This window comes from Photobacterium sp. R1 (assembly GCF_054600795.1).
This window is the reverse complement of the sequence record NZ_BAAHZP010000005.1, coordinates 1-56,426: the sequence shown is the minus strand read 5'-3', so window position 1 is coordinate 56,426 and position 56,426 is coordinate 1. Positions and strand designations below refer to the sequence as shown.

General features: G+C 48.1%; 62 protein-coding genes and 1 pseudogene (1 of these 63 running past the window's edge). 16 read left to right on the top strand and 47 right to left on the bottom strand.

Translation table 11 applies throughout. The annotated features are described in order from the left end of the window. The 29 genes from ACYP03_RS09970 to flgB all read right to left on the bottom strand — a co-directional run. Positions 1 to 573, bottom strand: the 5' portion of a protein-coding gene (locus ACYP03_RS09970; protein WP_459779515.1) for a trypsin-like serine peptidase. It extends 432 nt beyond the left edge of the window; only the first 573 of its 1,005 coding nucleotides appear in the window; the start codon lies at positions 571 to 573; its stop codon lies off the left edge, out of view. A gap of 517 nt (positions 574 to 1,090) precedes the next feature. Next, positions 1,091 to 1,453, bottom strand: coding sequence for a GFA family protein (locus tag ACYP03_RS09965; protein ID WP_459779514.1), 363 nt, complete (start codon positions 1,451 to 1,453; stop codon positions 1,091 to 1,093). A 270-nt stretch (positions 1,454 to 1,723) separates the two neighbouring features. Beyond that, the gene (locus ACYP03_RS09960) at positions 1,724 to 1,942 is read right to left on the bottom strand and encodes a VF530 family protein (RefSeq protein ID WP_459779513.1); all 219 of its coding nucleotides are present in this window, start codon (positions 1,940 to 1,942) and stop codon (positions 1,724 to 1,726) included. 173 nt (positions 1,943 to 2,115) lie between these two features. Then, the gene (locus ACYP03_RS09955) at positions 2,116 to 2,469 is read right to left on the bottom strand and encodes a DUF1428 domain-containing protein (protein ID WP_459779512.1); all 354 of its coding nucleotides are present in this window, start codon (positions 2,467 to 2,469) and stop codon (positions 2,116 to 2,118) included. 25 nt (positions 2,470 to 2,494) lie between these two features. Beyond that, the gene (locus tag ACYP03_RS09950) at positions 2,495 to 2,884 is read right to left on the bottom strand and encodes a YciI family protein (RefSeq protein ID WP_330959641.1); all 390 of its coding nucleotides are present in this window, start codon (positions 2,882 to 2,884) and stop codon (positions 2,495 to 2,497) included. Between the two features lie 33 nt (positions 2,885 to 2,917). Then, the gene (locus ACYP03_RS09945; protein ID WP_330959642.1) at positions 2,918 to 3,772 is read right to left on the bottom strand and encodes a YciI family protein; all 855 of its coding nucleotides are present in this window, start codon (positions 3,770 to 3,772) and stop codon (positions 2,918 to 2,920) included. A 119-nt stretch (positions 3,773 to 3,891) separates the two neighbouring features. Further along, positions 3,892 to 5,169, bottom strand: a complete 1,278-nt coding sequence (locus tag ACYP03_RS09940; RefSeq protein WP_459779510.1) for an RNA polymerase sigma factor — start codon at positions 5,167 to 5,169, stop codon at positions 3,892 to 3,894. A 69-nt stretch (positions 5,170 to 5,238) separates the two neighbouring features. Then, positions 5,239 to 5,694 (bottom strand): GNAT family N-acetyltransferase, encoded by a 456-nt coding sequence (locus ACYP03_RS09935; RefSeq protein ID WP_248139841.1) that lies wholly within the window; start codon positions 5,692 to 5,694, stop codon positions 5,239 to 5,241. 66 nt (positions 5,695 to 5,760) lie between these two features. After that, on the bottom strand, positions 5,761 to 6,240 hold the full coding sequence (locus ACYP03_RS09930) for a GFA family protein (RefSeq protein WP_459779508.1): 480 nt from the start codon (positions 6,238 to 6,240) through the stop codon (positions 5,761 to 5,763). Positions 6,241 to 6,458: 218 nt separating this feature from the next. Further along, the gene (locus ACYP03_RS09925; RefSeq protein ID WP_459779505.1) at positions 6,459 to 6,995 is read right to left on the bottom strand and encodes an RNA 2'-phosphotransferase; all 537 of its coding nucleotides are present in this window, start codon (positions 6,993 to 6,995) and stop codon (positions 6,459 to 6,461) included. A 480-nt stretch (positions 6,996 to 7,475) separates the two neighbouring features. Further along, positions 7,476 to 7,712, bottom strand: coding sequence for a hypothetical protein (locus tag ACYP03_RS09920; protein ID WP_459779503.1), 237 nt, complete (start codon positions 7,710 to 7,712; stop codon positions 7,476 to 7,478). A gap of 213 nt (positions 7,713 to 7,925) precedes the next feature. Then, positions 7,926 to 8,174 (bottom strand): DUF3297 family protein, encoded by a 249-nt coding sequence (locus ACYP03_RS09915; protein ID WP_248139833.1) that lies wholly within the window; start codon positions 8,172 to 8,174, stop codon positions 7,926 to 7,928. Positions 8,175 to 8,631: 457 nt separating this feature from the next. Next, positions 8,632 to 9,219: a hypothetical protein gene (locus tag ACYP03_RS09910; RefSeq protein ID WP_459779501.1), complete on the bottom strand. Its 588-nt coding sequence runs from the start codon at positions 9,217 to 9,219 to the stop codon at positions 8,632 to 8,634. 752 nt (positions 9,220 to 9,971) lie between these two features. Next, positions 9,972 to 10,238, bottom strand: a complete 267-nt coding sequence (locus ACYP03_RS09905; protein ID WP_248139829.1) for a hypothetical protein — start codon at positions 10,236 to 10,238, stop codon at positions 9,972 to 9,974. 72 nt (positions 10,239 to 10,310) lie between these two features. After that, positions 10,311 to 10,655: a hypothetical protein gene (locus ACYP03_RS09900; RefSeq protein ID WP_459779498.1), complete on the bottom strand. Its 345-nt coding sequence runs from the start codon at positions 10,653 to 10,655 to the stop codon at positions 10,311 to 10,313. Positions 10,656 to 10,963: 308 nt separating this feature from the next. After that, entirely contained in the window at positions 10,964 to 11,518 is a 555-nt protein-coding gene (locus ACYP03_RS09895) for a zf-TFIIB domain-containing protein (protein WP_459779496.1), read from the bottom strand. An 83-nt stretch (positions 11,519 to 11,601) separates the two neighbouring features. Next, on the bottom strand, positions 11,602 to 11,955 hold the full coding sequence (locus ACYP03_RS09890; protein WP_459779494.1) for a DUF805 domain-containing protein: 354 nt from the start codon (positions 11,953 to 11,955) through the stop codon (positions 11,602 to 11,604). 282 nt (positions 11,956 to 12,237) lie between these two features. Next, positions 12,238 to 13,272 (bottom strand): flagellin, encoded by a 1,035-nt coding sequence (locus ACYP03_RS09885; RefSeq protein WP_248139824.1) that lies wholly within the window; start codon positions 13,270 to 13,272, stop codon positions 12,238 to 12,240. A 15-nt stretch (positions 13,273 to 13,287) separates the two neighbouring features. After that, positions 13,288 to 14,187, bottom strand: a complete 900-nt coding sequence (gene flgL / locus ACYP03_RS09880) for a flagellar hook-associated protein FlgL (protein ID WP_248139823.1) — start codon at positions 14,185 to 14,187, stop codon at positions 13,288 to 13,290. A gap of 10 nt (positions 14,188 to 14,197) precedes the next feature. Continuing rightward, positions 14,198 to 15,571, bottom strand: a complete 1,374-nt coding sequence (gene flgK, locus ACYP03_RS09875) for a flagellar hook-associated protein FlgK (protein WP_248139822.1) — start codon at positions 15,569 to 15,571, stop codon at positions 14,198 to 14,200. After that, the gene (locus ACYP03_RS09870; protein WP_248139821.1) at positions 15,571 to 16,092 is read right to left on the bottom strand and encodes a rod-binding protein; all 522 of its coding nucleotides are present in this window, start codon (positions 16,090 to 16,092) and stop codon (positions 15,571 to 15,573) included. The genes flgK and ACYP03_RS09870 overlap by 1 nt, the downstream gene beginning before the upstream one ends. Before the next feature lie 21 nt (positions 16,093 to 16,113). Further along, positions 16,114 to 17,235, bottom strand: coding sequence for a flagellar basal body P-ring protein FlgI (locus tag ACYP03_RS09865; protein WP_248139820.1), 1,122 nt, complete (start codon positions 17,233 to 17,235; stop codon positions 16,114 to 16,116). Then, a complete protein-coding gene (gene flgH / locus ACYP03_RS09860) occupies positions 17,235 to 17,897 on the bottom strand; it encodes a flagellar basal body L-ring protein FlgH (protein ID WP_459779489.1) in 663 nt (220 codons plus the stop codon). Before flgH ends, ACYP03_RS09865 begins: the two co-directional genes overlap by 1 nt. A 23-nt stretch (positions 17,898 to 17,920) precedes the next feature. Next, a complete protein-coding gene (gene flgG / locus ACYP03_RS09855) occupies positions 17,921 to 18,706 on the bottom strand; it encodes a flagellar basal-body rod protein FlgG (RefSeq protein WP_248139818.1) in 786 nt (261 codons plus the stop codon). Positions 18,707 to 18,723: 17 nt separating this feature from the next. Then, positions 18,724 to 19,455 (bottom strand): flagellar basal-body rod protein FlgF, encoded by a 732-nt coding sequence (flgF, locus tag ACYP03_RS09850; protein WP_248139817.1) that lies wholly within the window; start codon positions 19,453 to 19,455, stop codon positions 18,724 to 18,726. Between the two features lie 10 nt (positions 19,456 to 19,465). After that, positions 19,466 to 20,653, bottom strand: coding sequence for a flagellar hook protein FlgE (flgE, locus tag ACYP03_RS09845; RefSeq protein WP_248139816.1), 1,188 nt, complete (start codon positions 20,651 to 20,653; stop codon positions 19,466 to 19,468). 26 nt (positions 20,654 to 20,679) lie between these two features. Further along, positions 20,680 to 21,363, bottom strand: coding sequence for a flagellar hook assembly protein FlgD (gene flgD / locus ACYP03_RS09840; protein ID WP_248139815.1), 684 nt, complete (start codon positions 21,361 to 21,363; stop codon positions 20,680 to 20,682). Beyond that, positions 21,360 to 21,797 carry a flagellar basal body rod protein FlgC gene (gene flgC / locus ACYP03_RS09835; protein WP_248139814.1) on the bottom strand — a complete coding sequence of 146 codons (438 nt, stop codon included), beginning with the start codon at positions 21,795 to 21,797 and terminating at the stop codon, positions 21,360 to 21,362. The genes flgD and flgC overlap by 4 nt, the downstream gene beginning before the upstream one ends. A 5-nt stretch (positions 21,798 to 21,802) precedes the next feature. Continuing rightward, on the bottom strand, positions 21,803 to 22,162 hold the full coding sequence (gene flgB, locus ACYP03_RS09830) for a flagellar basal body rod protein FlgB (RefSeq protein ID WP_248139813.1): 360 nt from the start codon (positions 22,160 to 22,162) through the stop codon (positions 21,803 to 21,805). 177 nt (positions 22,163 to 22,339) lie between these two features. Between flgB and flgA the strand changes: the two genes are divergently transcribed. The 7 genes from flgA to ACYP03_RS09795 all read left to right on the top strand — a co-directional run bounded on the left by flgA (position 22,340) and on the right by ACYP03_RS09795 (position 27,350). After that, on the top strand, positions 22,340 to 23,050 hold the full coding sequence (gene flgA, locus ACYP03_RS09825; protein ID WP_459779484.1) for a flagellar basal body P-ring formation chaperone FlgA: 711 nt from the start codon (positions 22,340 to 22,342) through the stop codon (positions 23,048 to 23,050). 91 nt (positions 23,051 to 23,141) lie between these two features. Beyond that, complete coding sequence (flgM, locus tag ACYP03_RS09820) at positions 23,142 to 23,423, top strand: flagellar biosynthesis anti-sigma factor FlgM (RefSeq protein ID WP_248139811.1); 282 nt, start codon at positions 23,142 to 23,144, stop codon at positions 23,421 to 23,423. A gap of 7 nt (positions 23,424 to 23,430) precedes the next feature. After that, a complete protein-coding gene (gene flgN, locus ACYP03_RS09815) occupies positions 23,431 to 23,862 on the top strand; it encodes a flagellar protein FlgN (protein WP_248139810.1) in 432 nt (143 codons plus the stop codon). A gap of 1 nt (position 23,863) precedes the next feature. Continuing rightward, the gene (locus tag ACYP03_RS09810; protein WP_459779481.1) at positions 23,864 to 24,637 is read left to right on the top strand and encodes a lytic transglycosylase domain-containing protein; all 774 of its coding nucleotides are present in this window, start codon (positions 23,864 to 23,866) and stop codon (positions 24,635 to 24,637) included. A gap of 172 nt (positions 24,638 to 24,809) precedes the next feature. Continuing rightward, positions 24,810 to 26,006 carry an amino acid ABC transporter substrate-binding protein gene (locus ACYP03_RS09805; RefSeq protein ID WP_459779478.1) on the top strand — a complete coding sequence of 399 codons (1,197 nt, stop codon included), beginning with the start codon at positions 24,810 to 24,812 and terminating at the stop codon, positions 26,004 to 26,006. Between the two features lie 226 nt (positions 26,007 to 26,232). Continuing rightward, positions 26,233 to 26,892: a Bax inhibitor-1/YccA family protein gene (locus ACYP03_RS09800; RefSeq protein ID WP_248139807.1), complete on the top strand. Its 660-nt coding sequence runs from the start codon at positions 26,233 to 26,235 to the stop codon at positions 26,890 to 26,892. A gap of 128 nt (positions 26,893 to 27,020) precedes the next feature. Beyond that, complete coding sequence (locus tag ACYP03_RS09795) at positions 27,021 to 27,350, top strand: TusE/DsrC/DsvC family sulfur relay protein (protein WP_459779475.1); 330 nt, start codon at positions 27,021 to 27,023, stop codon at positions 27,348 to 27,350. A 39-nt stretch (positions 27,351 to 27,389) separates the two neighbouring features. Here the strand turns inward: ACYP03_RS09795 and yccX are convergent, their stop codons facing one another. After that, positions 27,390 to 27,662 (bottom strand): acylphosphatase, encoded by a 273-nt coding sequence (yccX, locus tag ACYP03_RS09790; protein ID WP_248139805.1) that lies wholly within the window; start codon positions 27,660 to 27,662, stop codon positions 27,390 to 27,392. An 87-nt stretch (positions 27,663 to 27,749) separates the two neighbouring features. On the opposite strand from yccX, the gene ACYP03_RS09785 reads away from it, so the two are divergent. Both ACYP03_RS09785 and ACYP03_RS09780 read left to right on the top strand, forming a co-directional pair. Further along, positions 27,750 to 29,150 carry a methyl-accepting chemotaxis protein gene (locus tag ACYP03_RS09785; protein ID WP_459779473.1) on the top strand — a complete coding sequence of 467 codons (1,401 nt, stop codon included), beginning with the start codon at positions 27,750 to 27,752 and terminating at the stop codon, positions 29,148 to 29,150. Positions 29,151 to 29,283: 133 nt separating this feature from the next. Continuing rightward, positions 29,284 to 30,474 carry a class I SAM-dependent methyltransferase gene (locus tag ACYP03_RS09780; RefSeq protein WP_330959657.1) on the top strand — a complete coding sequence of 397 codons (1,191 nt, stop codon included), beginning with the start codon at positions 29,284 to 29,286 and terminating at the stop codon, positions 30,472 to 30,474. Between the two features lie 161 nt (positions 30,475 to 30,635). On the opposite strand, the gene cyoE is transcribed toward ACYP03_RS09780, so the two are convergent. The 6 genes from cyoE to ACYP03_RS09750 all read right to left on the bottom strand — a co-directional run bounded on the left by cyoE (position 30,636) and on the right by ACYP03_RS09750 (position 36,640). Beyond that, a complete protein-coding gene (gene cyoE, locus ACYP03_RS09775; RefSeq protein ID WP_248139802.1) occupies positions 30,636 to 31,499 on the bottom strand; it encodes a heme o synthase in 864 nt (287 codons plus the stop codon). 13 nt (positions 31,500 to 31,512) lie between these two features. Then, a complete protein-coding gene (gene cyoD, locus ACYP03_RS09770) occupies positions 31,513 to 31,824 on the bottom strand; it encodes a cytochrome o ubiquinol oxidase subunit IV (protein ID WP_248139801.1) in 312 nt (103 codons plus the stop codon). After that, complete coding sequence (gene cyoC / locus ACYP03_RS09765) at positions 31,824 to 32,429, bottom strand: cytochrome o ubiquinol oxidase subunit III (protein ID WP_459779470.1); 606 nt, start codon at positions 32,427 to 32,429, stop codon at positions 31,824 to 31,826. Before cyoC ends, cyoD begins: the two co-directional genes overlap by 1 nt. Then, a complete protein-coding gene (gene cyoB / locus ACYP03_RS09760) occupies positions 32,419 to 34,446 on the bottom strand; it encodes a cytochrome o ubiquinol oxidase subunit I (RefSeq protein ID WP_248139799.1) in 2,028 nt (675 codons plus the stop codon). The genes cyoC and cyoB overlap by 11 nt, the downstream gene beginning before the upstream one ends. An 8-nt stretch (positions 34,447 to 34,454) precedes the next feature. Next, positions 34,455 to 35,354, bottom strand: a complete 900-nt coding sequence (cyoA, locus tag ACYP03_RS09755; RefSeq protein ID WP_459779467.1) for a ubiquinol oxidase subunit II — start codon at positions 35,352 to 35,354, stop codon at positions 34,455 to 34,457. A gap of 527 nt (positions 35,355 to 35,881) precedes the next feature. Next, positions 35,882 to 36,640 (bottom strand): sulfite exporter TauE/SafE family protein, encoded by a 759-nt coding sequence (locus ACYP03_RS09750; protein ID WP_248139797.1) that lies wholly within the window; start codon positions 36,638 to 36,640, stop codon positions 35,882 to 35,884. A 305-nt stretch (positions 36,641 to 36,945) separates the two neighbouring features. On the opposite strand from ACYP03_RS09750, the gene ACYP03_RS09745 reads away from it, so the two are divergent. Beyond that, positions 36,946 to 39,357: a chitinase C-terminal domain-containing protein gene (locus ACYP03_RS09745; protein ID WP_459779464.1), complete on the top strand. Its 2,412-nt coding sequence runs from the start codon at positions 36,946 to 36,948 to the stop codon at positions 39,355 to 39,357. 459 nt (positions 39,358 to 39,816) lie between these two features. After that, a complete protein-coding gene (locus ACYP03_RS09740) occupies positions 39,817 to 40,473 on the top strand; it encodes a murein L,D-transpeptidase catalytic domain family protein (RefSeq protein ID WP_459779462.1) in 657 nt (218 codons plus the stop codon). Between the two features lie 503 nt (positions 40,474 to 40,976). Here the strand turns inward: ACYP03_RS09740 and ald are convergent. From ald to ACYP03_RS09720, 4 genes are all read right to left on the bottom strand, one after another. Then, complete coding sequence (gene ald / locus ACYP03_RS09735; RefSeq protein ID WP_248139795.1) at positions 40,977 to 42,092, bottom strand: alanine dehydrogenase; 1,116 nt, start codon at positions 42,090 to 42,092, stop codon at positions 40,977 to 40,979. A 445-nt stretch (positions 42,093 to 42,537) separates the two neighbouring features. After that, positions 42,538 to 42,804, bottom strand: coding sequence for a hypothetical protein (locus tag ACYP03_RS09730; protein WP_248139794.1), 267 nt, complete (start codon positions 42,802 to 42,804; stop codon positions 42,538 to 42,540). A gap of 98 nt (positions 42,805 to 42,902) precedes the next feature. Further along, positions 42,903 to 43,514, bottom strand: coding sequence for a 2OG-Fe(II) oxygenase (locus tag ACYP03_RS09725; RefSeq protein WP_459779461.1), 612 nt, complete (start codon positions 43,512 to 43,514; stop codon positions 42,903 to 42,905). 147 nt (positions 43,515 to 43,661) lie between these two features. Further along, the gene (locus ACYP03_RS09720) at positions 43,662 to 44,723 is read right to left on the bottom strand and encodes an esterase/lipase family protein (protein ID WP_459779460.1); all 1,062 of its coding nucleotides are present in this window, start codon (positions 44,721 to 44,723) and stop codon (positions 43,662 to 43,664) included. A gap of 169 nt (positions 44,724 to 44,892) precedes the next feature. Between ACYP03_RS09720 and ACYP03_RS09715 the strand changes: the two genes are divergently transcribed. Together ACYP03_RS09715 and ACYP03_RS09710 are read left to right on the top strand one after the other, a co-directional pair. Beyond that, a complete protein-coding gene (locus ACYP03_RS09715; protein ID WP_459779457.1) occupies positions 44,893 to 45,531 on the top strand; it encodes a transglutaminase-like domain-containing protein in 639 nt (212 codons plus the stop codon). A 179-nt stretch (positions 45,532 to 45,710) separates the two neighbouring features. Continuing rightward, positions 45,711 to 46,451, top strand: coding sequence for a GntR family transcriptional regulator (locus ACYP03_RS09710; RefSeq protein WP_442957547.1), 741 nt, complete (start codon positions 45,711 to 45,713; stop codon positions 46,449 to 46,451). A gap of 487 nt (positions 46,452 to 46,938) precedes the next feature. Here ACYP03_RS09710 and ACYP03_RS09705 read toward each other — a convergent pair whose 3' ends face one another. From ACYP03_RS09705 to gcl, 4 genes are all read right to left on the bottom strand, one after another. After that, entirely contained in the window at positions 46,939 to 48,213 is a 1,275-nt protein-coding gene (locus tag ACYP03_RS09705) for a glycerate kinase type-2 family protein (RefSeq protein ID WP_330959664.1), read from the bottom strand. A 266-nt stretch (positions 48,214 to 48,479) separates the two neighbouring features. Then, positions 48,480 to 49,367 carry a 2-hydroxy-3-oxopropionate reductase gene (locus ACYP03_RS09700; protein ID WP_459779455.1) on the bottom strand — a complete coding sequence of 296 codons (888 nt, stop codon included), beginning with the start codon at positions 49,365 to 49,367 and terminating at the stop codon, positions 48,480 to 48,482. Between the two features lie 10 nt (positions 49,368 to 49,377). Continuing rightward, complete coding sequence (hyi, locus tag ACYP03_RS09695) at positions 49,378 to 50,160, bottom strand: hydroxypyruvate isomerase (RefSeq protein WP_248139788.1); 783 nt, start codon at positions 50,158 to 50,160, stop codon at positions 49,378 to 49,380. A gap of 29 nt (positions 50,161 to 50,189) precedes the next feature. After that, entirely contained in the window at positions 50,190 to 51,965 is a 1,776-nt protein-coding gene (gene gcl / locus ACYP03_RS09690; RefSeq protein WP_459779452.1) for a glyoxylate carboligase, read from the bottom strand. Positions 51,966 to 52,316: 351 nt separating this feature from the next. Here gcl and aceB point away from each other — a divergent pair, with 351 nt between their 5' ends. Continuing rightward, on the top strand, positions 52,317 to 53,876 hold the full coding sequence (gene aceB / locus ACYP03_RS09685; RefSeq protein ID WP_459779845.1) for a malate synthase A: 1,560 nt from the start codon (positions 52,317 to 52,319) through the stop codon (positions 53,874 to 53,876). A gap of 188 nt (positions 53,877 to 54,064) precedes the next feature. Beyond that, on the top strand, positions 54,065 to 54,505 hold the full coding sequence (locus ACYP03_RS09680) for a GlcG/HbpS family heme-binding protein (protein WP_248139786.1): 441 nt from the start codon (positions 54,065 to 54,067) through the stop codon (positions 54,503 to 54,505). A gap of 45 nt (positions 54,506 to 54,550) precedes the next feature. Here the strand turns inward: ACYP03_RS09680 and ACYP03_RS09675 are convergent, their stop codons facing one another. Further along, a complete protein-coding gene (locus ACYP03_RS09675) occupies positions 54,551 to 54,877 on the bottom strand; it encodes a hypothetical protein (RefSeq protein WP_330959669.1) in 327 nt (108 codons plus the stop codon). A gap of 287 nt (positions 54,878 to 55,164) precedes the next feature. On the opposite strand from ACYP03_RS09675, the pseudogene ACYP03_RS09670 reads away from it, so the two are divergent. Then, positions 55,165 to 55,333, top strand: a pseudogene (locus ACYP03_RS09670) (integrase core domain-containing protein); the annotation flags it as partial. 101 nt (positions 55,334 to 55,434) lie between these two features. Here the strand turns inward: ACYP03_RS09670 and ACYP03_RS09665 are convergent. Beyond that, on the bottom strand, positions 55,435 to 55,836 hold the full coding sequence (locus ACYP03_RS09665; RefSeq protein WP_459779449.1) for a hypothetical protein: 402 nt from the start codon (positions 55,834 to 55,836) through the stop codon (positions 55,435 to 55,437). Beyond that, positions 55,830 to 56,426 (bottom strand): hypothetical protein (locus ACYP03_RS09660; RefSeq protein ID WP_459779448.1); only part of this gene is annotated, 597 nt, incomplete at its 5' end. The genes ACYP03_RS09660 and ACYP03_RS09665, both read right to left, overlap by 7 nt.

Genomic DNA, 56,426 nt, shown 5'->3' with positions numbered 1-56,426 from the left:
GAAATTCAGCGATTTATACCAGGTTCCTGAACCATTCGAGACACAATGGCCTGCGGTTAAAACATGTTTTTTGGTGATTAAAGTTCCCGTACAGCCAACATCAATCCGGCCATTATAGGAGTGGGGTGCTGATGTCGTGTTTGTCACCCGAACCCGATTGTCCGCCCCAATTACTTTCAGTGTTGAGAAAGTATCATCGGGCAGAACAGGCTTCGTCGGCTCATGCGGCTCTGTCGTAAAGATGCTGGCATCTAATCCTTGTGCTTGCATCGTTTTGACTGCGCTTTCTAAAAGTGCCAGAGTTTCTTCCGATATCTCTGCTTTGTATTGGGTACCATCTGCTGAAACCGCAACTGCACTCATGGCAGCAGCTTTCTCTGCGATCGAATATTCACGCGGCTGGAAGTATGCATCTGCAGCGGGTACCTGGACGACATTTTCACCCTCAATAAAGGTTGCTTTTTCATCCATCTCGACAAAGTGAGTGAGTTCATTTGCATTTGCATTTGCATTTGCATTTGCACCGGAAATACAGATTCCCGCTAATGCAAGTACGATCAGTTTCCTGTTCATTCTTTTATCCTGTTATTTAAAATAATATAACCATTCAATTCCATGAATGATGCGAAATCATTTTCAAGCCAACTGTTTTCGCAGGTTTAAATATAGAACAGAAGAACGCACCGTCCACAAGCCAAGTTTGAATCCACTCAATTTAAAACATTTCATTTCAATCAAACCAATTTTCACAATAAAACAACATGTAATTATCTAACTTTCAGTTAATAATTTCACAAAATCATGAAAAATGACAGCATCATTAATAACAGCGAATCCGGATTTAAGAACAATATATAATGACAACATTACCTGTAGTTAAAATAATAAAAATATAAATTCACAAGTAATAATTACACTTTGTTACAATGTTTATGCATCCCCCAGAGATGAATCAATACGTTGGGGGAAGCACTGTCATTTCAAATTGTTTTCACATGATTCAGAAGAAAAGACCCCACGGTATGACAGTGTTTTCTGTACGCAACCATCAAGAAAAGCATTCATCCGTTGGTTCATCAGCCCTTCTCAGTTATTCATCCAGGAATTTCCAGCTATCTGCGCCATCAAAATGGCGTACATGCACAGACGATGTCACTGCCATTGGAAACATATGATAATTCACTGCGACCCGATCACTTTGAGCTTTCGGTGTTGATGTGTAATGCGTCATACAGCCACAGTTTTGACAGCGGTGGAACGAAATGTAGCGGTCCCGGTGTTCATAACTTTCAAGACCAGATTTGCCAACAGTGATTTCAACTTCTGACTCTGTAAAATAACCCCATAATGCAGCATATCGACGACAAACAGAGCAATTACAGCGTGTCGCTGTTTTCGTTAAATGACTAATTTTTAATTGTACATTGCCGCAATGGCATTCTCCGGTATACATCGTTGAAACTCCTTTTCACTTCAGACGCGATGTTGATATCGCATGGCTTAGTCACCATACCTTCAACAACTTCAGAAAAATATGCCTGAATAACACTTTCTAAAACAGGAACTCAAAAATATGGGACAACAAAAGGCATCATTCATCGTCAAAACAAGATTTGCTCCGAAACTACGTCCGGAGCAATATTCCAGTTCCCATCAGAAGCACATCAGCAACCGTGACAAATCGTAATACTCATCGCCGATAGCATGATGCTATTTCAATTCCTTAATGAAATGTATTGATGTACAAGGTCTCGGTCTTGTCTCTTGCCCATTGGGTTTTGCGCAGGAACTTCAGCGATGACTTGATGGAAGGATCGTTATAAAAACAGTTGATGTTGATTTTGTCATATAACCCATCCCAACCGTAATGTTTGACCAAACGGGTTAGCACCTTCTCAAGTGTTAATCCATGTAAAGGGTTATTGGGTTGCTGTTGGCTCATTGAGTCATTTCCAGGCTAGTTTCAGGTGCCTTCCCCGTGTTCAGAGTTGGCTGCAGGACCAGAATTCTACCAGAGAACGTCAACTTGCCTAGTCTGACGATGAATGAGTTCAGAAAAGGTCTGAACTCATTCGTGGATATCTGCTTGCTTTCCCATTTAAAGTTCAGCTGAAACTAACAATCGACGATGGTTTCAAAACCACCATAAATCAGGCGCTTCCCGTCAAAAGGCATGGGATTTTCTTTCGGGTCACAGAATGGGTCTTTCATGAACTTCGCCATACCTTCATCCCGTGCCGCTTTTGACGGCCACTGAATCCATGAAAACACCACAGTTTCATTCTGCTTACACTGAACCGCCAACGGAAATGAAGTCACTTCTCCGTCCGGTACATCATTTCCCCAGGTTTCCACTACACGCTCAGCACCGTACTTTTTGAATAACTGCGCGGCCGCTTCAGCATGCTGCTGATATTCGTCTCGTTTATCTGTCGGCACAGCACAAACGAAGCCATCTACATAACTCATGGTGATTCTCCTCTGCAAATGATGCTCACCGAACATCTGCGTCTTGATAACCCACATTATTTTCTGCCTGAAGCTCGCGTACCGGCCGGATTTCAACGCTGCCATAGCGTGCCGGCGGAATTTTACTCGCCACCTGAATCGCTTCATTCAGATCCCGGACATCCAGCAAATAAAAGCCAGCCAACTGCTCTTTAGTTTCGGCAAACGGTCCGTCCGTGATGTCAATCTTGCCATTCCGGACACGCAACGTCGTTGCAGTCTGGGTAGAAAGCAGCGCCTCACCGCCAATCATATAGTCCCGGGAACGCAGAGATTCACCGCAATCCATGCACTCCCGATTCAGCGAATCCCATTCGGCTTGCGTCAGTGATTTCATTTGAGACTCGTCGTAATACACCAAAGCCACATATTTCATGACAGCCACACTCCTTGTTTGAGTTGAAAAAGTTTACTGCGGGTTGGTGTCGCTGCCTGGCAGCATCACCATCCAGCCAATACCAAACTTATCCGTCACCTGACCATACAAAGGTGACCAAAAGGTTTTCTCAAGCGGCATCCGCACAGATCCACCATCAGCCAGCGCATCAAACACCCGGCGCGCTTCGTCTTCAGAATCAATCGTCAACGTCAGGTTAAACCCGGTAAAAGGCCCTTCATCACCGCAACCATCTGAAGCGAAAATTTTCATATCCCCGATCCTAAACTCACAGTGCATGACCTTCTCTTCAAAGCCCGGAGGTAACATCCCCTCAGGTATCGGGTCAGGACTTTCATTGAACCGGAACATCAAACCAACACTGGCACCCAGATGCTTCTGATAATATTCAAGCGCTTCGTCACAACGCCCGGAAAAAAACAGATAGCAGTTCGACTGAGCTTTTTGCATCGAAAGTGTTTGCCGTAATTTGTCTTCCTGCTCCCGAACCGAACCATCAGAATCGATCCCGGCAAAATCATCCATTTCAAAATAAGGACGGATTTCAATGTCAGAGGCTTCTTCCATCGGATTCGGGCATTTTTTCACCCACGCGATCGCGTCTTCCATTGAGCGCACATTCCACACCCAATAACCGGCCACGAGTTCATTCGTTTCCGCAAAAGGCCCCTTCGTTACGGAACGATCTCGTCCATCGAAACGCACCCGAACACCTTCACTGCTGGGCTTCAATCCTTCGCCAGCCTCCATAATGCCTGCTTTGACCAGGGTTTCATTAAAATCACCCATTGCCTGCAATAACGCCTGACTTGGCATTTTACCGGCTTCCGAACTTTCGCTTGCTTTCACGATGACCATGACTTTCATTGTGCTTCTCCAATATGTGTGGATTCAAATGAATTTCAGAGCACTCCTTTCTGCTCTCTACACAATAGTCGAGTGGAGATTCGTGAAATCGACAGCGCGTGAAAAAAAATTTCACTTTTTTATTTCGATGAGGAAAGTTCCGCCAGTTTACGCTTGAGAATACGTTGCTCAGGAACTTGCTGGGTCAGGCTCAAAGCGTGTTCAAATGCCGCAATCGCCTCTTGATTTCGACCGGCCCGACTCAACAATTCTCCGTAGGTCGCATAAGTCAGATGATATTGTTGCAGGACTTTTTGCGCCAGCAGACGCTCAACTAAAACCAGACCAGCCTGAGGCCCCTCACACATCGCCACAGCAACGGCCTGGTTCAGTTCAATCACGGGAGATGGTGCGACCTGAAGCAGCAAAGAATAAAGTGACACGATTTGCTGCCAGTCCGTGCTGTCAGCATCCGGCGCTTGAGCATGGACGGCAGCGATTGCAGCCTGAATCGTGTAGTAACCAAAATCTCGGGTCCCCAGAGCGCTCTGGACCAATGCTATCCCCTCCTGAATCAGAGATGCATCCCATAAGGTTCGATCCTGCGCTTCAAGCAGAACGATGTCGCCATCCGAATCCGTTCTGGCTGGCCGACGGGATTCGGTGAGCAGCATCAGTGCCAGTAAACCAGAGACTTCAGCATCCGGTAACAAAGACAGCATTAAACGCGCCAAGCGAATCGCTTCTGCCGTCAGCTCGCACCGTATCACATGCTCCCCCGCAGAGGCGGAGTACCCTTCGTTATAAACCAGATAAATCACAGACAGTGCAGACTCAATTCTGTCCGGCAGTTCACTTTGAGACGGGATTTGAAAGGGGATCCGGGCATCACGGATTTTGGCTTTCCCTCGCACAATGCGTTGCGCCATTGTGGATGGTGTTGTCAGAAAGGCGCTGGCAATTTCTTCCGTGGTTAAGCCGCAGACTTCCCGGAGTGTCAGCGCAACCTGCACTTTAGGATCAATCGCCGGGTGACAGCAGGTAAAAATCAGACGCAGCTGATCGTCTTCAATCACATCGGCATCCGGTTCGCGCGAGTCTTCGCTGCTTTTGGATATCACGGGTGAATCGATCGGGGATTCGAGCAGTTCTGAAAGAATCTCACCCTGGCGTTTCTGACGGCGCAAATAATCAATCGCTTTGAAGCGGCCTGCAGAAACCAGCCAGGCACTGGGGTTGTCCGGAATTCCTTCCTGTCGCCACTGCGTCAGCGCGGCACTGAAAGCATCATGAAGTGCCTCTTCCGCAAGTTCAAAATCGCCCAGCAATCGAATTAAGGTTGCATACACTTTACGGGCTTGATTGCGGTACAAATCATCAATTTCTTTTTGTACCCGATCATTACTGTCATTCGTCATCCATTTATCTTCCTTGCGATACAACGAACGATGATGCAAGCGCCTCGATTTCAATGGTGTACAGGCATCTCAAAGCACCATCTGATAAATCCGGCTCGCCTCTCCATGAAGATCATAGCCGTCTTCGATTCGTTGCCAGCCAAATTTTTCATACAAACCATCATGTCCGGTTGTGAGATATAACTTTTCATATCCCATTGTTTTTACAATTGCTTTGGCATGTTCAAAAATTCTCCCGGATAAGCGTTGTCCCCGATGCTCAGGGGAAACATACACACTCGAGAGCCAGGGATATAAATCATGCCGGCTGATAAAGTCATTCATGATCAGACCAAAGCATCCCACGATCTCTTGCCCACAGAGCAGTAAAAAGAACTGCGGAATGCGCTTCATATCTTTCTCTGAGTTCGAAATTGCATCAGCATAGAAAGCATAATTATCTGGCCCGCCCCAAATCGCGTGGATATAGTTGATGCCTTCCACCAGGCCGCCAGTGTGGTCATGTATACAAACAATCTTGTACATTTCAGACTCCGATGAAGACGGACATCTGACTATGGTCATTCAGGAACCTTAAGTTTTTCTTATCCTTCACTTTTCTGGCCAGTCGGTTGTCTCATGGTCAGGATGCTGACGGTTTGACACTTTTATGGCAAGAAATCCATCGGGATCATTGTCTTCAGTTGTCCCGTAATCTTTGAGCTCACGAAGCTGGTCAACCTGTGGAAGTCGATTCTCCATACCTAACTGAAATTTCAACGGGATTTTCTTCGGTTCATCGAAGGAACCAATTGAGAGTGAAATATGCTTATTCTTGTCATGTTTAAAAAATAGTGGCGTCCCACAGTTTGAACAGAACCCACGCTCGACAAATTCAGAACTCCTGAACACGGAAGGCTGCCCCCGAGTCCAGGAAAAATCTGATAATGGGACACCGACTAAAGCGGCGAAAAAATTCCCCACTGCTTTTTGACACATCCGGCAATGACAAACATGCGGGTTGTTTAATAGGCTGTGTGCAACAAATCTGATTTTGCCGCACTGACATCCACCGAATAATGCTTCAGACATGAAATCTTCTCCCTGATTTTATCTAACGTCTTAGTATAAGCTACATCTCGAAAAATCAAACCGGGAGATTTAAATTATTACATCAGAACCCTTGACGATAATTGGCATACAGAATCAGGTAGAACCATACAAAAACACACAGACTTAACAAGATGGATGTACACATAAAGCATCACAGAAATAATCAATTCACATGAAAAACCATTTCTGACTATAATTTAAATCTGTTCTAAGTATTCTGCTGGAACAATATCTGTCAGCCATACATTGTTATATGTTTTATAGAATAAAAATCCATCTGTATGCATTCGTTCAGAATCAATTTTGAATATAACTGGTTTGCCGTATCGTTTGCCAACAGTCTCAGAGATTTCAATAGACTCAGTTAGATGTACATGATGTCTTTCGCCTTTCACTAGTCCGTGGTTAAATATTGAGCTCACATTTTGCTCAGCTGTTCCATGAAAAAGTTGGCCAGGAGGCTCTGTGGCGGTGAGATCCAAGTCAACTTTAATCGTGTGTCCCTGATTTGCCCGGATTTTTGTACCCGTTTCATCAATCACGAATCGACGCTTGTCATTTGTTGCAACAACAAATTCTAATAGTTCTTTGGACAACTGTATATCTTGAGAAAGTCTGATTAAATCGTCAATCGAAGCCCAACCATTACGGTCAAGAACTAAAGCAATTGATTCTGGTTTATGTCGTAGAATGAAACTCAAGTACTTTGATATCTTTGTAATTTCTTTATTCATGAATCTCTTCACTCGAATAATATCTGTATAAATCTTTGGAAATTTTCTTTTAAAGTCATAGAAAATTGAAAAACTTAACAGAAGCATCTCTTCTGAAAGGATTTACTATCGATTAACAATAGTCATTTTTAGTAAAACCAGATGCTAATATTTGCTGAGATGTCGCTGGATTAGCATCTTCAATTTTCTCACCACAATTAGGACAAGTAAATTCTGACTTACATACAGTGAATAGGCGCATAGCATAAAAAGTATGGTATTCATCACATTGTAGATAAACTGTTCGACATTGCGTGCAAGAAATGAAGACTAATCCAGATTGGCCCTCACATAAAGGACAATATCCATGCTGTGTCGAGAGATACCATACTGGCTGATTTATTTTCATTAATTTTCATTCATCAATACATATTTGGCAATATCATAAGCAGTAGTTAATACCTGTCCTTTACTTGGACAATCACTCGGAATAACTTCAATCTATTGTACTTCAAGGTCACCACCATATTGTTCATTGGCAATTTTCACCCCAGAAATAACTTCTTCTATATATTGATTGAGATCAAAATTCAACTTCGCATCAACGTTATCTGCAGTAATTATTTTTATAACAGCGACACCTTTTGCTAATGTCTGACCAAATTTAATTGATACCAGAACCCAATTGGATCCTGTAATGTTCGGCTTTCGATAATGGATACTTTTTTGTATATTCATATAACATGTAAATAACATTTAATGTAAATTAATTCATCACTGCACATATTCTCCGAGAAAGGAATTAACCATAGAAAGAATGTTGTGAATATTTTTAAAACGTTATATTTATTTGTGGAATGTAAAACCTGATTGCGAGAAAATGATTTAAAGAATAGTACATAGAGCCTGATAAAACTCTATGTACTTTATTGAGCAGTTAAAGGTGCAACATTACTTGTAGAATGCTTCGACTTCACCTTTCAGCTTGATCAGCATCGGTTGGCCCCAACGGTCTTTCGCTTTCGGTGATGCGATTTTCACCCAGCCTTCACTGATGCAGTATTCTTCAACATCGGTACGTTCTTTACCATTTAAACGAATGCCAATCGCGTGTTCAAAGCACTCTGCCACATAATGCGGGCTGCGCGGGTTACCTGCCAGATGATCTGGTAAAGCTGGTTTCGAGTTGTTGTCGCTCATCATAATGACCTGATAATAGTTATCAAAAGGTGCATTCTAGACAAGTAGCACCATTGGCTCAACTGTTCTAGCTGACAACAAAGCTCGATTAAGCTTTTGATCCTAGCCGTAAATGCAACATAGAGCATAAGGTAGATCATGGAACTCACTCTCCTACGCCAATTTACATACCAAAAACTGCCAGCTCTTATTGGATATGTCTCCAACACGTGTTGACATAACTCATAAAAAACATCAGACATTTCAGAACTATTGTGTAAGCGTTCATGTTATCCGCATGCTGCAAAGTCCTGTTGTTGAGAACGCTTTTCAACGTATACTGGCTATGCCTCTCAAGTAATGACCATGTAATACATCAGAATAATAGTTTTGACTTCATGATCTATTTTATTCACCGTATTTTATCATGAAAAAATAAACATTTCAGTCATTACCATTTATGGATTCTTTAACAAACTCAATCAAATACTTTTGATAAATATGGTTCCAACGCGCCTGGTGTCATGGAATATGCAGAGTAATATGTATCACTTCCAAAATCTTTACTATGTAAATACCATTCCCCAGAAAAAAGACCCATTAGTACTTTCGAAACTTGGTATAACTTTATAAGCATGAATATAGCCACCAAGACAAAAATAAAATAAACTGGCGAAAGCATTATTAATTCATTATTTTCATAAACATTTATACCTGACAATACTGTCAAACCAAATATAATCATAGCCTTTGGTAAAATCATCAATAAATATTTCCTTCTGAGTTCTTGCTCACTCTTACAATGTAAATTGAATAAAGAGCTTCTTGACTCGGTAATGGGAATACCATGGATATTAATATTCCAACGAGTTTCAGAAGTTTCTACTAATGTAGTCTCATCTTTTTTCCAACCATCAATTGCAATAGAAACAACAATAGCATATATCAACTTTACGACGATTAGGTAAATCAACATCGCTTGCGCATTCAAAGCAGCCCCAACACATGCCAAACCTATTGAGAATAAATGAATAATTGGTCCAAACATTATTTTTTTGTCACTCATAATATACCACAAATATTTTATTCAAATGAAAAATTGAGAACGTCGCATTAAAAAACATCTTACTCTTTTCTTATTCCGGACTTCATCATTTCCAATCAGGCAGATAAAATATCGAGTTAAGATAAGTTTTTCCATGAAAAATGAATTTTTAAACCCAATAATTAATTGATATTTCCACCTCTATAATCGATATCACCTTGAGCAAGCATGAATAATTTGCTTCTGTAAGTCATATTCTTCAAACTAAACTGCAAACAGATAGCTTACCATTATTCAAACTGACTCATATATTCGGGCAAGACTACTTTGTTCCAACATTTTGTCTAATAGCATTCCCCCTTCGGTTAAATATGTTCAATGCCATATGCAAGCCGGGCACAGTCACACAAGCACGCTACCGCCCCTGACAATCAAATCTCGTGTCAGAAAATATGTTCAATTAGCAGACAATATAGGCGGATAGCAGCACGGTATTACTAAACGTATTTATTTAATTTATGAATCTGTGCTGGAATACAAAGTGACAATCATAAGAAAGAGAATTGAACCGTTGAAATGACCAATGTGACAATGCCAGAGCTGATTCAACCTTGTAAGCAATGCTTTAAATCCCCCATCGAATTGATATTAAAAGTTATCGTAACCTAACAGAAAAAAGAAAGGGCACCACGATGCTTGATTGTTGCATCACGGCGCCCTTTCTCAGTTTCTGACTTGAAATCAGTACATCAATCAGTACAGGAAAATTTCTGTTATTCCTCGACAAACTCTACTTTACCTTGAATGACACCTTGCAGGATCAGCACACCACGAATCACAGCGATCGCCATAATCAATGACATCACACCACTACAAGCAGCCAGGACATAGATGAGCATGCGCTCATCTGAGAAGTCATTCGCATTGGCTTCTAAAATATGGTTATAAGAAACTCTGCCTAGAATAAAACTCATTAAAAATGGAATCAGCAGGCTGAGTTTAAACTTTTCACGGGTGACTTTTTTGACTTCATCTGACATTGTACTACTATCCTAATCAATGACTCATTGGGGACCAATTTACTTTATTTGGAGTGAATTTTACGCCGTTTCCTATCTGGTATCGCCTGATTCAGGAGGAGTGATGATTCCAGCCTTTGCTTGGGTTTCTTTATTTTTTGAAAGTCGTCTCATGACGTGCAACCCAACGCTGGAAAAAATAACAAAAAATAGAGTTGATAACTCAAGAATCTGAATATAGGCAAAAATAGCTTGAATTTTGGAGTACTCGATCATTCCAACATATGGAAGATAATAATAATTTTTATAAAAGTAAAAAGCAGAAGATATTAAAAATGAAATTATGATTGAAAAAAACACATTCACATACTGAGAAGCAGAAATATTCTGACGCCGAATAACAAAACACATCATCGGTACAAAAATTAATGCCGTCATGAATCTACTATATATTCCATACATCACACCTAATGAAAATAAGGCGTCTGATTCTCTCATACTCGCGTATAGCCAATCGTATATTGATAACTCTATAGTCAGAGAAACATAAATAGGAACCAGAAAACTCGAAAAAAAACCATATTCACAGAATATAAGAAACAACAAGGAAAACCCGATCCCGATCAAAAAAGATTTCGATGACTGATTCATTCATTATTCCTTTAGACTCAACTCATTAAAATGGTAACAAGAAAGAAAAAAGCGGGCGTCAATCACTCCCACTTTTTCTTCTGTTCTCGAAAAAATCACTTCTCGGCAGAATACGGATCTTCCGCCAGAAGATAAGCGCGCAAATCTGCTTTTTGTGGTTGCTGTTGCAGCCACTCGCGAAACGCTTTCACTTTGGCGTAATTGTCTTCACCGAATTTATCTTTATAAATATCGCTGAAATTTTGTTTGGTGCTCTGTTCGCGGATCTGGTGCTGCCATTGCTTCGTCACGACCGCATTCAAAGTTCCCGCTAAACCTTCGCTTTTCAGCAGCTCCCATTCGCCACGGTCGAGCCACAACCCGCCCACCGCTGCACTGTAATCAACCCGGTGATCGTTCTGAGCAGAAATCCGGAATTTATTCATAATTGTGCCGGTGACCGGGCACAACAATGCTTTCTTCGTGTCAGCAGCTTCTTGCTCGAAACTGATATCATCTGAAAACTGATAGTCCGGATTTCTGTCTTTCCAGGCGACGAAATCTTCAATTAAAATCCAGTTCCCCTCACAGCCCGAACAGGTATGGACTCTGAACTGGCCTTCAATAAAACTGGGATTCAAAGTTCCTTGTTTACAACTTGTACACTTCATTTTATTTCCTTCATGATGCGGTCAATATAATGAGTTGCCCGCCTCAGCAGCATCACAACCGTTTTATTTCACAGAGATTCAACTCAGGCAGTGATACCTTTCGGGTTCGGTCCGAAATCGTTGTTACCTGGTGTACTGTCTACAACCATGAAATATAGACCAGCGATGGTGCCAATCACAGGAACAAGTGTAAACAGAATCCACCAGCCGCTACGATTGCTGTCATGTAAGCGACGAATGGTCACGGCTAAAGACGGCGGGAATATAATGAGTGAATAAAACACGAAAAGTACATCAGCCGTCTCAGTCAGGACACCAATCACGGCCAGCACAATATTCACGACTATATTTGTCAGCCAGAACATCCAATATTCTTCGCGGCGTGCTCTGCCGGAAAAATTCACGTAATTTTTAATTACATTCATATAATTTGTCATACCAACTAACCTTTATGATTGATTCAATTTACAATCGTGAGTTTTTTGAACTGAGCCGATGAATGTGCAATCAAACACCGTACACACTGTGTTATAGGCGACACGTCTTCAGCTTTATTAACCTTTTCTGAATTAGAATCTGGGCAGGCAGAAAAGACACCATTCAGACCTCACAAGAACAGGCTGATTCAGGTGGGTGGTAGAGATAAAAAAACGGCCTGCATTGCAGACCGTTTTGAATCGGAAGTTTTATTTCCGCTTCCGGGTGTTTCAGTAACACCGCTACTTCAGCAGTGCGACGACCGTATGACGATGGACATTCGCCTGAGCGGTTACCACCTGATAGGTTGCGGCAAACGAACGGTTGCTCCGGATCGTTTGAAGCTTCTCGTCAATATGATCTGTACTTTGAACCGCCATCGCTTTGCCGACTTTGCTGTCGACATCCGCCTGAAAGTTTCTGAGCTGATCCAACCCTTTCTGTACCTGTTGCAACCCCTGATTGACCTGACGCATGGTGTGACGGATTTGTTCCCCGTCAGCCAGCTTCAGCGCCATATTTTCAATGCCCTGCGGTTCAGGTTGCAGTTTAATCCGGTTGGGTTGCCCGGCCGGGTAACGATGCCCTTGGCCGCTGATGGTTACATGATTGCCAATCGCCTGAAAATCGGAATGACGTGCAGAAAAAATCACCTCGCCTTTATCGGTCGCGGCTGCACGTAAACCCAGAGGGATCACGGCTTTGTCGATCATCTGTGACAACTGACGATCAGTCTTCGTCGCATCCATGGTCAGCAAGGCGGTGCCTCGGTCCGGAATGCTCAGTTGCAGCTGCTCGCTTTGCTGGCGCTGACGCACCAGGTTCAGTCCGTTTACCGTAAAGCTTTGCGTCGGTTCACCCTTCGACTGAAATTCAAGCTGCGTATTCAGAACACGATCACCGTCAAAGCGGCTGCCATTCAGCGTCTGATTGACATTGTTCTGATGGCGCTGGAGCTGATCGATACGTCCCTGCGTGACAGCCGTTGAGCTGCCCAGCATCTGCGTCAGGATTTTTTTCATTCCTTGCAGATCACGGCCGACACTCACCAGGCCCTGATACGCAATTTGCCCGCGTGTTAGCTGCTGCTGTCCCTGAGAAAAAAGTTCGCTGGCTGTCGCGTACCCATTCTGGACCACAGCCGGACGCGCAGCAGGCTGATATTCCTGTATCGCGGAAACAGTTCCACCGGCCGGAGCCGGTGGTGCAATCGTTGCTTTGTCATTTTTCAGCAGAGATACCGACTGTTGCCGGATCTCTGCAGTAGAGTTCACCATAGTGTTCTCTCTTCCTTATAAGCGATCGAATAATGACAGATCGTTAATTTTGGTAAAGCTGGCCTGAGTCGCCTGCAGCGCAGACAAATAATTGCTCAGTCGCACAGAGGCTTCCGCGTAATCCAGATTTTTCAGATCACCTTCAACCTTGTCGACGAACAACTTGTTATCCGCATGGCCATCGGACATCAGATCCAGGTTGTTATGACGACCACCCATGTCGGTCATTGCGCCCAGCACATTCCCGTAGGTGTCATCGATCGCAGCCAGAGTCGCATCCACTTCCGTGCGGAAGTTTGCAGTCGGTGCCTGGAACTCAGCGATCAGATCATCAATCTTCTGGAAAACCGTCGCACCACCGCCTAAATTCAGCAGCTCCTGAGCGGTCACGTTTGATTCCATGGTCACGCCTTTCGCAACAGTCACCAGACGTTTGTCAGTGTTGCCGTTCAGCGTATAACCCGCACCGGTATCGGTCAGCGCCTGAGTACTGGTCAGGGTACCTGAAAACAGGTAAATCCCTTCTTCATCCTGTGCATTAAAGGTGGCAATCATGCCATCTTTCAGGCTTTCCATCTCAGAGATAATGCCTTGGCGATCTGCGGTTGTCATGGTGCCGTTTGCACCCCATAGCACAAGATCACGTAAACTCCTCAAACTTTCACTGGAGGTGCTTAAATACGCTTCCTGGCTTGACAGCGTGGTCTTCACGTTGGCGATGTTGTCCTGATACTGAATCAGGGCACTGCCTTCGCGGTTCAGGTTCAGCATTTTGATGGAATCGATTGGGTCATCCGACAGTTTGGTCAGACGGTCGCCAGTCGACATTTGCTGCATCACTTCGCCCAGACCAACGTTATTTTTGTTCAGGCTGGCGAGCATCATCTGGCTGAATTGAGTATCACTGATACGCATGAGTCATTCCTTAAAACATTGCGAGCACGGTATCGAACAGATTGTTCGCAGTACTGATTACCTTCATATTCGCCTGATAAGCATTGGCGAAGACCATCAGGTTCGCAGCTTCTTCATCACTGTTCACTGAGCTCAGGTTTTCTTTCACGGCAATAGCCTGTGAATTCAGGCTATCCGCTGCCTTGGCGTCTGAAGACACCTGACGGGCTTTAATCGCGGTATCGCCAACCATTGAAGTAAAGGCATCGCTGATAGAAGTATTGCCGTAACCTGTCACCGCAAAAGTCTGGTTACTCAGGCCGATCAGCGAGGTCAGTACATCACTGTTACCCGGTGTACCATCGGAAGACAGTGCCAACTCATCTGGCTGCAGCGTTGTAATTTTCAGGCTCGAAGACGGGCTGGTCGGATCGTAGGCAAACAGTGGCTGACCCGCGTTACCGTTCAGGTCCTGACCCGTGGCCAGCGTATTGTTGAATGCATCTGCAATCGCAACCGCCATGTCATCCAGTGATTCGCGGAATGGCAGCAGTGTATCCACCTGATAGTCGCTGATCGCACCCAGCTCACCGCCAATATCACCGTTAATCGGGAAACGCTGACCGATAAAGTCAATTTCCATATCCGCCAGATACGGGTCTGTTGCGTCCGGAACGGCTTTCAGTTGCGAAGCCTGATCACCAATCACCAGCGGCTGACCGGATGCCAGCGTCACCTGCATGCTGCCATCCGGCTGCATATTGGTTTTAATCGACATCATTTCAGACAGCTGACCAATCAGCGCATCACGCTCATCCAGCAAGTGAGACGGGTTACCACTGGTCGCACTCATCTCGACGATACGTTTGTTCACATCTGCGATATTCACCAGCAGGCTGTTGCTTAGTTCAACGGCCGCAGTACGCTGATCGCTCAGGTCCTTATGCTGTGAATAATAGGACTCAGACAGCGTGTTAAAACGGCGTGTCAGCGCATCCGCTTCACTGATAATCTGCTGACGCAAAGGTGCAGACTCTGGCTTGACCGAAGCATCATTCAGCGCTGCATACAGGTTGTCTAAACCCATTGAGATATTGAAGCTGTCGGCACCCATAATGCTTTCCAGCTGTGACATATTGCTGAGATAGCGAGAGTTATATGAGGCCTGACTCTGAGTTGCCCAGGTTTGTTTCACAACAAATTCGTCAGACACGCGGCGAATACCGGTGACTTCCACCCCACGGCCAGCCGAGTTCGCCATTGGCGAACCCGGGCCGACCGCAGCATACATAGCCTGCTGACGGCTGTATCCCGGTGTGTTTACATTGGCAACGTTCTGCGCGGTAACGTCAAGTCCAGCACGGTTTGCATTCAAACCGGATAACGCAATATTGATAATACTCATTAAGATCCGCGCTCCATTTTCTTCGCATCAATCTTAGAAATTAGCGGCTGCTGAAATGCCATGCTGCTGATCGCAGAAGGGGATTTGCCAGCCTTCAACTGCTCTTGATTTATGGCGACCTGGCTTTGGTTGGCGTTAAACTTGCCCGTTGGCATCAAAGAAGCGTTATTGGCTGCAATTTGATCCCGGTTCAGTTTTGTATCCATTGCCTCTTTGGGTCCAAGCTGTTTGACCAGCATGTCTGCAATTCCGGCACTCTGGCGTTTCGCCATTTCCATCGCCATCTGGCCGTCATAAAAATCACGGAATACGCCCTGCTCCTTACTGGAGAAAGGGCTATCTTCCGCAGCCAGTACATCGCTGCTGCTCCGCATCTGGCGAAGAACCATCTGCAGGAACATCGCTTCAAACTGTCCGGCAACTTCATGCAAAGCCTGCTTTTTGTCAGCCTGATACTTCAGGCTGTTCACTGCACTGTTATCGTGATAAAGCATGGCATTTGCCTGACCATCAATTTTCATTGTGTCTCCTTCCCCGTCTGGTTAAATGACCACCAGCTCAGCATTCAGCGCGCCGGCTTCATGCAGTGCCTGCAGAATGGACATCAGATCATCCGGTGTTGCGCCCAGGCTGTTCACCGCATCGACAATCGTGCTCAGCTCAGTGCCTTCCGGCCAGATATACATCGGCGCTTCGTCCTGATTAATATCCACCAGTGAGTTATTCACCACTTTGGTTTCACCGTCGGCGAACGCATTCGGCTGACTGACCGCCTGCATTTCCCGGATGGTGACCGTCAGACTGCCGTGGCTCACAGCAGCTGCACTGACGGTGACATTTTTGCCCACCACCACAGTACCGGTGCGGGAGTTGAAGACCACACGCGCCGGACGGCGGCCTTCTTCAACCACCAGCTCTTCCAGCATCGACATAAAAGTAACGCGCTGCTGTGTATCCATTGGTGCCTGCACTTCAACCTTGGCTTTGTTGATGGCCGTTGCGACACCCGGACCAAATGTGCCGTTGACGGCACGGGCAATGTTCTTGGCCGTAGTAAAACTTGGCGTACGAAGGTTCAGGGTGATATTCGGCTTCTTGTTGAAGTCGGTCGGGATTTCACGTTCCAGCGTCGCACCATTCGGGATACGGCCAGTCGTCGGGGTATTGATGGTGACTTTCGAACCGCTCAGGCCCTCAGCACTCGCACCACCGACAATCACGTTACCCTGCGCCACCGCGTAGACTTCACCGTCAACACCACGCAGTGGCGTCAGCAGCAGCGTACCGCCACGCAGACTTTTCGCATCACCCAGCGACGACACAACAATATTCAGTTCCTGACCTTTACCTGCCATCGGATCGACAAATGCCGTCACACTGACGGAGGCAACGTTTTTCAGTTTCGGGTCTGTCCCTTCACTGATCTGAACGCCAAACTGACGCAGCATGTTCGTCACCGACTGGCTGGTGAATTTCACCTGGTTCCGGTCACCCGTACCATCGAGACCAACCACCAGACCGTAACCGACCAGCTGGTTGCCGCGAATGCCCTGCACATCGACCAGATCCATGATCGGCATGGCCGGCGACGCTTTGGCAGACACTGAATGTGCGCCCCACAGAGCCACGGCCACGAACAGTAAAATGATTTTGAAAGATTTCATCAGAACGGCATCCATGGACTGTTGAAGAATTGAGTGAGCCAGCCTGACGCGTTGCTGTCCGCCAGTGCGCCACTTCCGGAATAAGTAATGCGCGCATCACCAATCCGCAGTGAAGACACCTGGTTATTCCGGTTAATATCATCCACGCGGACAATCCCGGTCAGACGGATGAACTCGTCACCCTGATTCAGACGCAGCCATTTTTCACCGCGAATCCGTAGCACACCGTTCGGCAGCACTTCATTCACCGTCACGGTAATCGCACCCGTGAGCTTATTGCCCTGTGAGCTTTGTGCGGAACCGTCGAACCCCCGGCTTGCATCAATGCTTGCACCAAGGTTTGTCGCGGTAAAGTTGCCGATCACAGGTGCCGTGATGCCCACTTCCGAATCTTTTGAATATTTGGTGTCTGCTTTCTTGCTCGACTGCGTCTCTTCATCCAGCATGATCGTCAGAATGTCACCAACCCGATAAGCACGACGGTCCTGAAACAACGTCATCATGTAGTTGTTCCGGTACAGGCTGCCGTCAGTCGCTTGCGGCAGAGAGTAATCCAGTACCGGTGGCGCGAAAGCTTCATCATCTGGTTTCGGTGTTGTGAATTCAGGGCGCAATGTGCACCCTGTCAGTAACACCATGAGAAATGGAGTCAGCCACTTCATAGGATTTCCTTTCGGTGTAAGCATTAGATGGACTGTGCGACGAACTTCAGCATGTCATCAGCCGCAGATACGACCTTGGCGTTCATTTCATAAGCACGTTGCGTTGTGATCATATCGACCATTTCTTCCACAACCTGTACGTTTGAACCTTCCAGAGCGCCCTGCTTAATGGTGCCTGCGCCATCCAGACCCGGAACCAGTTCATCTGGCTGGCCGCTGGCTTCTGTCTGGCGATACAGGTTTCCGCCCAGTGCTTCCAGACCGGCCGGGTTCACAAACTGCGCCAGCGTGATCTGACCCAGTTCCTGTGGGGTCGCATCACCAGCAACCTGCGCTGAAACCGTACCATCCACAGCAATGCTGATTCGGGTGGCCGTGTCCGGGATTTCGATTTGCGGAACCAGAGGCAGACCCTGAGTGTTCACAATCAGACCTTCAGAGTTCACGTGGAACTGACCGTTCCGGCTGTACATCACCTCACCGTCAGAGTTTTCAATCTGGAAGAAACCGCCGCCCAGAATGGCCATATCCAGCTCCTGGCTGGTATTTGAGGTGTTCCCCTGTGTGAAGACTTTCTGAGTACCGACAACGCGGACACCACTACCCAGCTGAACACCGGTCGGCAGTTCATTGACCTGATCAACCGGCGCACCTGGCTGACGCTGAATGGTGTAGAACAAATCTTCAAACACCACGCGGTCGCGTTTGAAGCCAACTGTATTTACGTTTGCCAGGTTGTTCGAAATGGCGGTCATCTTGGTGTCTTGTGCCGCCATACCTGTTTTACTGACCCATAATGCAGAGTGCATGAGAGTTCTCCTTATTCTTAGCCGTTGCGCAGCAGACGGTTACCAGCCTGAGCGAGTTTTTCTGCGGTTTTCATCATCCGCACCTGCATTTCAAAATTACGTGTCAGTGACATCACACTGACCAGCTCATCAATCGCGGAAACGTTACTGCCTTCCAGATGTTCCGGTGCCAGTCGCACTGTGGCATCTGCTGCGAAGTTGTTTCCGTCACGCGCCTGAAGGAGGCCGTTATTGATTTTCTGAACGGTATTGATTTCCGGTTTCACCAGCTTGATCTGACCGACGGCCAGTTCCGCACCGCCACCTGGCGGGATCACGGAAACCATACCCGTTTCGCTGACTTCAATGCTCTGGTACTCAGGCACGACAATCGGGTTACCCTCAGCCATCACCGGGAAGCCATTGATGGTCAGGTTGCCTTCCTGATCCAGTTTCATGTTACCGGCGCGGGTATACGCTTCTGTTCCGTCCGGAAGCTGCACCGTCATGAAACCATCGCCATTGATCGCGATATCCAGTTTACGGCCGGTTTTCACCATGTCGCCCGCATCAAAACGCGTGGAAGCCGAGTTGGTGACTACCATGGTGCTGCCGTCAAAGCCATGCCCTTTCACGGCATAGCTTCTTGCTCTTTCCATGTCAGCACGGAAACCTGTGGTGTCAGCATTCGACAAGTTGTTCGAGCGCACTTGCTGTGCGCTCAGAACCCGGCTGGCGCCACTGGTTGCTGTGTATAACAAACTATCCATGACCTAACCCTTAAATCGCGTTGAACAGCGCCTGAGTCAGCTGCTCAGTGGTCGAGATCGTCTTGGCATTTGCCTGATAGTTACGCTGAGCTGTCATCAGATTCACCAACTCACTGGTCAGATCCACGTTCGAACCTTCCAGCGCGCCAGGTGTCAGGCTGCCCAGAATACCGCTGCCAGGCTGGCCCGTGATTGGCGCACCAGAAGCGAAGCTTTGCTGCCAGCCGGTGTTGCTCACTTTCACCAGTGCCTGCGGGTTTGCGAAATCAGCCAGCATCACCTGACCTTGCAGCAGAGACTGACCATTGGTGTAAGTCGCATAAACCATGCCGTTGTCTTCAACACGAACACCCGTCAGTTCACCGGAAGAGTAACCATTCGGGTTGTTGGTGCTGGTTCCGAAATCGGCACCGAACTGCGTGGTACCCTGCAGGTCGATATCAACACTCATCGGGTCAGCACCCGCCGGGTTGAATGCAACGTTATAAGGCGCTGCCGGAGTCGCCATCGTACCGTCAGTATTGAATGTCACGGCCTGTGCTGCGCCTGGTGCGGCACCATCAACAGAAACGTGAATATCCCAGGCGTTTGCACCAGTCTTGACGAAGTACTGCGTCATGGTGTGCGGGTTACCCAGCGAGTCATAGACCTTCGTGGTGTAAGACGAGTTGTAGGTGTCGTGGTCTGCCATGTTGAATGGCGCAACTGCAGGAACATTGACGCGAGAGTCAAAGTTCGCAACAAAGTCGATACGGTCCGTTGCCTGTGCAGCCAGTGAAGCCGTCTTGATTTGCAGATCGCCAGTCGCACCGGATTGCAGGTTGTTGTTGGCATCAACGGTGTAACCCTGCAGCTTCATGCCGGTGTTGCTGGTGATGTAGTTGTCTTTGTCGGTATTGAACACACCAGAGCGGGTGTAAACCACCTGGCCTGAAGTATCTGTGGTCACAAAGAAACCGTTACCACCGATGGCCAGATCCAGAGAGCGGCCGGTACCGGACACAGAACCGTTTTTATCAAAGTTCTGGGAGATAGCAGCAACTTCCACACCACCGGCCTGAAGGCCGTTATAAACTGATGCGAACTCGGTACGGGACTGCTTAAAACCCGTGGTTGAAACGTTCGCAATGTTGTTACTGATGGTGTTCAGTTGTGTGTTGGTGGCACCCAGGCCACTCAGCGCGATATCAAAACTCATGTTATCCTCGTTATCCTGTATGAAAATCAGCTGCCGAACTGGCTAATCTGGTAGAAAGGAATACTGCCGACACCAGCAACGTTCACCAGGGCGGAGCCCCCGTTACTTGGCACGCGGACCTGTTCAACTTTGCCGGCCAGCAGCATGTTTGGCTGAGCCTGCCCTTTTTGCACTTCAACAGAAACGGTGTAGTCGCCTTTCGGTAACCCAAGCTTTTCTGCATCAATGGTAAAATCAACATCACCGGCACCATGCGCACCCAGCGGGACTTTCGTCTTACGACCATAAGCATCTTCCAGCACAAGGTTGACCTGGTTCGACGCATGCTCCAGTTCGATTTTTCCGCTCTGGACACTGTCTTCAGACAAAGTCATCTCGTTGGTTGCGACATACACGGTCTGACCGACCAGACCGGCCGTTGCCAGCACTTGCATGTTGTCCATCAGGACCATGCTGTTTTGCATCATCTTGGACATGTTCTCAGTACTCTGTACCTGTGAGAACTGTGCCAGCTGACCAACGTATTCCGTGCCGTCCAGCGGGTTCAGCGGATCCTGGTTCTGGATCTGCGCAACCATCAGCGTCAGAAATTCATTTTGCAGTGCATCGGCACTGTTCGCGCTGGCCGGGTTGGACTGAATGCCGCCGTTTGAACCCGTTGTTGTGGTTGGTGAATCACCGTTCAGCGCGGTGTATTGTGCGAGACTCATCGGCTACCTTCCCCCAGTCGCAGCAGACCCTGCTGCATACTTTTCACATTCGCCAGCACTTCGACATTGGTCTCGTAGCTGCGCGTCGCCGACATCATGTCTGCCATTTCTGCAACGACATCAATGCCCGGATAGAAGACGTAACCTTCATCGTTTGCCAGCGGGTTATTCGGCTCGAAACGTTTGTCGACTTTGCCTTCACTTTTCACAACATCCACAATGCGGACTTCCGCATTCGGATACACATCTTTGTCCGCAGACAACTGTGTCTGGCTGTAAACCGTGGCAAAAACAGGTTTCAGTGCCTTGTAAGCATCATTCGGATTGCTGGCGACTGCGTCGGCGTTCGCCAGGTTACTGGCCACCGTGTTCAGACGGACGGTTTGTGCCGTCATTGCAGAACCAGCGATTGAGTAGATATCCGTAAAAGCCATAGTGATTAACGACCCTCAATTGCTTTAGCCAGCCCGCTGAACTTCATATTCATGAAAGTCAGGCTGGTTTGAAAATCCATGTTGTTCTGGGCAAACTTGGCTTGCTCGACGCCCAGCTCAACGGTGTTACCGGTTTTACTGTTCTGGTATGGCACCCGGTATTTCGCGCTCACAGCCATTTCCGGTGGTGGTGTATCCACACGTGAGCTTGTGTTTTGCATCACGGTTTCAAACGCCAGGTCTCTGGCGAGATACCCAGGGGTATCGACATTTGCTAAGTTGCTTGCCAATACTTTGCTGCGCTGTACCCTGAAGTTAAGCGCATCAGGATGAACACCCAGCGCATTTTCAAAACTGATCGCCATTGTTGTTCCTTAAATTCGGTCACACTTACGCAGAATTCACGCAGTACCTATAAACAAGAAACATGCCAAATTTTTATGCCTTATTTTTCAGTTAGTTACAAAGAGGAAGGGAAGCGGAACTTCCGCTTTTCAGCAAGCAAGCGGAAATCGGGAAGCAGTATCCTGACCCGGAAAATGATGGTGTTCATCGCCAGTCTGATGCTGGCCCCGGGAGCGCTGGCCAGCGGCAAAGACAATCAGGATAAAACTGAGCTGGTCCGATGGGTGAAGACAAAAATCGAGCAAGAAATCGCCGGTTATGCAAACCGTCAGCGCTGGCCGGACTATAAAGCCGATATTGATATCAATGTGCCGTCAGCCGTGACACATCTTCCGGCCTGTCCAATCCCACTCTATATCAGTGCCGCGGATCAGCAGAACCTGCCTGTCGGTTATTTACGGCGTCAGGTGGAATGTCAGTCTGGTGATCAGCCGTGGAAACTGAACATCACGGTGCAGGTCAGCCTGCGCCTGCCGGTGATTGTGGCGACCACGCATATTCGCCGGGATACCAAACTGACAGCAGACATGCTCAAAACGCAAACCCTTACGCTCAGCCGTGCAGAGGCCTTTGCAACCCGTCCTGAAGAGGTACTCGGACAACGGACATTACGCAGATTCCGCAGCGGTCAGATCATCAGTCCGCTTCAGTTACAGCCCTTGTGGATGGTTGAAGAAGGCGAAAGTGTCATGATTATTGCAAGTAAAAATGGCATGGCCGCGAGCATGGCCGGTGAAGCGCTGCAAAATGGCGTTAAAGGTGAACAGATTTCTGTCCGCAATATCAGTTCTGGCAAGGTCATTCAGGCCATCGTTGTCGAACGCGGAAAAGTTGAAACTATTTTTTAATTTCCGGCGGAAGTGGTCGCCCTTCCCTATTAAGAAACATTTTTAACACTTTTTCTAAATTTAGCGGTAGTAAAGCGAGCAGGATCAGTTCATGAAAATTGACAAAGTATTTAATTCTCAAGTGGCGTCTTCAACACAGCGCCCATCCGGCCCGGCACAAGTAGAAACCGCAGGTAAAGCGAAAGGTCTTGAGCCGGTCATCAGCACCAGTAATCAGGTGATTGCCCAGGCACAGAAAGAGCTGGCTGAACTGCCAGAGATCGATATGGAAAAAGTTAGTGCAGTGAAAGCAGCACTGGCAAAAGGCGATCTGAAACTGGACATCGAAACTTTATCCAGCGCGATTCTTGAGTTCCATACCGGACACAAATGAGGTCGATATGAGTAAACAGCAGGTAGTGAAATCGCTGATTCAGGGCATCCGCCGAGATTTGCATGCTTATCAGCAGCTCGGACAACTGATGATCCGACAGCAAGCCAGTTATCTGCAATTTAATGGCGCAGCCCTGACTGAACTGGTCAGCCGGCAGGAGCCATTACTGTCCCAGTTGCAGCAGAGCGCAAAACAGCGCTCAGACATGCTGCTGTCGCTCGGCCTGCCGGGCGACAAACGCGGTATGGCAATTTTGCTGAAACGGCTGCCATCTCCGCTGAATATGAAGGTCCGCCAGAGCTGGCAACAACTGGAAACCCAAATCCAGTCCTGTCAGAAAACCAATCAGGTGAATGGCAATCTGTCGGCTTCGTACGGCGAAGTCCTCAGACAGCTCAAAGGTGAACCGGATTACGGGACAGCACTCATGCAAAATTAAGATGTACAAGACATCGAAAACCGGCCAAAGATTTCTGGCCGGTTTATGTTTATGGTTCACCTTGATTGTCATTCCGGGCAAAGTTCTCGCCAGCCCGGCGGTTACCCCTTTTTCTCTCAGCGCTGATGCCCTTCAGGCTCAGGTCGACCGTTTACTGCCCCATCGCAGAATCATTGAAAGCCATCTCCTGCGTCACCGTGACACCCTGATTGATATCGAAAAGGTACTCAAGCAGAAAGCGCTGCCAAAAAGTCTTGCGCTGCTCCCGATGATTGAATCGACCTTCCGGGTCGATGCAATATCCCACGCCAATGCTGCTGGCCTGTGGCAACTTATTCCGGCGACAGCAAAGCGATTTGGCCTGCAGGTTGAATCCGGCAACGATGAACGATTTGACGTCTCAAAAAGCACACAGGCTGCCACCTCTTATCTGGCTTTTCTGTATCAGAAATTTGATCAGAATCTGGCTCTCACTCTGGCTGCTTATAATGCCGGTGAAGGCCGCGTCGGCCGCGCCATCAAGCGAGCCGGCAGTCACCAGTTCACACAACTCACACTGCCGCAGGAAACCCGGGATTATGTCCACAAATTCCACGCTCTGCTGTCGGTGGTGGATCTGGATGCGCTCACCCGCCCGGCCGCAGACAATACTTCATTTTTATTGCTCGATGCCCGACGCCCTCCGACCGATCTGGAAACCCGTATCCTCACCGATCTGTTCGCAAAGCGTGAAGTCATTAATATGGCGCCGGTTCAGCCGCTGATCCCTTTGTAAACTATCATCACTTAATTTTCTGCAAATGGCAGAATTCAAAGCATTCTGAGCTTTATTGAGTCAATTCGCACATCTGTGAACGGTTCCTATACTGAAGATTGATATATTTGTTAATGCGCTGTTTGCAATGTCAGGCGTGCCGATTCAGACAGCATTATCAGAAGGACACGTTATGGCAAAGATGATTCAGACTTGTCTGGTGGGGACCTTGTGCCTGCTGCTTTTCACGGGATGTGACCGGGAGAGCGCTCAGGATAAAGCGTTAATCAAAGCACTCCAAAATAAAGTCGACATGCTCGAACAACAATTGGATGCGCAACCCGCAGGATCAAATCTGAATCTGGACGCAGAACGGGCAGACGAACTTGAAAAGGAAGTGAATACACTCAGAGAAAGGCTCAGCAAACAAATCAGCTTTTCTCCCACGCTGAAAAATATTCAGGAAAAGGGATATCTGGAATGTGGCGTGAGCACCGGTTTACCGGGGTTTTCCATGCCAAATCAAAAAGGCGAATGGCATGGATTAGATGTTGAATTTTGTCAGGCCCTCGCAGCAGCCACATTAGGCGATAAAAACAAAGTGAAGTTCATTCCGCTCAACGCACGCGAGCGTTTTAAAGCGCTGCAGAACGGTGACATTGATATTCTCTCCCGCAATACAACCTGGACACTCCAGCGCGACACTGCACTCGCCCTGAATTTCGCCGGTATTCTTTATTTTGACGGTCAGGGGTTCATGGTGAGGAAGTCATTAAACGCCAATACCGCAAAAGATTTATCCGGCGCCACCATCTGTGTCCAATCCGGGACGACGACTGAGCTGAATCTTGAAGATTACTTCAAGCTTAATCATCTGACATATACGCTGGTGCCGTTCGATACGGCCAAAGAAACAATTGATGGATTTGAAACAGGCCGCTGTGACGTACTGACTGCGGATCAGTCCGGGCTGTACGGCTTAAGACTGAATCTTAAAAAATCTGAAAATGCCGAGATCCTGCCTGACATCATCTCTAAAGAGCCCCTTGGCCCGGTTGTCCGTCAGGGCGATGATCAGTGGTTCAATATCGTGAAGTGGACGCTGAACGCCATGCTCAACGCTGAGGAAATGGGGATTAATTCTCAGAACATTGATGAAATGAAAAACAGTGATGTCCCGGCAGTCCGCCGTTTCTTAGGCTTAAATGGCACGCAGGGGAAAAGTCTGGGTCTCAATTCTGACTGGGCTTATCAGATTATCAAACAGGTCGGCAACTATGGCGAGAGCTTCGAGCGTACCGTTGGCGTTCATTCTCCGCTCCATATACAGCGGGCACAAAATAACCTCTGGACACAGGGCGGCCTGCATTATGCCCCGCCAATCCGTTGACACCTGAATGAAAACAGGTCAGCCCTGACGACGGTCAAACTTGTAACATACTGTTACATCTTTAACTTAGGGATTCACAAGACCTCCAGTATGATTAACCCAATTGTCTGAAAATGTTTTTTTCAATTTCGCTTTAAAATTTCAATCGGTTACTATTGAAATTCCATGAAATTGTCGCCATATAAGGCAGAGTAGATTTCAACACTAACCCTGAGGGGAAGATTATATGAACGATCGTATTGTCCGTAGCAATGGCTACGAAGGCGTACTGTCAACCAACAAGGTTTTGCGTAACACGTACTTCCTGCTGTCACTGACTTTACTGTGGTCAGCTGTCGTTGCTGGTGCTGCCATGGTGATGAACCTGCCGCACCCTGGCTTTATCATTACACTGGTTGGCTTTTATGGCCTGCTGTTCCTGACAGAGAAAAACCGTAACAATGGTCTGGGTCTGGTATTTACCTTCGCGCTGACCGGCTTCATGGGTTATACCCTGGGTCCGATTCTGAACATGTATGTCAGTGCCGGTCTGGGTGACATGATTGTTCTAGCGCTCGGCGGTACCGCAGTCACCTTCATGGCCTGTTCTGCATATGCGCTGACGACGAAGCGTGACCTGTCTTTCCTGGGCGGCATGCTGCTGGCTGGTTTCATTGCGATTGTTGTGGCAATGATTGCAAACATCTTCCTGAAACTGCCAATGCTGTCGCTGGCAATCAGTGCAATGTTTGTTCTGTTCTCTTCTGCGGCGATTCTGCTGACAACTCAGTCAATCGTTCGTGGTGGTGAGACCAACTACATCTCAGCGACTGTGACGCTGTATGTATCAATTTACAACCTGTTCGTCAGCCTGCTGCAAATTCTGGGCGTGATGAATGACGACTAATCTGGTCGGTCAGTGATGAATTGAACAAGCGCCTTTCGGGGCGCTTTTCTTTTATGGCTCACACGGAATGCTTGCACCCGCCGGGTCGAATCACTATCCTTGCCGGGTAAACAATCTCGGGAAGTACCATGCTTGAATTTGACGGTAAAGTCATCGATACCGATGCTCAGGGTTATTTGAAAAATGTCAGCGACTGGACACCGGCATTAGTGCCTGTCCTGGCGCAGGAAGAAGGCGTCGCATTAACGGATGCTCATTTGGAAATTGTTCATTTTGTGCGTGAATTCTATCTTGAATTCAATACATCACCAGCCATTCGAATGCTGGTCAAAGCCATGGCCAAACAATATGGTGAAGAAAAAGGGAATTCAAAATATCTGTTCAAACTCTTCCCGAAAGGCCCTGCCAAGCAAGCCACAAAGTTAGCCGGATTGCCCAAACCAGCCAAGTGCCTGTGAGCAGGACTGGCATATCAGCCGGAGTCCCACGGGCTTCGGCTAAATAATTTCAAAACCGTCAACCGCCCGCCATTCCACCTCATCGCTGCTCAGACTGTCGACTCGGGATGCTCTCGGACCGATTTTCAGCCATTCGACCAGTCCTTCGACATGCTCTGCTTTACCGCACGCCAGCACTTCCACACTGCCGTCAGGTAAATTTTTTGCGTAACCGCTCACTCCCTTTTTCAAACCCTCATGCGCCGTATGAAAACGAAATCCCACTCCCTGAACTTGGCCGGTCACTCTGACCATGACACAAATCTGTGACATAAATCACCTCAAGATTAGTCTGTTTTATTAGATAAAAATATTAATATTCACTGACGCCACAACACTTCATTTATTCAGGAAGAAAACATGAAAGAAGTTGCATTTAGATGGATAGATAAATACCTCATCCACCTCAAACTCCAGGAAAAGTTCTATCTCCTCTTCCTGCTCCCTTTGTTTGGAATCATCACTGTCAGTGCAATTTTAGCTGATGCCGGAGAAAAGCAGCATGAAGCATTGATTTCACAGAAACTTCATTCGACAGCAAACCTGCTCGCTGAAATGAAAGTCTCTCAAATTGATGCACCAACTTTGTTGAATGGCACCCATATTACCTTAGGCCGTGGCGAGCAAGCCGTCTCAGTCCCGGGAATGAACTACAGCCTGATATCCACGGATCAATCCAGCCTGTTTGATTACCTGTCCGGCTTTCAGATGACGATGGGCATTGCAGTGATCCTGCTGACACTTGCTGTGGTCTACTACATCATGACCTTTATTGGCGGTGCAATGTTCACCACGCACAAAGCGCTGAATACACTGGCAGAAGGTGACCTCACGCAACGCCTGAACTTTTTCAAAGTCCGGGACGAGTTCAGTACCATTGCGCTCACAATTGATAAAGTGGCCGACCGCGAGCAGAAGCTGGTGCTGGCGACTCAGGAGGCAACTGCGCTGATGCAGCAAATCAGCAGTGAACTCCGCCAGCGCAGTATTCAAACCGAGCATCTTTCTGTGGAACAACAGGAACATTTAGACTCTCTGGCCAGCGCGACAGAAGAGATGGCTTCTTCAATTCGCGAAGTGGCCGCACACGCGCACCACACCTCAGAACAGACCCAGGAAGCGCAGGAGGTGACTGAACAAGGTCGTGCTCAGGTCAGTGATACCAAACAGGCGATAAATCAGCTCACCCGTGAAATTCACCAGGCTGCAGAAGCGGTGAATGAGCTGGACAGTAATGCTGCGAAAATTGATGCTGTTGTCACAACCATCAATGCAATTTCCGAGCAAACCAACCTGCTGGCCCTGAACGCTGCGATTGAAGCAGCCCGCGCCGGGGAGCAAGGGCGTGGCTTTGCCGTTGTTGCAGATGAAGTCCGTACACTGGCTGGCCGTACCCAGACAGCAACGGTAGAAATTCAGCAGATGATCGAATCCTTGCAGAAAAACAGCCGGACGCTGATGACCGTCATGCAGAGTACAGTCTCGAATGCGGGCGAAAGCGAAACGCAGATGGATTCTGTTGATCAGCAGATCACGCAGATTGCCGACCGGAATCAGCATATTTCAGACCGCAGTACAGAAATCGCAGCGGCGGCTGAACAGCAAGGCACGGTTGCCGATGGCATCGCCAGCAGTGTTGAACAAGTCCGTGAACAATCCCGCCAGGTGAAAAATGTCATTGCCCAGACAGCCAGTGATATTGAACGTCTGAACCAGCAAGCCCAGCAACTTGAAATTCTGATGAACGGCGTGAAAGCCTGACCAAATACAGTGCCGCCCTCTCCTGCTTCAGAAAGAGGGCGGAATTCCTGCCTGCCAGACTGGCTTCCGGTTGATTTTCCTTCCTGCGAACAAGATAATACGCCCCCATTCTTTTACAGCTTCTGGTCCGAACATGACAGCTTCTATCTATCTGGTGAAAGGGCGTGAAAAATCACTGCGCCGTCGCCATCCCTGGGTTTTTTCTCGTGGTATTCAGCGTGTTGAAGGCACTCCGGGTTTAGGCGAAACCGTTGACGTCTATGATCACAAGGGCGAATGGCTTGCCCGTGGCGCCTATTCTCCCCAGTCGCAGATCCGTGTCCGTGTCTGGACTTTTGATCAAAACGATACCATTGATACCCAATTTTTCATGAAACGCCTTCAGGCGGCTCAGGGCCTGCGTGACATTCTTGCAGAGCGTGACGGCTTAACCGGCTATCGCCTGATTGCAGCAGAGTCTGACGGTCTGCCGGGTATCACCATCGATCGCTATCAGGATTTTCTGGTCTGCCAGCTCCTGAGTGCCGGTGCTGAAGCACAAAAAGACAATCTGGTTGAAGCGCTGAAAACCTGCTATCCGGAATGTAGTATTTATGAGCGCTCTGATGTGTCCGTACGGAAAAAGGAAGGTCTGAAACAGCGTACCGGTGTCCTGCACGGCGAAGAGCCACCTGCAGTTGTAACCATTGAAGAAAACGGCATCAAAATCAATGTTGATATCGTTGGCGGCCACAAAACAGGTTTCTACCTGGATCAGCGTGACAGCCGTCAGGCAGCGATCAAGTACGTGAAAGGCAAACGTGTCCTGAACTGTTTCTGCTATACCGGCGGATTTGGCCTGTACGCCCTGAAAGGTGGTGCTGATCAGGTCATCAACGTGGATGTCTCACAACCAGCGCTGGATACAGCCCGTCAAAACGCAGAAATCAACGACCTGCCGGTCGAAAACGCCGAGTTCGTGAATGCAGACGTATTCAAACTGCTGCGCGAATACCGGGAGCGAGGCGAGCAATTTGACGTGGTGATCATGGATCCGCCAAAGTTTGCGGAGTCGAAAGCACAACTGGTTGGCGCCTGCCGGGGCTATAAAGACATCAACATGCTGGCGATGCAGATTCTGAAACCGGGCGGCACACTGCTGACCTACTCGTGCTCTGGTCTGATGGACAGCAATCTGTTCCAGAAAATCATTGCGGATGCGGCGCTGGATGCAAAACGTGAAGTACAATTCATTGAACGATTCAGTCAGGCTGCGGATCACCCGCTGGATTCAGCCTATCCGGAAGGTTTCTATCTGAAAGGCTTCGCCTGTTACGTGAAATAACAGTTGATAGAAATGTAAATTACAGGCAAAAAAAATGGTTTTTCACTGACTCGATGGAGATAGTATCGAGTCAGGAAAAACCAAAACCGTAATAAAAGTAGCTAATTAAAGTTGTTAGCCAAGAGAGTGTTGAATCGGTACATGCAGTGATTCGTTTGCTGTCAAACGAACGGAATTAACTCCAGTCCCAGCACACAGCTGATGCCGGTCACTACAAACAGTGATGTCTTGAATACTGATTTTGACCACTGTACAAAGTTGTTCTCATTCAGAGAACGGAATGTGACGACGCACCACCACAGGCAGACACCCGACGTCACCAGTAAATATTCATAACCGCTGTAACCCAGTCCGAACATGGCCAGAGCAACAACTGTAAAAGCCACGACATAAGCCATCATATGACGACGGGCTTTATGAATGCCTTCCACAACCGGCAGAACCGGAATGCCGGCATTTTTATAGTCCTGCATGCGGAACATCGCAATCGCGTACGAGTGCGGCATTTGCCACAGGCAAAACATCGAAAACAGCAAAATAGCTTCCAGGCTGATGTAATTTGTGACAGCCAGATAACCCACTAATGGCGGTACCGCACCGGACACACTGCCCACTAACGTACCGTACACTGAGTTCCGCTTATACCACATGGTGTAAAAGAACACGTAAAACACGAATCCCAGTAGAACCACTACGGCAGACAACGGATTCGCCTGCTGATACAGCACTGCAGTACCAGACAGAAGCAGCACGATGGCGTATATAAACGCAGCATCTGCATTGATTTCCCCTTTCGCCAGTAAACGGCTCTGGGTGCGAGACATCTTCTGATCGATATCCCGGTCAAAAATATTGTTGATCACGCAACCGGAAGCAATCACAAACGCAACGCCCAGCAATGTGTAAATCAGGAGGGGCCCGTCGAGCCCCTCCGTTTTCGCAGCCAGAAAATATCCGGCCAACACAGAGATGAGGTTACCGATGATGATCCCAGGTTTGGTAATGGAAATATATCCTTTGATCATATCGTCATCCGGCTTACAGCAGCATGTTCACGTGCAGATTGACCATGATCCAGATGGAACCGGCAATCAGAATCAGCACGATAATCGCTGTGAAGATAAAGGACATGGAGTTCCACAGTCCCTGTTCAGAGCGATCCATGTGCAGGAAGTACACCAGATGCACCACCAGCTGAACCACAGCACACACCAGCAGAATCGCAACGGTTGTTGTGGTTGGCAGGCTTTTGGTTGCTGCGAAGTAAAAAGGAATAATGGTCAGAATCAGTGACGCAATAAACCCTTTAATGTAATCACCGTAACCGGTTTGATGCTCTTGCTTCGCCATTACAATACTCCCAGCAGGTACACGATGGTGAATACGCAGATCCAAACGATATCCAGGAAGTGCCAGAACATACTCAGACAATGGAAACGGGTTTCCATCACGTCGTTCAGGCCTTTGGTATTCAGTTGAATCAGACACACAACCATCCAGATCATACCGGCAGTCACGTGCAGACCGTGGGTTCCGACCAGTGTGAAGAATGCAGACAGGAACGCGCTGCGATCCGGGCCGAAGCCTTCTTCAATCAGGTGATGGAACTCATACACTTCCATGGCCAGGAAACCAAAGCCCAGCAGGAAAGTCACGTACATCCAGCGCTTCAGACCCGCAATGTCTTTGCGTTTCATCGCGATCATACCGAAGCCGAAAGTGATACTGCTGAACAGCAGCATCATGGTTTCAGTAAATACAAACGGCAGCTCAAAAATATGCTTGCCACTCGGACCACCAGCCGTATTGCCACACAATACGGCATAGGTAGCAAAGAGCGTTGCGAACAGAATGCAGTCGCTCATCAGGTAAATCCAGAAGCCTAGCTGCTTGGTTTCACCGATGTCGTGATGGTGTTCGTCGTGCTCGTGATGACCAACCGCATTAGTGTGCATAGTCGACCTCCATCTCGTCTTCGTCGTCTTTCGATGTTGGTGTCGTGGTCGCACCAGCAACACGTGCTTTATGGGCTTCCTCAATCGCTTTCACTTCTTCAACTGTGACGTAGTAGTCCACATCGTCGTTGAAGCTGTGCTTGATCCATGCGCCGATCATACCCACCAGACCGACTGCAACCAGCCACCAGATGTACCAGATCAGACCAAAACCAAACAGCAGTGCGTATGCAGAGATGATGACACCTGTCCCTGTGTTTTTCGGCATATGAATAGGTTCATATTTCACAGGCTGATTCGTTTCACCACGTTCTTTCTGATACCAGAATGCATCCAGTTCGTTACCTTCAGGCAGTTTGGCAAAGTTGTAGAACGGTGGCGGAGACGAGGTCGCCCACTCCAGCGTACGGGCATCCCACGGGTCACCGGTGACATCACGCAGAGCTTCACGGTCACGGAAAGTGACGTACAGCTGCATGATCTGACACAGAATACCGCACAGAATCAGCACCGCACCGCAGGCAGCAACGGCCAGCATCGGGAAATACTGTGGTTCAATATGCTGGCTCAGACGACGGGTCATGCCCATGAAGCCCAGGACGTACAGCGGCATGAATGCAACGAAGAAACCGATGATCCAGAACCAGAAGGCACGAACACCCCATTTCTCGTCCAGCTTGTAGCCAGTCGCTTTCGGGAACCAGTAAGCAAAGCCTGCAAAGCAGCCGAAGACCACACCGCCGATAATCACGTTATGGAAGTGCGCAATCAGGAACAGACTGTTGTGCAGCACAAAGTTCGCTGCAGGCACTGCCAGCAGAACGCCGGTCATCCCACCAATGGTAAAGGTGAACATGAAACCGATGGTCCACAGCATAGGCGTCGTGAACTTAATCCGGCCGCGGTACATAGTGAACAGCCAGTTAAAGATCTTCACTCCTGTCGGGATCGAAATCACCATGGTGGCAATCCCGAAGAAGGCATTCACGTTCGCACTTGCACCCATCGTGAAGAAGTGGTGCAGCCATACGATGAAGGCCAGGAAGGTAATGACACCAGTTGCCCACACCAGAGAGGTATAACCGAACAGCTTCTTCCGCGAGAAGGTCGCAACCACTTCAGAGAACACACCGAAGACCGGCAGCACCAGAATGTATACTTCCGGGTGACCCCACGCCCAGATCAGGTTGACGTACATCATCATGTCGCCACCCATATCTACGGTGAAGAAGTGCGTGCCCAGGTAACGATCCAGTGTCAGCAGCGCAATGGTCACGGTCAGGATTGGGAACGAAATAATGATCAGAATGTTTGCACACAGGGATGCCCAGGTGAATACAGGCATCTTCATCATTGGCATCGATGGTGTACGCAGACGCATGATGGTGGTGAAGAAGTTCACACCTGACAGAGTCGTACCGATCCCGGATATCTGCAATGCCCAGATCCAGTAATCGACCCCGACCCCAGGACTGTACTCTTTACCCGACAGTGGCGGATATGCCAGCCAGCCCGTTTGAGCAAACTCACCCACAAACAGAGACATGTTGATCAGTACCACACCCACAACGAACAGCCAGAAGCTCAGGGAGTTCAGGAATGGGAAAGCAACGTCACGTGCACCAATCTGTAGTGGAATCACGATGTTCATCAGGCCGATGATAAACGGCATCGCCATGAAGAAAATCATGATCACGCCGTGTGCAGAGAAGACCTGATCATAGTGATGTGGCGGCAGGTAGCCGGTCTCTCCCGCGGCAGACAGCACTTGCTGGCTCCGCATCATGATGGCATCCGCAAAACCACGCAGCATCATCACAAACGCGACGATGATGTACATCACACCAATTTTTTTGTGATCGACAGTAGTGAACCACTCTGTCCAGAGGTAGCGCCATTTACCCAGATAGGTAATGCCGCCTACCAGGGCGGCACCGCCCAGCAATACGATCGCCAGCGTCACCATGAGGATTGGCTCATGGAAAGGAATGGCGTCCAGTGTTAATCGTCCAAACATAATATGTCCTAGAATGTTTGCTCAGAAGAAAATTCCGGCGTGATCGTACACGTCAGCGAACCTTCAAACTGATTCAGGATGGTAAGCAACATGTCAGAAGGCACATGTGAGTAATAACTCACTGGCACGTTCTCACTTGGCTTCGCGATGGTCTGGAAGTCATTCAGGGTCTTCATCTGATTGTCAGATGCCTGAACTTTTTGCACCCACTCGTCGAAGGTTGCCTGATCTTCCAATGCCAGCGCTTTAAACTTCATGCCAGAGAAGCCGTGACCGCTATAGCCCGCTGAAATACCATCGAAAACACCAGCTTCATCAGCAATCAGATGCAATTTGTTCAGCATACCGGTCATGGCGTAAATCTGACTGCCAAGCTGTGGAATGAAGAACGAGTTCATGACGCTGTTTGAGGTGACATGGAACTCAACTGGGACACCTTTCGGGAATGCCACTTCGTTGATGGTCGCAATGTTTTGATCCGGATAGATAAACAGCCATTTCCAGTCCAGAGAAACGACTTCGATTTTCATCGGCTCCACTGTACTTTCAATCGGTTGTCTTGGATCAAGTGCGTGAGTAGAACGCCAGGTAATCGTGCCTAAAATGGCAATAATAATAATTGGCACAGTCCACACAACCAGCTCAATCTTGGTTGAGTGAGACCACTCTGGCGTATATGTTTCGCCGGTGTTTGATTCACGATACTTAAACGCAAAGTAGAACGTCATCAAAATAACCGGAATAACGACAATCAGCATCAGTAACAAAGATGTGATTATCAAATCTTTTTCTGCAACACCGATCCGACCTTTTGGATCAAGCAGCGCAAATTGACATCCTGACAGGAATAGGCTCATAAAAAATACAAAGCCACCCGACAAGATATTCTTATATCTTGAGGTTTTCATGTTCTCTCTCAGCTTTTTGGGCAAAAGTCGTCATTCAAAAAGTCACAAGCACAGATCGAACGACTACATGAGTTATTATTTTGATCTGAATCAATACGCAGTTGCTGCGTCCGGAGTCTAATAAGGTAACCCCCTGACTAATCAGTGGTACGCTTTATAAACGCTCACTGGTTAACCAAACGATCAGGCTTATTCGTACGCCACACCCAGCGTCGGACACACCTCCTCACAGATTGTTACATTTGAAATATTTTGCCACTTTCACTTCTGAGTTAACACTCACTAAAAATGAAACATTAGATCTAGCATTTGAAATCTTGCTTAAAGTGTGACCGTTTAGACAAAAAAAACGCAATTAACCATATTTAAAGTATGGCTAATCACGATTTTTAAATCAGAAAAACAGAGTGAATGTGTGATGCGTTGAATAATATTCAGTTCAATGCATTTGCAATGAGAGGAGTAAATTTCAATATATTATTGTTAATTTTATCAACAAATAAAATTAAATAAATTAACCAGAGTTTTTAATTTAGCATTGCTGCAATACAGCCGCTGAGCGTCATTAAAAATAAAAACCACTTCAATGTTTTCGCACTGGCATGAATCGCAAACTTCACAGCAAGGTGAGTTCCGAGAATTGTTCCTGCCGCAAGTACAAGCCCGGGAAGCCACAAAACCAGTCCTTCATAAATAAACAAAGCCAGAGCGACAATCGTGAACATCAATGTACACAGCATCTTCAGTGCGTTCGCTCTGACCAGATCGTAGCGCAGCGTCCCGGCAAGCGCAGCTAGAAGCACAAAACCGACTCCCGCCTGGACAAACCCGCCGTAAAAACCCGCAATCCCCAATCCCCACCAGGAGCTTGGCGTTTCTGCCACTTTCCTGGCAATGGTCCCGGGCTCAGGTGCAACCACACTTGGCTTCACCAAAATGATCAGCGCCATCAGCAGCATCGTGCCCAACAGCAAAGGCTTGATCCACTCAGAAGGAGCATATGCAGCAGCACCGGCTCCAATCAACCCGCCAATGACCGTGGGAAGTATGATTGGCCCTGCATCGCTGAACTCCAGTTTTCCATGCCGGCGGAATCCGAAAACGGCCGTGATTGCCTGTAAAACGACACCTAACCGGTTGGTCGCATTTGCCACTTCAGCAGGCATCCCCATCACCATCAATGCAGGCAGCGTCAGGTTCGACCCGCCACCAGCCAGGGTATTGATGATACCGGCAAGAAACCCTGTGAACAGTAACAGTGACGCGTGGAACAATGTGATATCCATATTCATTCCTAATCAGCCCGAAGAAGTCAGCAGTTATAACCGACACCATAACATTTTGTATACATGAAGCATTCCTAATTCCCTGATCAAACAGCTTATTTCTGCCTAAAAACCAACCAGACAATTTGTTTGCCCACGCAAAGTAATGGTGAATATGTTACAGAATCTGGCCAAATTTGTGTGATCATTGACCAATATCCGAACAATTAAACTCGGAATAACAAGAAAAAACCTATAGTTATTTCACGACTAAACATAAGTCTGTCACTTATTTTATTTTTTAATTTTTTGTTAAGGAACCATAGATGTTAACGATGAAACAAAAGCGCAAGCATGCGAAGCATGGCTTTGCGCTGGCTGCTCTCAGTGCAGCCTGTATGCTGAGTTTCCAGACGCAGGCTGCAACAAATTGTCGTCCGGATGGTTTATACCAGACGCCGGGTGTCACAGTCCCCTACTGTACTGTGTATGATCAGGACGGCCGCGAAAAGATGGGCGCCGACCATGCGCGACGCGTTATTGGTTACTTCACCAGCTGGCGCAGCAGCGGTGATCCGCAAAACAGCTACCTCGTCAGCGATATCCCATGGGAAAACCTGACGCACATTAACTATGCCTTTGTCAGTATTGGTTCTGACGGCAAAGTGAATGTCGGTAATGTCAACGATCCCAATAACCCGGCAGTCGGTAAAGAATGGCCAGAGGTCGAAATTGACCCGGCGCTGGGTTTTAAAGGCCACTTCGGTGCCTTGGCAACAGCCAAAATTAAACATGGTGTCAAAACGCTGATTTCCATCGGCGGATGGGCTGAAACGGGCGGTCACTTTGATGATAACGGGAACCGGGTTGCAGACGGTGGTTTCTATACCATGACCACAAACGCTGACGGCAGCATCAATCATCAGGGTATCCAGACCTTCGCTGACTCAGCTGTTGCGATGATGCGTCAGTACAAGTTTGATGGTCTGGATATTGACTATGAATATCCTACCAGCATGCAAGGTGCCGGTAACCCGGATGACTTCGCTTATTCTGATGCAATGCGCCCTCACCTGATGAAGTCCTATCATGAGCTGATGAAAGTACTGCGTGAGAAACTTGACCAGGCCAGTGCTCAGGATGGCCATCACTACATGCTGACGATCGCAGCGCCTTCATCCGGCTATCTGCTGCGCGGCATGGAGACCATGGCGGTTACCAAATACCTCGACTATGTCAACATCATGAGCTACGACCTGCACGGTGCGTGGAACGAATTTGTCGGTCACAATGCTTCACTGTACGACAGTGGTCTGGATGCTGAACTCCAGGCGGGGAATGTCTATGGTACGGCACAGTACAAGAAGACCGGTTATCTGAATACCGACTGGGCTTACCATTACTTCCGTGGCTCTATGCCTGCTGGCCGGATTAACATTGGTGTACCTTACTATACCCGTGGCTGGCAAGGGGTCACAGGCGGAACCAATGGCCTGTGGGGCCGGGCTGAACTGCCAAACCAGAGTGACTGCCCTGCAGGAACCGGTGCCGGCACCAGCAAGTGTGGCTTTGGTGCAACCGGCATTGACAACATGTGGCATGACAAAGACGCCAACGGCAAAGAAATGGGTGCAGGCTCCAACCCAATGTGGCATGCCATGAACCTTGCGAACGGCATTTATGGTAGCTATACGGCGGCATATGGCCTTGATCCGGTCAACGATCCGGATGATGTTCTGCGTGGTACCTATAGCCGTCATTACGACAGCGTGTCTGTCGCACCTTGGTTGTGGAACGCCGAGAAGAAAGTTTTCCTGTCAACCGAAGATAAAGAGTCAATTAACACCAAAGCAAACTATGTTGTCGATCAGGGCATTGGTGGGATCATGTTCTGGGAACTGGCAGGTGACTACAACTGCTACAACCTGGATGCCAACGGTAACCGCACCACAGTTGATGAAAGCGAAAACGCTTGTAAGACAGGCAATGGTGAATACCACATGGGTCACACCATGACCAAAGCCATTTACGACAAGTTTGCCAGTGCGACACCTTACGGTAATACCGTCGCTGAAAGCGCGATTCCAACATCCGCTGTGAATGTTGAAGTTGGCGTTTCCGGTTTCAAAGTCGGTGATCAGAACTATCCGCTGAACCCAACCATGACTGTGACGAACAAAACCGGTGTGGCATTGCCGGGTGGCACGGAATTCCAGTTCAATATTCCGACTTCCACCCCGGACAATATGTCGGATCAATCCGGTGCAAATCTCACAGTCATCGCTTCCGGCCATAGCCGTGGTGACAATGTGGGTGGCCTGGATGGCAGCTTCCACCGTGTCTCTTTCAGCCTGCCAAGCTGGAAGCAGCTCGGTAACAACGAGAGCTTTGATCTGACGCTCAACTACTTCCTGCCAATCTCAGGTCCTGCGAATTACACCGTCCGTGTGAATAACACAGATTATGCGCTGGCCTTTGAACATCCGGAGCTGCCATTGGCTGATCTGAACAATGGCGGTGGTGATACCGGAGGTGGTGACGGAAATCCTGGTGACTGTGTCACCACAGGCATCAACACTTACCCGAACTGGCCACAAACGGATTGGGAAGGAAACCCAAGCCATGCGGCAAGCGGAGACAAGATTATCTACAACGGTGTTGTCTATCAGGCAAAATGGTGGACCAACTCAGTACCGGGCAGTGACGGCAGCTGGGACACTGTTTGTAGTGTCCAGTAACCGAAGAAAGATTCTGCTCAATAAAGCGGGCACACATGCCCGCTTTTTTACGCCTGAAGATTTGTTTATTTTTTAACCCGAATCATTCTGGGCCAACAAAAAAATGCGATATTAAGCTCAAAATTCAAACAAACAGTGCATGCACATAATTTTTCTGCTTTTTCCTAGTCACGACTTCTTTTCTCTTTCCAAAACAGGATATTATTCCTGGAAGAGGTAGTAATTTGTTAAAAATGAAATATTACTACCAGGGATGGAGTTAATTTTTCATTAAACACTGTTCATATTTTAATTTACTGTTTTGTATTAATAAATGTATCAATTTTGAGAATTTAACCGCAAAACAGCTTGAAAAGTTTTGACGTAAAACTAGTGATAAGAGGGCTAAAAAAATTCAAATCCTATGGTAGAGTCACTTTGTCTTTGGCATAAACGAATTAGAAGAGTGTAATCAAGGAAATGAAACAAGCCATCTACCTATTCATTTTAATTTTTTGTTATCTCCCGCAATATGCATCAGCCAGCACAATTCAGGGACCCGCAAAACAACAAATACAGCAGAACAAAAATCCTGACATTTTAATTCAGCATGTGTACGAAGAAGCAGGTTTGAAAGGAAAGCTGGATTACGATGTCTTTCAAAATGGATATAACGAATATTACAATACAAAAGGACGTAAAAAACAGCTGCTGACCATTATTGACTACAGCAAACCTTCTACAGAAAAACGTTTTTTTGTCATTGATTTAAAAAACAACCAACTCCTGTTCCATACGTATGTCACCCATGGTGTGAACAGTGGTGGTGTTGTTGCCAAACACTTCTCAAACATTGTGAATTCACGTCAGACGTCACTGGGCACCTTTCTCACAGATACCACTTATTTTGGCGGGAACGGCTACTCACTGCGCCTGGATGGTCTGACGAAAGGCAAGAACGATAATGCACGCCGCCGTTATATTGTGGTTCACGGTGCACCCTATGCAACTGAAGACTTCATTCGTCGTCATGGTTATTTAGGACGCAGTTGGGGTTGCCCTGCTCTGCCGAAAAATCTATCCAAAGAAATCATCGATACAATTAAAGGTGGCAGCGTTATCTACGCTCGCGCATGATTTAAACAATCTGACCAACTTTTATCTTGGCCTTTATATTCTCATAAAGGCCATTTTCATTGTCAGAGAAATATCAATTCCTGCTTTCATGATCATTCCTGATAGATTGATCCCAATTTTCACTTCAGCGCCATTCATTCTGAATAGAAAGCCGGATTTATGTGTCTGATTATTTAGACAGGTCGACACTATCCCATCTTTGCCTGTACTTTCTATCCGGTATCAGATGTCAGATATTCCGACAGAATCTCAATCCACCATTCACATCATCACGAAGACAGACATAACCAAAGTGATTCACATGAAGGCGTCTCTGCAAAGCCAGCAATGATGAATATAGTGAGCTTATTAAGGCAAATAAAGCAACGCAGAGGCATGAGGTTGAAATGAAGAGATTCTGTGAGATTCGCTGCCCGGTCAATTTCAGCTGCGTTCATCACCAACACAAAGCAAAAAAAATCCCTGCCGAAGCAGGGATTCGTTTCATTCGCTCAAAAGCAAGCTTATGCCAGTACTTCTGCGGCATCTACATATGGCAGATCCAGAGCAGTAGACACTTCGTGGCAAGTGATTTGACCACGGTAAACATTCAGGCCGTTCAGCAGATGTTTGTCTTCTTTCAGCGCTGCTTTATAACCTTTGTTTGCCAGTTTCAGGATATATGGCAGAGTCACGTTGTTCAGTGCGAAAGTTGAAGTACGCGCAACGGCACCTGGCATGTTCGCAACACAGTAGTGAACCACATCGTCAACGATAAAGGTTGGATCACTGTGAGTTGTCGCATGAGAAGTCTCAACACAGCCACCCTGGTCAATCGCAACGTCAACGATTGCAGAACCTGGCTTCATCTTTTTCACCATTTCAGCGGTAACCAGTTTCGGAGCAGCAGCACCTGCAACCAGAACACCACCGATGACCAGATCCGCTTCCAGTACGTGTTTCTCAATCGCGTCTTTCGTCGAATAAACACACTGTACTTTGCCTTCAAACTGAGCATCCAGTTTACGCAGAACATCGATGCTGCGATCCAGCACAACAACATTTGCTCGTAGACCAACAGCCATTTGTGCTGCGTTTGCACCAACAACACCACCGCCGATCACAACAACTTTCGCAGGCTCAACACCCGGGACACCGGCCAGCAGCATGCCGCAACCGCCACGAGATTTTTCCAGAGCAAAAGCACCAGCCTGGATTGACATACGACCAGCAACTTCAGACATCGGTGCCAGCAGTGGCAGACGGCCAGCTTCATCAGTCACAGTTTCGTAAGCGATACAGACCGCTTTGCTGTTCACCAGATCGTGTGTCTGCTCTGGGTCTGGTGCCAGGTGCAGGTAAGTAAACAGAATCTGACCTTCACGCAGCATTGCACGCTCAACAGCCTGAGGCTCTTTTACCTTCACAATCATTTCTGCTTCAGCAAAAACATCAGCAGCTGTTGGCAGAATTTTCGCACCAGCATCAATGTAGTCCTGATCGCTGAAACCGATACCGACACCCGCCTGAGTTTCAACGTAGACCGTGTGACCGTGTGCAACCGCTTCACTCACGGAAGCCGGCACCATACCCACGCGGTATTCATGAACTTTAATTTCCTTAGGTACACCAATAATCATGTTCGTTTCCTTGCTGCTTGTCAGAGGTTGTGAAGACAATAATAGAATCCAATTGAAATGTGTCACCGTTTTTTAACCAAAAACCAACAAATGAAACCAATCAAATCTATCAATACAGCATTTCATCCTGTTTATGACTTACATCACACAACAAAAGGTCAAAAATAGCATCCATTACAGGCCCTATCACTGGATTCAAGACTAAAAACTGGCCTTAAAGTCCAAATAACACCAAAAAATCAGAATTTTTAACTTTACTGATAATATTCACATCCTAAATAAATGCAGTCGTGCTGCCGTTCAGAAAAAGGCGGAATAAAATTCCAATATTTTGGGGTGTGCGCCAGCTAAAACTGAAATATTTGACTAAGGAAGGCAGAAAAGCGGGATAAAAAACAACAACGCCACCCGAAGGTGGCGTACAATGGCGAGGCTTTACAGAAATTTAAACGTCGTCTTCCCAGGGCATCTCAGGTAAAGCATCCAGATGCTCTGAGTATCGCTTGAGATTGAACTCGCCATCGTTTTTGGCAACATCGAATACTTCGACAGACAGGGCGCAAGCAATCATCTCAATCGCTTCTTCTCTTGGAGTCCCGGTCATCACCAGACGCATCAAAGTCTCTTTCACCTTGATCGGGTTACCGTCGGCCAACTGGTTTTCGACAGCTTCCACCAGCATTTCGCCTGTCATGATGTCGTCGTCTTGCATGGATATATCCTTCGTTGAATCAGAATCAAAAAAGCATACTACAGGAGCCTGACGCCGATCTCTATGCTGCGATCTCTGCACTCAGGCTTGATTGATGTTTACAGCGCAATATCCAGCGTACCGTGACTGACGCCATTGAGCCTGAACCAGCCAGCAATACTGAATCGCTGACGATTCGCGGGTAATACCTCGTGCGGGAAATCTTCTGATAAGAACACCACCAGCCGCCCCCCTTTGGGTGTCAGTCGTGTTAAATAGCTGTCGTCATCCTGATACATCACCAGTTCCCCCCCATCGGACTCTTGCCAGTCCTTCGGATTAAGGTAGAAAACAGTGGTCAGTTTACGGTTCGCCCGGCCACGAAAACTGTCCTGGTGCTTCAGATAAAAATCGCCCGGCTCATATTTAGCAAAATGTGCTTCATATTCGAACAGCCCCAGATAAAGATATCGGTTCGCAGCCTGGCGAATCATTTCCATCTTTTCCAGATAATCCCGGACCGGCTGACCCATATCTTCCGACAACCAATGGATCTTGTCACTGCGCACAGTATGTAGCAGTGCATGATCATCCTGACGTCCGATCCCCGCCTGAGACCACTCAGATGGCAGGCACTGATACAACGCATCCACTTCAGTGACCGAAAGAAAGTCATCCCATACACACCAGCCTTGCGTGTGCAGTGTGTCAATCATGGCTTCAAAATCCATGGCGTGTCCGTCTGTATACCTAAGATGAGGGCTTTATAGACACTCGCTCTGCGGCACTCAAATCATTCCATGACTGATGACGGCAATTTTTTTTCATGGATAAACAGATTCAATCATGACTACAAAATGATTTCATCGATATACGCATTAATGACTATTAGCAAGCACCCAGCCTTGCACCCGACGGGCAACACCGGGATCGGTCAGCAAGCCCATATGATTCATACCACCACACACCCATTGATTTTGCACTGGAAACTCTAAAGACAGATGGTGTTCGGTTGCTTCACCCAGTGCGCTGGCAACCGGCACCAGCCCGTCACCTAACCGGCGGCTTCGTGCATCCTGCACATTCTTGCGAAGACAGCCGGCGATCGCAAAGCAGGCGACACCATCTGGCAACGGCGGACGAAGCTGTCCTGTATCCGGAACACGACGTTCCCAGGCCGCATGATGAATCGCCCCATGACAAAGATCTTTACTCCCGGCACTTCGCATTCTGGCCAGTGTTGCAAACGGCTGAAGATAAGGGACCGCGGCAGTACGCTCTTCAACCCAATGGACCATCTGCGCCAGCGGAGCTCCGTTGTGCGGTGTGCCCAAAGTGATCAAAGTGGCCAGTTTCTGAATCCATTTCACCTGATGCCGGTTTGCATAAAAACAGGCACTGCGACTGACAAGCCCGCCCATGCTGTGAGCAATCAACACAATCTCTTTCACTTCACAGGGCCAGATATCGACCAGCTTCTCCAGCATCAGCGCAAACTCTTCCCCGTTTGTTGAAACATGCCTGCCGGTGTTATAGCGAAGATAAACAGGTGTGTAACCAAACTTAGCCAGCGCTCTTCCGTGGTCATGTGACTTCCGCTGCCACTGGCTGTCGTTCATACACCAGCCATGGACACAAATCACCAGTCGCGGCTGAGGTGCCTTCAACTGCCCGGCAAGCACCACAGGATCCAGGTTCAGGCGCATCATCTGACTGCTGAATGCCATCGTTTGAGCCAGACGGCTTCGCCGCTCTGCCAGCCCGTCCCCCATCAGACCATTCAGGGTCGCGATCACCAAATCGCTTGGGGCAGGCGGCAACCCGGATTCAAGGAAATCACCGAGCCCGGCTTGCCATTGCACTGCATTTGTCGAGACACGGTCCGACAAATCATTGAGCCATAATTGGAGGGTGCGGTTCATCCGCTGTTTCAATGCCATGGTATTTACCTCGCGATTACCTTAATCATCAGATCTGGTACCACGAAGATCAAGCCGTGGTGAGTGTGAATCAGTTCAAGCATTGAGATAAAAAACCATGCGTGGATTCGCCACAATAGAGTTAAGGCTCTAATCTAAAAGTCTAATAACAGAAAGGACATCAAGATCAATGAGCACGGCAGCACATATAGCAGCAACGGAATACTTTGATTTCTTCCACCCGGACATTCAGGCGTTCAGTCGTCAGGTCACAGGCTCGACACCCGTCGAAAAAGCGATCAGCATTTATAATCTGGTCCGGGATGAGATTGTTTACAATCCCTACACACTCAAGGATGGCTTACCCAGTTTGAAAGCCAGCTACTGTTTGCAAAACAACCAGGCCTATTGTATCCCCAAAGCTGCACTGATGGTCGCGCTTTGCCGCTTGCACGGTATCCCGGCCCGCCTGGGACTGGCTGATGTGATCAACCACCTATCAACGCCAGCGCTCGTCGAATGGCTCGGTACCGATTATTTTGCCTTGCATGGCTATGCGGAAGTCTTGCTGAATGAAAAATGGGTGAAAGCAACACCCGTGTTTAACAAAGAATTATGTAACAAGTTCAATGTTGAGCCGCTGGCATTTGACGGCCATCATGATGCCACTTTGCAATCCGCGACAAATGATGGCAGCAAACACATGGAGTATGTAAAATATCACGGTTGTTTTGATGATATGCCCGTTGAATTTATTCAGGAAACCGCCTCAAAGGTTTATCCTCATTTTGCCGACATATTCGCAACTGACAATCTGACGGCTCGATAGCCCACCACAGCAGTGAACCGTGGAGTGCTATACCTCTGGTTTATGGCACTCCCTGATTGACATTCCGCTGGCACTCATACTTACTTTTCATATTTATTTTACTCTGAAAAGTTATTTCGCTTTTTACCTCCAATTGCATACAATAACGAAGCAGCTGGAGAAGCTTTAGGAGAGAAGTAGTGACCACGCCAGTGAAAAAGAAGTCGACGCTAAAGAAGTCCCTTCCTGAGAATACGGCACAAACTCAGGACGATATTGTTTATGGCCACATTTTTGACGCCATTCTGGAACAACGTCTGCCACCAAACACAAAACTCAATGAAGAAGCTCTGGGTGAGATCTTTGGTGTCAGCCGGACCATTATTCGCCGTGCATTGCTGCGCCTTTCAGTCGAGCAAATTGTCAAAATTCGCCCGAACCGTGGTGCGGTGGTCGCAGCACCGAATGTAGAAGAAGCCAGACAAGTTCTGAAAGCACGTGAAGTGCTGGAACTGGCCATCACTGAACTTGCAGTTGAACACGCCACCAGTGAACAAGTCGCAACCCTGCGTAAACTGGTCGAAGAAGAGCATGCTGCTTTTGATCAGGGTGATGTCGGCCGTGGTATTCGTTTGTCCGGTGAATTCCATATCCAGCTTGCCACGATGGCGAACAACCCGCCTCTGCTTTCTTTCCAGCGCAGCATCGTTTCACAGACATCATTAATCATCGCGCTTTATGAAGTCGGAAACCGTGGTCAGTGTTCATTTGATGAACATAATCAGCTGCTGGATGCCATTGAGGCTGGTGAAAAAGAAAAGGCTGTCGCACTGATGCGGAACCACCTGGGTCATATCAACGCGAAACTGGCTCTGGATGATGAAGCGATCAGCAGTGACTTACACGCCGTGTTTTCTGATGTAGTTTTGAAACGACGCTAAATTGATAACAATACAGATTAATTTTCAAAACAACATTGTATACAATAACTGCATGCCTTATACTTTCTTCAGTGGGGCATGCAGCCTTCTCGTTCAGTTCGGTATTGTATAAAGTCGCTGCTGCACGCTCCCACCTACCTGCTTATGCCTGTTCTGGACACTCTTTTCCTGCAATCAAGCTTTCTTGGGACATTTTGTCCGCTGTAAAACCATACAGAAAAACATCTAGCATTGTATACATATCCCAGTATGATTTTAGCAATCGTTAGGTTTCTTTCATGCCAGTATCAAAAATTCGTACTGACTGATATTGCGATCTGAAGTGCAGATGAGTATAGAGGGTAGATAGCCAATTTCAGACATAAAAAAAGGAATAGTGCCGCTGACACTATTCCCAAAGGGCACACAGTCTCCAAGGACAAAGAAAACTGTGCCTACCGTTGCCTCTTACAACTTACAACTGAACTCAAGGAGTCAATTTCTTACTTTATTCTTCCTTCGGAAGAATCAGGATGGCGCGAAAATCATTCACATTCGTTAATGTGGGACCTGTTGCTAACAATGAATCCAATTGTTTAAAGAAAGTGTATCCATCATTGTTATCCAGATAATCCTGACTATTGAGCTCTAATGCTTGTCCCTGATGGTAACTTTGAGGATTTAACACCGCACCGGCATTGTCTTCCACACCATCAATTCCGTCGGTATCAGCCGCCAGCGCATAAATTTGCGGATGCCCCTGCAACTCATGATACAGGCTGAGCAGGAACTCACTGTTTCGCCCTCCCCGGCCTTCCCCGCGAACAGTCACCGTGGTTTCCCCGCCCGACAGCAGCACACAGGGCGCGCTGAACGGCTGTTCACGCTCGGCAATTTGCTTTGCCAGTGCCGCGTGTACTTTCGCCACGTCACGAGATTCACCCTCAATGCAGTCACTCAGAATATGTGCCGGTATTCCCCAGTGACCCGCCTCATCGGCTGCCGCTTCCAGCGACAGCTGCGGGCTGGCAATCAGCGCAAAAGAAGCACGGGCCAGGCAGACGTCTCCCGGTTTAACCGTTTCAGATTCCGGGCTGTGCAGCCAGTCGGTCACACTATCGGGCACACTGACCTGATAACGGCTCAGAATTTCGAGCGCATCTTTGCTTGTGGTTGGGTCCGCTACCGTCGGACCTGATGCAATCACAGTCGCTTCGTCACCCGGCACATCTGAGATAGCCAGCGTGATCAACCTGGCGGGTGCGACCGCTTTTGCCAGACGTCCGCCTTTAATAGCCGACAGGTGTTTACGAACACAATTCATCTCATCAATGGCAGCCCCTGATTTCAGCAGCGCTTTATTAATCTGCTGCTTCTGCGAGAACGTGATGCCGGGAGCAGGCAAGCTTAATAAGGCTGAGCCACCACCAGACAGCAGACAAATCACCAGATCGTTCTCATCCAGTCCTTCAACGAGACTTAAGATCCGCTCTGCAACTTCACGCCCGGCATCGTCCGGCACCGGATGCGCCGCTTCGATGACTTCAATTTGCTGACATTCAGTTGTATGCCCGTAACGGGTCACGACCAAACCTTCCAGCTCACCTTCCCAGACACTTTCCAGTGCTCTGGCCATTGAGGCTGCTGCCTTCCCGGCACCAATCACCACGGCCTTGCCTGTTTTATCTTCTGGCAGAAATTGCTTTAAGGTCTCACCGGGGAGGGCCTGTTTTACTGCACGATTAAACAGTGCAGTCAGAAATGCATGCGTTTCCATGTGCATGTTTTGCTCCACGTCATAGTTGCTCCCGGTATGATCACCAGGGGAAAAAACCCGAAACCGTCACTGTCACCCACATTTTTTCGGAACTGGTCGGAGCCGGCCGAGCCACCTCTGACAAGCAGCCGACTCCTTTTTATCCAACCCGCGGTTTCGGGACCACATAACCAAAGGAGACTCAAAAACTGTTATGTGACAAAAAGTTCGGAACGCAGCCACAGCCGTCGCTGCGCCCCGGGACGGTCACCCAAGTGCCGTCATTCAGCAAATTACTGACGGATACTGTGATTCGCCAGTTCTTCAATGGCACGGATCATTGCCGAGTGATCCCAGCCTTCACCGCCCAGCTGGACACAGGCGTCAAACAGGTTCTGTGCAGAACGGGTATTCGGCAGTGACACACCCAGTGCTTCAGCACCAGTCAGTGCCAGATTCAGGTCTTTCTGATGCAGCTGAATACGGAAACCTGGTTCAAAAGTTCCTTTCACCATACGTTCACCGTGAACTTCCAGCACTTTTGAGTTTGCAAAACCACCCAACAGCGCTTCACGGACACGGGCCGGATCAGCACCCGCTTTCGAGGCAAAGACCAGTGCTTCAGCAACCGCTTCAATGTTCAGCGCAACAATGATCTGGTTCGCCACTTTACAGACCTGACCTGCACCGTTATCCCCCACCAGATTGATGTTCTGACCCATCACATCGAACAGCGGTTTTGCCTGAGCAAAGGCTTCTTCACTTCCGCCTACCATGATGGTCAGCGTTGCGTTGATTGCGCCCACTTCACCACCCGAGACAGGTGCATCCAGATATTCCGCACCGGTTTCTTTGACTTTGGCAGCGAAGGTTTTTGTTTCAATTGGCGAGATTGAACTCATATCAATCACAGTTTTGCTGGCGTCCAGGGCTGCAGCAACACCGTTTTCTGCGAACAGCACTTCTTCGACCTGCGGCGTATTCGGCACCATCAGGATGATGTAATCCGCTAATTCTGTCGCTGCTTTGGGTGAATGCACCACCTGAGCGCCATTCGCGACCAGATCTGCCGGTGCTTCGTTGTAATGATCAGAAAACACCAGTTGATGCCCTGCTTTTTGCAGGTTTTCGGCCATCGGTTTACCCATGATACCTGTGCCGATGAATGCGATAGTCGTCATGATCCTCTCCTTAGATTTGATTGAATGCTTTCAGCCAGCCCAGGCCTTCTTCCGTGGTAGTCTGCGGTTTGTACTCGCAGCCAACCCAGCCTTCGTAGCCAATTTCGTCCAGGTGCTTAAACATGAAGGTATAGTTAATTTCACCTGTGCCCGGTTCATGGCGGCCAGGGTTATCGGCCAGCTGGACGTGGCGGATTTGTCCCAGCTCACGGCTCAGCGTTGTTGCCAGATCCCCTTCCATGATTTGCATGTGGTAAATGTCGTATTGCAAATCCAGGTTATCACTGCCGACTTTCTCAATGATGTCCAGCCCCTGACGGGTGGTGTTCAGGAAAAAGCCCGGAATATCACGGGTGTTGATTGCTTCAATGACCAGATTGATACCCGCTTTTTTCAATTCCGCTGCGGCAAAGCGCAGGTTATCGACAAAAGTCGCTTCAGCCTGACCCGGGGTGACACCAGCAGGGACAATCCCTGCCAGACAGTTCACCTGAGTACAATTCAGCGCTTTCGCATAGCGAATGGCTTCCGGCACACCGGCACGGAATTCTTCTACGCGCTTGGGATCGACCGCGATACCACGGTCGCCGGCGTCCCAATCACCCGCAGGCAGATTGAACAGCACCTGAGTCAGACCAAACGCATCCAGTTTGGCTTTGATCGCATCGGCTTCGAAGGCGTACGGAAACAGATATTCCACCCCACGGAAGCCCGCCTGCGCGGCGGCTTCAAAACGGTCCATGAAAGGTACTTCCGTAAAAAGCATGGACAGGTTTGCTGCTAATTTCGGCATGTCACATTCCTTTTGCTGTTCGTGGCTGATTATTGATTGAAGGTGATGGCTGTTGGCGCATCGTCCTGACTTTCAGCCAGCGCTTCAAATTCATTGATGCCGTCAATTTCGACACCCATGGCGATGTTAGTTACACGTTCCAGAATCACTTCAACCACAACCGGAACCTGGTGCTTGTTCATCAGCACCTGAGCTTCACGCAGGGCGTCTGCAATGTTCTCCGGATCCGTGACACGAATCGCTTTACAGCCCAGACCTTCAACCACAGCAACATGGTCGACACCATAACCATTCAGTTCAGGGGCATTCTGGTTTTCAAATGCCAGCTGCACACAGTAATCGATGTCGAACTGACGCTGTGCCTGACGAATCAGTCCCAGATAAGAGTTGTTCACCAGAACATGAATGTAAGGCAGGTTGAACTGCGCACCGGCCGCCAGTTCTTCAATCATGAACTGGAAGTCGTAGTCACCAGACAGGGCAACCACCGGACGGTTCGGATCCGCCACGCGTACACCCAGTGCAGCCGGAATGGTCCAGCCCAGCGGGCCAGCCTGACCACAGTTGATCCAGTGATTCGGCTTGTAGACGTGCAGGAACTGTGCTGCCGCAATCTGAGACAAACCGATGGTGCTCACATAGCAAGTGTCTTCACCGAAGACTTTGTTCATTTCTTCATAAACACGCATTGGCTTCACCGGTGTTTCGGTGTAATGCGTTTTACGCAGCATCGTTGCTTTGCGTTCCTGGCACTCAGCAACCCAGGCACTGCGGTCAACCAGCTTGCCCTGCGCCTTCATATCTCGGGCAACGTCAACCAGGAGTTCCAGTGCTGCTTTGGCATCAGAAACAATCCCCAGATCCGGACAAAAAACACGGCCAATCTGAGTCGGTTCGATATCGATGTGAACGAACTTGCGGCCCTGCGTATAAACATCCACCGAACCGGTATGACGGTTCGCCCAGCGGTTACCAATCCCGAAGACAAAATCAGAAGCCAGCATACTCGTATTACCGTAGCGATGCGCAGTCTGCAGACCAACCATACCTGCCATCAGCTCATGGTTATCCGGAATGGAACCCCAGCCCATCAGGGTCGGAATGACTGGAACACCTGTAATTTCAGCGAACTGTTGTAACAGATCGGCTGCACCCGCGTTAATCACGCCGCCACCGGAAACAATCAGTGGCTTCTCGGCTTCATTCAGCATCGACAGTGCTTTTTCAACCTGGGCACGGCTTGCCGTTGGCTTGTAAGGTTCCAGCGGTTCATAACTGTCGATATCGAATTCAATCTCAGCCAGCTGAACATCCAGCGGCAGATCGATCAGAACCGGCCCCGGACGACCTGAGCGCATCAGGTGGAAAGCATGCTGGAAGGCACGTGGCACCTGAGCAGGTTCCAGAACTGTCGTCGCCCATTTGGTCACTGGCTTCGCAATACTTTCGATATCAACGGCCTGGAAGTCTTCTTTGTGCAGACGGGCACGTGGTGCCTGACCTGTGATACATAAGATTGGAATGGAATCTGCCGAAGCCGAATACAATCCTGTGATCATATCGGTTCCCGCAGGACCGGATGTACCGATACAAACACCAATATTTCCGGTATTGGTTCGGGTGTAACCTTCCGCCATATGAGAAGCACCTTCTACATGGCGAGCCAGAACATGATCAATGCCACCCAGCTTTTTCAGTGCAGCATACATTGGGTTAATTGCTGCACCCGGTACACCAAATGCCTGAATAACCCCTTCTTTTTTCAATACTTCAACGGCGGCTTCAATTGCCTTCATCTTCGCCATAGTGCCTCCTGCATAATTGTATACAATGTTGTGTATGATTGTATTCTAGACATACAAAAATGATCTTCGCAAGGGGACTTTCACGATTTAAAACAAAGTTAACAGACAACAATGTCAGTTATTCTTTTGAAAACATCAGGTTATCAACAAAAACAAAGACACAGAAAAACAACATAAGGTTTACATAGTGATAAAAATCACTTTACCTCGTGAGGGCTCATGGGGTATAGATAATAGGAAAATTATAAGATGTATACAAAACGATAGACCGTTTGTTCTAAGGAGACGCAATTGGATACCCAACAACATCAAGAGGCACAAGCCGAATCCCTACAGCTCGCCGTTGATTCACTGTCACCCGAATATCAGGCGATTCTGAGCGATGATGCCATGGCTTTCCTGACAGCACTGGTCAGCCAGTTCTCTGGCCGTCTGGATTCGCTGCTGGCACGCCGTGAAGTCCGGCAGCAAGAATTCGACCAGGGCAAGCTGCCGGGGTTTCGTGCAGACACGGCTGATATCCGAAATGATAAGAGCTGGAAAATTGCCGGCATTCCTGAGCCTCTTCAGGACCGTCGGGTAGAAATTACCGGCCCGGTAGATCGTAAAATGGTGATCAATGCGCTGAATTCCGGTGCAAAAGTCTTTATGTGTTGTTTCGAGGATGCCACTGCTCCAAGCTGGGACAACATGGTGCAAGGCCAGATCAATCTGCGTGATGCGAACCTCGGCGAAATGCGTTATTTCGACGCCAGCCGTCAGAAAGAATATGTCCTGAATGACCATCCGTCATTGTTGATTGCCCGCCCTCGCGGACTACACCTGCCGGAACAGCATATTCAGTTTCAGGGAAAAGCCATTCCGGGCTGCCTGATGGACTTCGGCCTGTACTTCTTTCATAACTACCAGTCCCGCGCAGCAAAAGGGCTGGGTGTTTACTATTACCTGCCAAAACTGGAATCCATGGAAGAAGGTGCCTGGTGGGCCGATGTATTCCGTTTCACCGAAAACTATTTCGGTGCAGAAACCGGCACGATTAAAGCGACGGTACTGATTGAAACCCTGCCGGCCGTTTTCGAAATGGACGAAATTCTTTATGCCATGCGCGACTACATTGTTGCGATGAACTGTGGCCGCTGGGATTACATCTTCAGCTACATTAAAACGCTGAAGCAGCACAAAGACCGTATCCTGCCGGACCGTCACGATGTGACCATGGCCCAGCCATTCCTGACAGCTTACAGCCAGCTGCTGATCGCCACCTGTCACCAGCGCGGTGCACTGGCCATGGGCGGCATGTCTGCCTTTATTCCGAGCAAAGATCCGGAAGAAATGAAACAGGTTCTCGAGAAAGTGATTGAGGATAAAGAACGTGAATCCTCAAACGGCCACGACGGTACCTGGGTCGCCCACCCCGGTCTGGTCGATACCGCCATGACGGTTTTCAACCAGCGCCTTGGCGGAAAACCAAATCAGCTGGATTATCTGCCACCTGCCGCCAATGACATCACCGCCGACGATCTGCTGGCCCCTTGTGAAGGTCACCGCAATGAAGCCGGAGTGCGGAAAAACATCCGGATTGCGCTGCTGTATATCGAAGCCTGGATTCGGGGTCTGGGATGTGTGCCGATTCACGGCCTGATGGAAGATGCAGCCACAGCGGAAATCTCTCGCGCCAATATCTGGCAGTGGATTCACCATGGCGTCACGCTGGATGACGGTCAGCTGTTCACCTCGGAATTATTCCGCCAATGGCTGCAGCAGGAAGTCGACAGCCTGAAGTTTGAGCTGGACAACAATAGTCAGAACCGACGTTTTGATGATGCGGCACAACTGTTTGATGTGCTGTCGACATCAGACGAATTTGCCCCTTTCCTGACCCTGCCGAGCTATCCGCTGCTGGTGGGTTAAGGATCTGCTCAGGGAAACATCCCGGGGCGGTAAGCAGATGACACCGGAACCAGAAAGTTTCGGAGTCAAACCGCTCACCGAGCATGGATTGGTGGCACAGAGAACAGAATACCCGGCAGTTCCTGCGGACTGCCGTTTGAATCAAAAAGAATTGTTTTGTCAGTTAATTCTTGATCGGAGGGATCACTATGAGCTTAACATTGGAAGATGCACTGGTAATTACCAAGGGCGCGTTCAGCACTGCCCTGACCAAAGGTGCTGCACCCCTGACCGTCGCGGTACTCGACAGTGGCGGTAAACTGATTTCCCTGCAACGCCAGGACGGCTCCAGCATGTTACGTCCTGAAATTGCGATAGCCAAAGCCTGGGGCGCCCTGGCGCTCGGTTGTTCTTCGCGCAAGCTGGCGATTGATGCCCAGCAACGTCCGGCATTCATGTCGGCTGTAAATGTCCTTGCGGAAGGCAACCTGCTGCCCGTCCCCGGCGGAGTCCTCATTCGCGGAAGCGACAAGTGCCTGCTCGGTGCTGTCGGTATCAGCGGCGATTTATCAGAACTCGATGAGTTCTGCGCCATCGCCGGAGTTAAAGCCGCCAACCTGGTTCCTGACGAAGTAGAAGTCGTAGAGTAATGTCATCATAACGATAAAAATTAGAGCCATCCAAAACCAGGGCCATCAATGATGGCCCTTCTTCCATCTCTCAGAATATCTGGCACTCATCAAGACATACATGGCAGCCCAAATCGTGATGAAATAAACTTTAAAATCGGGAAACATATGGGATATTGCAGCCAGAAACAAGCTTCCCCATAAGATCAGATGCAGATAGCGTTTCGCACCATCTAAACGAAAAAACTTATGAAACCAAGGATAATAACTGACAAACAACATCACAACACCGATCACCAAAAGTGTCAGTGCCAGTTGTCCCCAAATCAGCATCATGGACGGAAAAATCAACAACATATCCATGAACATTACTTCTTTTGCTTGTATTTGCACCACAATTCACGATCTCAATCCCCTCAATAAAAATGAAAAACCTCACCTCTGCCCTGTCACATCGGATATATCTTTAAAAATTTGAGAAAAGACGATCACACTATTTACCAAACCAACAAATAATTAGTGGTAAATTTTATTTTTTGACTCTTTATCAGGATATCATACACACACTCAGCTGGCATCCAAAGTCCTGTTTGCAAGGGATGATCGATTCATATGAGGCGCGCTAGCAAAGAATCACAAAATGAATGAATAACAATAAACATAAATAAAACAATACATCATCAATTCGCCGCGAATTCTTAAATACCTATTTGTTCGAATCACTTGAGCATGTTCGGGATATGGATGCGAGATTACAACGAAGAACGCACACACAAGAGCTTAGGAAATATGCCTCCGGCTGAATACCGGAGGCAACTGGAAACCTCTAATTTTGAGTTGTCTCGCTAAAGGAGAAGTGGGCAGACTAAACAGCTGAATTCCTATCCAGTTGATTATAGAAGGTACACTTCCAGCGATATTTCAAATGTCTGTCCTCACAACTCGGCGGATCATTGTCCGCCTTGGTTCAAAGAACATTCCCTATGCGTAGAAAAATGGATACCAGAACCATCTAAAACCCAGACCAGATACCCCTTTTCCTTAGTCGATCTTTCCAAGAGCTTATCTATCGCTTCCTTATTCAGGTTAATCTCAACTTTGTTTTCAACCTCAACAACTATCCGGTCGATACCAACCTCTTTTGATCTTACGCCAAATCTTCCAAGCTCCGAAGCCCCTACAGAAACTGTTCGACATGATGGCCATGTCTCTGAATATTTTGTCCCATCGCCATATATGATCGAGACTTTTATTTCAGTAGGAAACTCATTTCTGAGCGTTGGCCCAGGGAAGCTATCGCAACCAAGTAGCACAGCACAGATCAATAGTAAGGACATCATTCTTTTTACCATGGCCACCAACCTCCATTACCCCTTCCATAATTTTGGGCTGCATTCTCAAAGGGATTTCCTGACGGACCAGATATTCCTCCTCCAATAAAATATGTCGGTAAAAATAGCGGCCCTAGCGCCTGATATTGATATGTATGAGCTTTCTCGTGTAATCCAATTTGAACACTGTAATCCCCATACGAACCATACTGTGACGGCCCAGTACCTCTGCCATATGAAATGGTATTTCCCAATGTAATTGCCGTTTTGGAAAGGGTGAAAGGATTATCTATGAACTGAATAGCATTGTTGCCGAAAGTGATACTTGGACTAACATCGTACAATCCAAAGACGTAACCAACTTCTCCAACAATATGGTCTACTCCTCCATAAATTGCGCCAATAATGGTATTAGGAAGCGCCCATATTTTTCCTATCACATCACCAACAACACTCAATGGATTATTGCCTTGGCTTTGCGCAGAATTCGTAGCATCTTTTTGTCCACGATGAATCTCATCATTAAACAACCTTGAAAACGCCCCCGTCACAGCACCATTCTCAAACTTTCCTCCACTTAATCTTGAACCTGTCCCACCTATGACTGCTGC

What these genes read in the sequence shown, in the direction of transcription:
- ACYP03_RS09965 (WP_459779514.1), bottom strand. Translation starts at nt 1,453, where the DNA reads ATGTATACCGGAGAATGCCATTGCGGCAATGTACAATTAAAAATTAGT.
- ACYP03_RS09960 (WP_459779513.1), bottom strand. Translation starts at nt 1,942, where the DNA reads ATGAGCCAACAGCAACCCAATAACCCTTTACATGGATTAACACTTGAG.
- ACYP03_RS09955 (WP_459779512.1), bottom strand. Translation starts at nt 2,469, where the DNA reads ATGAGTTATGTAGATGGCTTCGTTTGTGCTGTGCCGACAGATAAACGA.
- ACYP03_RS09950 (WP_330959641.1), bottom strand. Translation starts at nt 2,884, where the DNA reads ATGAAATATGTGGCTTTGGTGTATTACGACGAGTCTCAAATGAAATCA.
- ACYP03_RS09945 (WP_330959642.1), bottom strand. Translation starts at nt 3,772, where the DNA reads ATGAAAGTCATGGTCATCGTGAAAGCAAGCGAAAGTTCGGAAGCCGGT.
- ACYP03_RS09940 (WP_459779510.1), bottom strand. Translation starts at nt 5,169, where the DNA reads ATGACGAATGACAGTAATGATCGGGTACAAAAAGAAATTGATGATTTG.
- ACYP03_RS09935 (WP_248139841.1), bottom strand. Translation starts at nt 5,694, where the DNA reads ATGTACAAGATTGTTTGTATACATGACCACACTGGCGGCCTGGTGGAA.
- ACYP03_RS09930 (WP_459779508.1), bottom strand. Translation starts at nt 6,240, where the DNA reads ATGTCTGAAGCATTATTCGGTGGATGTCAGTGCGGCAAAATCAGATTT.
- ACYP03_RS09925 (WP_459779505.1), bottom strand. Translation starts at nt 6,995, where the DNA reads ATGAATAAAGAAATTACAAAGATATCAAAGTACTTGAGTTTCATTCTA.
- ACYP03_RS09920 (WP_459779503.1), bottom strand. Translation starts at nt 7,712, where the DNA reads ATGAATATACAAAAAAGTATCCATTATCGAAAGCCGAACATTACAGGA.
- ACYP03_RS09915 (WP_248139833.1), bottom strand. Translation starts at nt 8,174, where the DNA reads ATGAGCGACAACAACTCGAAACCAGCTTTACCAGATCATCTGGCAGGT.
- ACYP03_RS09910 (WP_459779501.1), bottom strand. Translation starts at nt 9,219, where the DNA reads ATGAGTGACAAAAAAATAATGTTTGGACCAATTATTCATTTATTCTCA.
- ACYP03_RS09905 (WP_248139829.1), bottom strand. Translation starts at nt 10,238, where the DNA reads ATGTCAGATGAAGTCAAAAAAGTCACCCGTGAAAAGTTTAAACTCAGC.
- ACYP03_RS09900 (WP_459779498.1), bottom strand. Translation starts at nt 10,655, where the DNA reads ATGACGGCATTAATTTTTGTACCGATGATGTGTTTTGTTATTCGGCGT.
- ACYP03_RS09895 (WP_459779496.1), bottom strand. Translation starts at nt 11,518, where the DNA reads ATGAAGTGTACAAGTTGTAAACAAGGAACTTTGAATCCCAGTTTTATT.
- ACYP03_RS09890 (WP_459779494.1), bottom strand. Translation starts at nt 11,955, where the DNA reads ATGACAAATTATATGAATGTAATTAAAAATTACGTGAATTTTTCCGGC.
- ACYP03_RS09885 (WP_248139824.1), bottom strand. Translation starts at nt 13,272, where the DNA reads ATGGTGAACTCTACTGCAGAGATCCGGCAACAGTCGGTATCTCTGCTG.
- flgL (WP_248139823.1), bottom strand. Translation starts at nt 14,187, where the DNA reads ATGCGTATCAGTGATACTCAATTCAGCCAGATGATGCTCGCCAGCCTG.
- flgK (WP_248139822.1), bottom strand. Translation starts at nt 15,571, where the DNA reads ATGAGTATTATCAATATTGCGTTATCCGGTTTGAATGCAAACCGTGCT.
- ACYP03_RS09870 (WP_248139821.1), bottom strand. Translation starts at nt 16,092, where the DNA reads ATGAAAATTGATGGTCAGGCAAATGCCATGCTTTATCACGATAACAGT.
- ACYP03_RS09865 (WP_248139820.1), bottom strand. Translation starts at nt 17,235, where the DNA reads ATGAAATCTTTCAAAATCATTTTACTGTTCGTGGCCGTGGCTCTGTGG.
- flgH (WP_459779489.1), bottom strand. Translation starts at nt 17,897, where the DNA reads ATGAAGTGGCTGACTCCATTTCTCATGGTGTTACTGACAGGGTGCACA.
- flgG (WP_248139818.1), bottom strand. Translation starts at nt 18,706, where the DNA reads ATGCACTCTGCATTATGGGTCAGTAAAACAGGTATGGCGGCACAAGAC.
- flgF (WP_248139817.1), bottom strand. Translation starts at nt 19,455, where the DNA reads ATGGATAGTTTGTTATACACAGCAACCAGTGGCGCCAGCCGGGTTCTG.
- flgE (WP_248139816.1), bottom strand. Translation starts at nt 20,653, where the DNA reads ATGAGTTTTGATATCGCGCTGAGTGGCCTGGGTGCCACCAACACACAA.
- flgD (WP_248139815.1), bottom strand. Translation starts at nt 21,363, where the DNA reads ATGAGTCTCGCACAATACACCGCGCTGAACGGTGATTCACCAACCACA.
- flgC (WP_248139814.1), bottom strand. Translation starts at nt 21,797, where the DNA reads ATGGCTTTTACGGATATCTACTCAATCGCTGGTTCTGCAATGACGGCA.
- flgB (WP_248139813.1), bottom strand. Translation starts at nt 22,162, where the DNA reads ATGGCGATCAGTTTTGAAAATGCGCTGGGTGTTCATCCTGATGCGCTT.
- flgA (WP_459779484.1), top strand. Translation starts at nt 22,340, where the DNA reads ATGGTGTTCATCGCCAGTCTGATGCTGGCCCCGGGAGCGCTGGCCAGC.
- flgM (WP_248139811.1), top strand. Translation starts at nt 23,142, where the DNA reads ATGAAAATTGACAAAGTATTTAATTCTCAAGTGGCGTCTTCAACACAG.
- flgN (WP_248139810.1), top strand. Translation starts at nt 23,431, where the DNA reads ATGAGTAAACAGCAGGTAGTGAAATCGCTGATTCAGGGCATCCGCCGA.
- ACYP03_RS09810 (WP_459779481.1), top strand. Translation starts at nt 23,864, where the DNA reads ATGTACAAGACATCGAAAACCGGCCAAAGATTTCTGGCCGGTTTATGT.
- ACYP03_RS09805 (WP_459779478.1), top strand. Translation starts at nt 24,810, where the DNA reads ATGGCAAAGATGATTCAGACTTGTCTGGTGGGGACCTTGTGCCTGCTG.
- ACYP03_RS09800 (WP_248139807.1), top strand. Translation starts at nt 26,233, where the DNA reads ATGAACGATCGTATTGTCCGTAGCAATGGCTACGAAGGCGTACTGTCA.
- ACYP03_RS09795 (WP_459779475.1), top strand. Translation starts at nt 27,021, where the DNA reads ATGCTTGAATTTGACGGTAAAGTCATCGATACCGATGCTCAGGGTTAT.
- yccX (WP_248139805.1), bottom strand. Translation starts at nt 27,662, where the DNA reads ATGTCACAGATTTGTGTCATGGTCAGAGTGACCGGCCAAGTTCAGGGA.
- ACYP03_RS09785 (WP_459779473.1), top strand. Translation starts at nt 27,750, where the DNA reads ATGAAAGAAGTTGCATTTAGATGGATAGATAAATACCTCATCCACCTC.
- ACYP03_RS09780 (WP_330959657.1), top strand. Translation starts at nt 29,284, where the DNA reads ATGACAGCTTCTATCTATCTGGTGAAAGGGCGTGAAAAATCACTGCGC.
- cyoE (WP_248139802.1), bottom strand. Translation starts at nt 31,499, where the DNA reads ATGATCAAAGGATATATTTCCATTACCAAACCTGGGATCATCATCGGT.
- cyoD (WP_248139801.1), bottom strand. Translation starts at nt 31,824, where the DNA reads ATGGCGAAGCAAGAGCATCAAACCGGTTACGGTGATTACATTAAAGGG.
- cyoC (WP_459779470.1), bottom strand. Translation starts at nt 32,429, where the DNA reads ATGCACACTAATGCGGTTGGTCATCACGAGCACGACGAACACCATCAC.
- cyoB (WP_248139799.1), bottom strand. Translation starts at nt 34,446, where the DNA reads ATGTTTGGACGATTAACACTGGACGCCATTCCTTTCCATGAGCCAATC.
- cyoA (WP_459779467.1), bottom strand. Translation starts at nt 35,354, where the DNA reads ATGAAAACCTCAAGATATAAGAATATCTTGTCGGGTGGCTTTGTATTT.
- ACYP03_RS09750 (WP_248139797.1), bottom strand. Translation starts at nt 36,640, where the DNA reads ATGGATATCACATTGTTCCACGCGTCACTGTTACTGTTCACAGGGTTT.
- ACYP03_RS09745 (WP_459779464.1), top strand. Translation starts at nt 36,946, where the DNA reads ATGTTAACGATGAAACAAAAGCGCAAGCATGCGAAGCATGGCTTTGCG.
- ACYP03_RS09740 (WP_459779462.1), top strand. Translation starts at nt 39,817, where the DNA reads ATGAAACAAGCCATCTACCTATTCATTTTAATTTTTTGTTATCTCCCG.
- ald (WP_248139795.1), bottom strand. Translation starts at nt 42,092, where the DNA reads ATGATTATTGGTGTACCTAAGGAAATTAAAGTTCATGAATACCGCGTG.
- ACYP03_RS09730 (WP_248139794.1), bottom strand. Translation starts at nt 42,804, where the DNA reads ATGCAAGACGACGACATCATGACAGGCGAAATGCTGGTGGAAGCTGTC.
- ACYP03_RS09725 (WP_459779461.1), bottom strand. Translation starts at nt 43,514, where the DNA reads ATGGATTTTGAAGCCATGATTGACACACTGCACACGCAAGGCTGGTGT.
- ACYP03_RS09720 (WP_459779460.1), bottom strand. Translation starts at nt 44,723, where the DNA reads ATGGCATTGAAACAGCGGATGAACCGCACCCTCCAATTATGGCTCAAT.
- ACYP03_RS09715 (WP_459779457.1), top strand. Translation starts at nt 44,893, where the DNA reads ATGAGCACGGCAGCACATATAGCAGCAACGGAATACTTTGATTTCTTC.
- ACYP03_RS09705 (WP_330959664.1), bottom strand. Translation starts at nt 48,213, where the DNA reads ATGCACATGGAAACGCATGCATTTCTGACTGCACTGTTTAATCGTGCA.
- ACYP03_RS09700 (WP_459779455.1), bottom strand. Translation starts at nt 49,367, where the DNA reads ATGACGACTATCGCATTCATCGGCACAGGTATCATGGGTAAACCGATG.
- hyi (WP_248139788.1), bottom strand. Translation starts at nt 50,160, where the DNA reads ATGCCGAAATTAGCAGCAAACCTGTCCATGCTTTTTACGGAAGTACCT.
- gcl (WP_459779452.1), bottom strand. Translation starts at nt 51,965, where the DNA reads ATGGCGAAGATGAAGGCAATTGAAGCCGCCGTTGAAGTATTGAAAAAA.
- ACYP03_RS09680 (WP_248139786.1), top strand. Translation starts at nt 54,065, where the DNA reads ATGAGCTTAACATTGGAAGATGCACTGGTAATTACCAAGGGCGCGTTC.
- ACYP03_RS09665 (WP_459779449.1), bottom strand. Translation starts at nt 55,836, where the DNA reads ATGGTAAAAAGAATGATGTCCTTACTATTGATCTGTGCTGTGCTACTT.